Origin of the sequence: Janthinobacterium sp. NFX145 (assembly GCF_049810325.1) — a bacterium.
Classification (GTDB): domain Bacteria; phylum Pseudomonadota; class Gammaproteobacteria; order Burkholderiales; family Burkholderiaceae_D; genus Janthinobacterium; species Janthinobacterium rivuli.
Genome location: NZ_CP187360.1, coordinates 2,225,337 through 2,283,007 on the forward strand (window position 1 = coordinate 2,225,337; position 57,671 = coordinate 2,283,007).

Annotated in this window: 41 protein-coding genes and 4 tRNA genes (2 of these 45 cut by a window edge); 34 read left to right on the forward strand and 11 right to left on the reverse strand. The window is 66.9% G+C overall.

What is annotated here, in order from left to right; all coding sequences use genetic code 11:
- The 10 genes from ACPJXG_RS09965 to ACPJXG_RS10010 all read left to right on the forward strand — a co-directional run.
- On the forward strand, positions 1-1,270 hold the 3' portion of the coding sequence (locus tag ACPJXG_RS09965) for a sensor domain-containing diguanylate cyclase (protein ID WP_402718749.1). The gene continues 314 nt to the left of window position 1, outside the view; the window shows 1,270 of its 1,584 coding nt (coding positions 315-1,584); its start codon lies beyond the left edge, outside the window; its stop codon occupies positions 1,268-1,270.
- 114 nt (positions 1,271-1,384) lie between these two features.
- Positions 1,385-1,921, forward strand: coding sequence for a hypothetical protein (locus ACPJXG_RS09970; protein ID WP_035820072.1), 537 nt, complete (start codon positions 1,385-1,387; stop codon positions 1,919-1,921).
- Positions 1,922-1,962: 41 nt separating this feature from the next.
- Positions 1,963-2,379 (forward strand): hypothetical protein, encoded by a 417-nt coding sequence (locus ACPJXG_RS09975; protein ID WP_425254119.1) that lies wholly within the window; start codon positions 1,963-1,965, stop codon positions 2,377-2,379.
- A gap of 120 nt (positions 2,380-2,499) precedes the next feature.
- Positions 2,500-2,856: a hypothetical protein gene (locus ACPJXG_RS09980; RefSeq protein WP_425254120.1), complete on the forward strand. Its 357-nt coding sequence runs from the start codon at positions 2,500-2,502 to the stop codon at positions 2,854-2,856.
- A 1-nt stretch (position 2,857) separates the two neighbouring features.
- Entirely contained in the window at positions 2,858-4,216 is a 1,359-nt protein-coding gene (locus tag ACPJXG_RS09985; protein WP_425254121.1) for a TolC family protein, read from the forward strand.
- A 2-nt stretch (positions 4,217-4,218) separates the two neighbouring features.
- On the forward strand, positions 4,219-5,601 hold the full coding sequence (locus ACPJXG_RS09990; RefSeq protein ID WP_425254731.1) for a multicopper oxidase family protein: 1,383 nt from the start codon (positions 4,219-4,221) through the stop codon (positions 5,599-5,601).
- 165 nt (positions 5,602-5,766) lie between these two features.
- Positions 5,767-7,422, forward strand: coding sequence for a methyl-accepting chemotaxis protein (locus ACPJXG_RS09995; protein ID WP_425254122.1), 1,656 nt, complete (start codon positions 5,767-5,769; stop codon positions 7,420-7,422).
- Positions 7,423-7,500: 78 nt separating this feature from the next.
- Positions 7,501-8,265: a transporter gene (locus ACPJXG_RS10000; RefSeq protein WP_425254123.1), complete on the forward strand. Its 765-nt coding sequence runs from the start codon at positions 7,501-7,503 to the stop codon at positions 8,263-8,265.
- 93 nt (positions 8,266-8,358) lie between these two features.
- A complete protein-coding gene (locus ACPJXG_RS10005; protein WP_219306916.1) occupies positions 8,359-8,862 on the forward strand; it encodes a hypothetical protein in 504 nt (167 codons plus the stop codon).
- Positions 8,863-8,877: 15 nt separating this feature from the next.
- Complete coding sequence (locus ACPJXG_RS10010; protein WP_035820065.1) at positions 8,878-10,176, forward strand: NAD(P)/FAD-dependent oxidoreductase; 1,299 nt, start codon at positions 8,878-8,880, stop codon at positions 10,174-10,176.
- A 41-nt stretch (positions 10,177-10,217) separates the two neighbouring features.
- Here ACPJXG_RS10010 and ACPJXG_RS10015 read toward each other — a convergent pair whose 3' ends face one another.
- A complete protein-coding gene (locus ACPJXG_RS10015; protein ID WP_425254124.1) occupies positions 10,218-10,733 on the reverse strand; it encodes a DUF6265 family protein in 516 nt (171 codons plus the stop codon).
- Positions 10,734-10,809: 76 nt separating this feature from the next.
- Positions 10,810-11,523, reverse strand: a complete 714-nt coding sequence (locus ACPJXG_RS10020; protein ID WP_425254125.1) for a sensor histidine kinase — start codon at positions 11,521-11,523, stop codon at positions 10,810-10,812.
- Between the two features lie 282 nt (positions 11,524-11,805).
- Here ACPJXG_RS10020 and ACPJXG_RS10025 point away from each other — a divergent pair, with 282 nt between their 5' ends.
- A complete protein-coding gene (locus tag ACPJXG_RS10025; RefSeq protein WP_219306912.1) occupies positions 11,806-12,201 on the forward strand; it encodes a hypothetical protein in 396 nt (131 codons plus the stop codon).
- A gap of 74 nt (positions 12,202-12,275) precedes the next feature.
- Here ACPJXG_RS10025 and ACPJXG_RS10030 read toward each other — a convergent pair whose 3' ends face one another.
- Positions 12,276-13,259 (reverse strand): GGDEF domain-containing response regulator, encoded by a 984-nt coding sequence (locus tag ACPJXG_RS10030; protein WP_035820059.1) that lies wholly within the window; start codon positions 13,257-13,259, stop codon positions 12,276-12,278.
- A gap of 316 nt (positions 13,260-13,575) precedes the next feature.
- A complete protein-coding gene (locus tag ACPJXG_RS10035; RefSeq protein WP_425254126.1) occupies positions 13,576-16,068 on the reverse strand; it encodes a hybrid sensor histidine kinase/response regulator in 2,493 nt (830 codons plus the stop codon).
- A gap of 428 nt (positions 16,069-16,496) precedes the next feature.
- On the opposite strand from ACPJXG_RS10035, the gene ACPJXG_RS10040 reads away from it, so the two are divergent.
- The 3 genes from ACPJXG_RS10040 (at position 16,497) to ACPJXG_RS10050 (ending at position 16,886) form a co-directional block, all read left to right on the forward strand.
- Positions 16,497-16,573, forward strand: a tRNA-Arg gene (locus tag ACPJXG_RS10040).
- An 81-nt stretch (positions 16,574-16,654) separates the two neighbouring features.
- Positions 16,655-16,731, forward strand: a tRNA-Arg gene (locus ACPJXG_RS10045).
- A gap of 78 nt (positions 16,732-16,809) precedes the next feature.
- A tRNA-Arg gene (locus ACPJXG_RS10050) sits at positions 16,810-16,886 on the forward strand.
- Between the two features lie 69 nt (positions 16,887-16,955).
- Here the strand turns inward: ACPJXG_RS10050 and ACPJXG_RS10055 are convergent.
- A complete protein-coding gene (locus ACPJXG_RS10055) occupies positions 16,956-18,101 on the reverse strand; it encodes a NosD domain-containing protein (RefSeq protein ID WP_425254127.1) in 1,146 nt (381 codons plus the stop codon).
- 332 nt (positions 18,102-18,433) lie between these two features.
- On the opposite strand from ACPJXG_RS10055, the gene ACPJXG_RS10060 reads away from it, so the two are divergent.
- Positions 18,434-18,510 (forward strand) — tRNA-Arg (locus tag ACPJXG_RS10060).
- A gap of 55 nt (positions 18,511-18,565) precedes the next feature.
- Here the strand turns inward: ACPJXG_RS10060 and ACPJXG_RS10065 are convergent.
- Positions 18,566-19,441 (reverse strand): helix-turn-helix domain-containing protein, encoded by an 876-nt coding sequence (locus ACPJXG_RS10065; protein WP_219306909.1) that lies wholly within the window; start codon positions 19,439-19,441, stop codon positions 18,566-18,568.
- Between the two features lie 115 nt (positions 19,442-19,556).
- On the opposite strand from ACPJXG_RS10065, the gene ACPJXG_RS10070 reads away from it, so the two are divergent.
- On the forward strand, positions 19,557-20,516 hold the full coding sequence (locus ACPJXG_RS10070) for a phytanoyl-CoA dioxygenase family protein (RefSeq protein ID WP_425254128.1): 960 nt from the start codon (positions 19,557-19,559) through the stop codon (positions 20,514-20,516).
- 82 nt (positions 20,517-20,598) lie between these two features.
- On the forward strand, positions 20,599-21,744 hold the full coding sequence (locus ACPJXG_RS10075) for an alpha-hydroxy acid oxidase (protein WP_035820051.1): 1,146 nt from the start codon (positions 20,599-20,601) through the stop codon (positions 21,742-21,744).
- On the opposite strand, the gene ACPJXG_RS10080 is transcribed toward ACPJXG_RS10075, so the two are convergent.
- From ACPJXG_RS10080 to ACPJXG_RS10090, 3 genes are read right to left on the reverse strand one after another with little or no spacing between them, the layout of a single operon-like run.
- Positions 21,741-22,403, reverse strand: coding sequence for a hypothetical protein (locus tag ACPJXG_RS10080; RefSeq protein ID WP_425254129.1), 663 nt, complete (start codon positions 22,401-22,403; stop codon positions 21,741-21,743). The genes ACPJXG_RS10075 and ACPJXG_RS10080 overlap by 4 nt on opposite strands.
- A 9-nt stretch (positions 22,404-22,412) precedes the next feature.
- Positions 22,413-23,174, reverse strand: a complete 762-nt coding sequence (locus tag ACPJXG_RS10085; RefSeq protein WP_425254130.1) for a lysostaphin resistance A-like protein — start codon at positions 23,172-23,174, stop codon at positions 22,413-22,415.
- A gap of 8 nt (positions 23,175-23,182) precedes the next feature.
- The gene (locus tag ACPJXG_RS10090; RefSeq protein ID WP_425254131.1) at positions 23,183-24,766 is read right to left on the reverse strand and encodes a diguanylate cyclase; all 1,584 of its coding nucleotides are present in this window, start codon (positions 24,764-24,766) and stop codon (positions 23,183-23,185) included.
- 141 nt (positions 24,767-24,907) lie between these two features.
- On the opposite strand from ACPJXG_RS10090, the gene ACPJXG_RS10095 reads away from it, so the two are divergent.
- The 7 genes from ACPJXG_RS10095 to ACPJXG_RS10125 all read left to right on the forward strand — a co-directional run bounded on the left by ACPJXG_RS10095 (position 24,908) and on the right by ACPJXG_RS10125 (position 29,799).
- A complete protein-coding gene (locus ACPJXG_RS10095; RefSeq protein ID WP_425254132.1) occupies positions 24,908-25,471 on the forward strand; it encodes a GNAT family N-acetyltransferase in 564 nt (187 codons plus the stop codon).
- Positions 25,468-25,815: an SMI1/KNR4 family protein gene (locus ACPJXG_RS10100; RefSeq protein ID WP_402718738.1), complete on the forward strand. Its 348-nt coding sequence runs from the start codon at positions 25,468-25,470 to the stop codon at positions 25,813-25,815. The genes ACPJXG_RS10095 and ACPJXG_RS10100 overlap by 4 nt, the downstream gene beginning before the upstream one ends.
- 15 nt (positions 25,816-25,830) lie before the next feature.
- Entirely contained in the window at positions 25,831-26,367 is a 537-nt protein-coding gene (locus ACPJXG_RS10105; RefSeq protein ID WP_425254133.1) for a GNAT family N-acetyltransferase, read from the forward strand.
- On the forward strand, positions 26,367-27,071 hold the full coding sequence (locus ACPJXG_RS10110) for a response regulator transcription factor (RefSeq protein ID WP_425254134.1): 705 nt from the start codon (positions 26,367-26,369) through the stop codon (positions 27,069-27,071). Before ACPJXG_RS10105 ends, ACPJXG_RS10110 begins: the two co-directional genes overlap by 1 nt.
- Complete coding sequence (locus tag ACPJXG_RS10115) at positions 27,064-28,287, forward strand: sensor histidine kinase (RefSeq protein ID WP_425254135.1); 1,224 nt, start codon at positions 27,064-27,066, stop codon at positions 28,285-28,287. The genes ACPJXG_RS10110 and ACPJXG_RS10115 overlap by 8 nt, the downstream gene beginning before the upstream one ends.
- Before the next feature lie 72 nt (positions 28,288-28,359).
- Entirely contained in the window at positions 28,360-29,235 is an 876-nt protein-coding gene (locus tag ACPJXG_RS10120) for an alpha/beta hydrolase family esterase (RefSeq protein WP_425254136.1), read from the forward strand.
- 60 nt (positions 29,236-29,295) lie between these two features.
- Positions 29,296-29,799, forward strand: coding sequence for a DUF1993 family protein (locus ACPJXG_RS10125; RefSeq protein WP_425254137.1), 504 nt, complete (start codon positions 29,296-29,298; stop codon positions 29,797-29,799).
- On the opposite strand, the gene ACPJXG_RS10130 is transcribed toward ACPJXG_RS10125, so the two are convergent.
- Both ACPJXG_RS10130 and ACPJXG_RS10135 read right to left on the reverse strand, forming a co-directional pair.
- The gene (locus tag ACPJXG_RS10130; RefSeq protein ID WP_425254138.1) at positions 29,796-31,619 is read right to left on the reverse strand and encodes an ABC transporter ATP-binding protein; all 1,824 of its coding nucleotides are present in this window, start codon (positions 31,617-31,619) and stop codon (positions 29,796-29,798) included. The two genes, ACPJXG_RS10125 and ACPJXG_RS10130, sit on opposite strands and share 4 nt — an antisense overlap.
- Positions 31,612-33,489 carry an ABC transporter ATP-binding protein gene (locus ACPJXG_RS10135; RefSeq protein ID WP_425254139.1) on the reverse strand — a complete coding sequence of 626 codons (1,878 nt, stop codon included), beginning with the start codon at positions 33,487-33,489 and terminating at the stop codon, positions 31,612-31,614. The genes ACPJXG_RS10130 and ACPJXG_RS10135 overlap by 8 nt, the downstream gene beginning before the upstream one ends.
- A 151-nt stretch (positions 33,490-33,640) precedes the next feature.
- On the opposite strand from ACPJXG_RS10135, the gene ACPJXG_RS10140 reads away from it, so the two are divergent.
- From ACPJXG_RS10140 to ACPJXG_RS10185, 10 genes are all read left to right on the forward strand, one after another.
- A complete protein-coding gene (locus ACPJXG_RS10140) occupies positions 33,641-34,597 on the forward strand; it encodes an ABC transporter substrate-binding protein (RefSeq protein ID WP_402718730.1) in 957 nt (318 codons plus the stop codon).
- An 8-nt stretch (positions 34,598-34,605) separates the two neighbouring features.
- Positions 34,606-35,577, forward strand: a complete 972-nt coding sequence (locus ACPJXG_RS10145) for a FecCD family ABC transporter permease (RefSeq protein WP_402718729.1) — start codon at positions 34,606-34,608, stop codon at positions 35,575-35,577.
- A complete protein-coding gene (locus ACPJXG_RS10150) occupies positions 35,574-36,623 on the forward strand; it encodes a FecCD family ABC transporter permease (RefSeq protein ID WP_425254140.1) in 1,050 nt (349 codons plus the stop codon). Before ACPJXG_RS10145 ends, ACPJXG_RS10150 begins: the two co-directional genes overlap by 4 nt.
- A complete protein-coding gene (locus ACPJXG_RS10155) occupies positions 36,620-37,411 on the forward strand; it encodes an ABC transporter ATP-binding protein (protein WP_425254141.1) in 792 nt (263 codons plus the stop codon). Before ACPJXG_RS10150 ends, ACPJXG_RS10155 begins: the two co-directional genes overlap by 4 nt.
- Before the next feature lie 205 nt (positions 37,412-37,616).
- Entirely contained in the window at positions 37,617-40,604 is a 2,988-nt protein-coding gene (locus tag ACPJXG_RS10160; RefSeq protein WP_425254142.1) for a salicylate synthase, read from the forward strand.
- A gap of 50 nt (positions 40,605-40,654) precedes the next feature.
- Positions 40,655-50,530 (forward strand): amino acid adenylation domain-containing protein, encoded by a 9,876-nt coding sequence (locus ACPJXG_RS10165; RefSeq protein WP_425254143.1) that lies wholly within the window; start codon positions 40,655-40,657, stop codon positions 50,528-50,530.
- Positions 50,527-55,143, forward strand: a complete 4,617-nt coding sequence (locus ACPJXG_RS10170) for an amino acid adenylation domain-containing protein (RefSeq protein ID WP_425254144.1) — start codon at positions 50,527-50,529, stop codon at positions 55,141-55,143. Before ACPJXG_RS10165 ends, ACPJXG_RS10170 begins: the two co-directional genes overlap by 4 nt.
- Positions 55,140-55,952, forward strand: a complete 813-nt coding sequence (locus tag ACPJXG_RS10175; RefSeq protein WP_425254145.1) for a thioesterase II family protein — start codon at positions 55,140-55,142, stop codon at positions 55,950-55,952. The genes ACPJXG_RS10170 and ACPJXG_RS10175 overlap by 4 nt, the downstream gene beginning before the upstream one ends.
- A gap of 116 nt (positions 55,953-56,068) precedes the next feature.
- Positions 56,069-57,223 (forward strand): saccharopine dehydrogenase NADP-binding domain-containing protein, encoded by a 1,155-nt coding sequence (locus ACPJXG_RS10180; protein WP_425254146.1) that lies wholly within the window; start codon positions 56,069-56,071, stop codon positions 57,221-57,223.
- A protein-coding gene (locus ACPJXG_RS10185) for a hypothetical protein (RefSeq protein ID WP_425254803.1) crosses the window boundary here: on the forward strand, positions 57,220-57,671 show its 5' portion. 1,438 nt of this gene lie beyond the right edge of the window; only the first 452 of its 1,890 coding nucleotides appear in the window; it begins with the start codon at positions 57,220-57,222; its stop codon lies off the right edge, out of view. Before ACPJXG_RS10180 ends, ACPJXG_RS10185 begins: the two co-directional genes overlap by 4 nt.

Here is a 57,671-nt window from a genome sequence, read left to right on the forward strand (position 1 = left end):
CGTGCTCATCGTCGATGCCCAGGGCAAGGTGCTGGGCGTGTCGCCCGAAACCCTGGCCCTGAAAAACCGCACGCTCGATTCGGCCGGCGCCATCCAGGCGCTGCGCGAACGGCGTCCGCTGGTGACGCAGCCCTACGTTTCCTCGGCCGGCAACCTGGTGGTCTTCATTTCGCATCCCATCGTTGGCAAGGATGGCCGCTACCTCGGCTATGTGGGCGGCAGCATTTACCTGAAACAGAAAAACATTCTTTACACCATGCTGGGCCAGCATTACTACCGCGACGGCTCCTACCTGTACGTGGTCGACCAGAACCGGCGCCTGCTGTACCACCCGGACCCCGGGCGCCTGGGCGACGTGGCCGGCAAGAATGACGTCATCGACACCATCATCGCGCAGCAGGGCGGCGGCAACCGGCGCATGCACAACAGCCTGGGCGTGGACATGCTGGCCGGCTACGCCATCATGCCGTCGACGGGCTGGGGCATCGTGGCGCAGCGCCCGACTGCCATGACCCTGGCCCCGCTGAACCAACTGATGGCCAACACGGTATGGCATTCGCTGCCGATCGCCTTGCTGAGCCTGCCATTCATCTGGTGGCTGGCCAGCCTGATTTCGCGGCCGCTGGTGCAACTGGCCGAGGGCGCGCGGCGCATGGATGCGCCCGGCACGGCCGAGCATATCGGCGCCATCCGCGCCTGGTATGTGGAGGCGGCGCAGATCAAGAGGGCCTTGCTCAAGGGTTTGGCGTTGTTGCAGAACAAGATCGGCAAGCTGAAGACCGACGTGGAGACGGATCCGCTGACGGGCCTGTCGAACCGGCGCGGCATGGCGGCGGCGCTCGATGCGTGGCAGGCGCAGGCGCGGCCGTTCTCCGTCGTCGCCATCGACATCGACCATTTCAAGCAAGTCAACGACCGCTGGGGCCATGCCGTGGGCGACGAAGTCATCCTGCGACTGGCGCAGCTGATGCGCTCCTGTTCGCGCGATGCCGACGTGCTGTGCCGTACTGGCGGCGATGAATTCATCATGCTGCTGCCCGACGCCGACCTGGACGTGGCCATGCAGGTGGCCGAACGTTTGCGCGCCAAGGTGGCCGCCGCCGTGATTCCCGGCGCGGGCTTTGTCACGGTATCGCTGGGCGTCGTGTCGTCGGAACAGGAAGCGGGCAAGGTGGGCGGTGCGGACGCCGTGCTGCTGGCAGCCGATGCGGCCCTGTACGTGGCCAAGGAAAACGGGCGCAATTGCGTGGGCATCACGGAGCCTGCCTGATACACTGATCCGCTGTTTTCTGTCGCATCTGAGCCTGTCCGGGTTGCCCGCCAGCGCTTACCATGTGACCCTGATCAAGTACAACGAGGACAAGGGTATGGCAGGGGTGGATGAATGACGTTTGAGCAAGAACTTGGCATCCGCTGCGAAGTTGCTGGACAGCCGCACCCGCTGGCCTATCTGGGCTGCCGCGGACTCAACTATGGCCAGCACAGCGTGCTGCCGCTGCATCCGTTCCGCCTGAGCGTGCCGGAAACGGCGCTGGCGCCCCTGCTCGACGAGCCGTTCAACAGTTTTATCCAGACTTGCCGCGAGGATGACCTGCAGGACGAGGAAAGCGACTTGCCCGAGCTGATGCAGGCCGGCTATCCCGACATCACGGCCATGCTGGCGGGCCACCGGCCGCTGCTGGCCGACATGCTGTACGACTTCATGATCAGCGATTTGATGGACGCGATCGGGCGAGCCAGCGGCTACCGGAACCAGGTTCCACGCTACTGGGGCGACGTGGAGGCGGCGGACAACCGCGCGTATTTCATCGTCAATAAAGTGGAGACAATCTCCTTCGCCGACGGCCAGGTCATATTCGAAGGGCAGGGCTACTACGGTGTCTACGTCATCTGGCTGACGCACGGCTACCGGCGCAAATAGGGACTTGACCTTCCTCATGTGGGAAGGTTTATAGTTGTGCCATGAACCGTGCCTTTTTCCGCTTTCTCGCCCGCTCGCTGCTCTGGCTGCTGGCCGTCACGCTGCCCTTGCAGGGCTTTGCGTCGGCCATGCGCAGCTGCTGCGTGGACGAGCTGGCGGTCGCCGTCACCGTCACGGCTGTCGCAATCGAGGCGCCCACGTGCCACGACATGGCCGACATGCAAATGGCGGACCAGCCGATGAAAATGGCCATGGACGATGGCGGCGCCACGCATCACGGCCACGATTGCAGCAACCATGGCGCCTGCACCGTGGGTGCCACGGCGCCGCCCGGCATGCCCGTCTTGCACGCCTTGACCCTGCGCGCGCCGCTTCCGGCGCTGGCGCCCGATTCCCTGTTCGCCGGGCATATACCGCCTGGTCCCGAACGTCCCCCGAGAAGCACGCGCTCCGCCTGACCGCCCGTTGAACCTGGCGGTGCCGCCGTCGCACGTCCCAGCATCCTGAGCCTTGCACCGGCCGCGCCAGCGTTCCAGTCGCGCGCCCGCCGCGCCATACCCTGTCATTCAAGGACTACCATGAAACATCTGTTCAGCCTTGCGCTGGCTGTGCTGCCGCTGGCCGCCGCAGCGCAGTCCCCGTCCGCCCCGCAAGAGGCGCAAGCATCCGTGCCGGCCACCACTTACCGTTCCGCCTTTGCCGGCTACCGTCCCGCCGCCGAGGAAGACGCCACGCCCGACCAGACCTGGCGCGCCGTCAACGACAAAGTCGGCAAGGCCGGCGGCCACATGGGCATGATGAAAATGGATGGCCACAAGATGGATGGCCACAAGATGGAAGGGCACAAGATGCCGATGGCCCAGCCCAACCCCAGCCCCAAGCCGGATGCCAAGCCTGCCCCGCAACATCAGCACCACCAGCATGAAGGACACTGACATGGCCCGTTTCACACAATCAACTTGCCTGACGCCGCTGGCGCTGGCGGCCGTCCTGCTGCTGAGCGGCTGCGCCAGCTTCAGCCAGGATGGCCGCCTGCGGACGGTGTCCACGCTGGCCGACGTCCGCACGGGCGCCCCCGCGGCGCTGGCCGGCGAGGGGGGCGAGGAAAAACTGGCTGCCTTGCTGGCCCAGCCCCTGGACGCCGACAGCGCCGTGCGCATCGCCCTGATGAACAACCACGGCATGAAGGTGGCGCTGGCCGAACTGGGCGCGTCCGAAGCGGACCTGGTGCAGGCGGGCCGCTTGCGCAATCCCGGGCTGTCGTTCGGCCGCTCGCACGGCAGCCACGGCAACGAAATCGACCGCGGCGTCAGCTTCGACCTGGCCGGCCTGCTGACCATGCCGATGCGCTTGAACATCGAGCGGGGCCGTTTCGAACAAGCCAAGCTGCAAGCCGCCAGCAGCGCCGTGCAACTGGCGGCCGACACCCGTCGTGCCTATTTCAATGCGGTGGCCGCCGTGCAGACGGAACAGTTCATGCAGCGCGCGCTGCTGTCGGCCGAGGCGGGTGCGGAACTGGCCACGCGCTTGCGGCAGGCGGGCAACTGGAGCCGCCTCGACCAGGCGCGCCAGCAAGTGTTTTACGCGGATGCCGTCAGCGACCTGGCGCGCGCGCGCCACCAGGCATTGGTGACGCGCGAGCACCTGACGCGCTTGCTGGGCCTGTGGGGCAAGCAGACCAGTTTTACTTTGCCGCCGCGCCTGCCCGACTTGCCGGCTCAGGCGGCGGAGGCGGGCAATATCGAGGCGCAGGCGATGGAACAGCGGCTCGACGTGCAAAGCGCGAAACTCGACGCGCATGCGACGGCCAGCGCGCTGGGCTTGTCGAAGGTGACGGGCTTCGTCAACGTGCTCGACGTGGGCTACACCAACAAGAGCAGCAGCGAGGCGCCGCGCGAAAACGGCTACGAAGTGTCGCTGGAACTGCCCCTGTTCGACTGGGGTTCGGCGCGCAATGCCAAGGCGCAAGCGCTGTATGAACAGTCGCTGCAGCGCACGGCGGGCACGGCTGTACGGGCCCGCTCGGAAGTGCGCGAGGCCTATTCCAGCTACCGCACGGCCTACGACCTGGCGCGCCACTACCGCGATGAAGTTGTGCCGCTGCGCAAGACGATCTCGCACGAAGTGCTGCTGCGCTACAACGGCATGCTGGCCAGCGTATTCGAGCTGCTGGCCGACGCGCGTGAGCAGGTGGCCAGCGTGAACGGCGCCATCGAGACCCAGCGCGATTTCTGGATCGCCCAAACAACATTGCAGTCGGCCATCAATGGCAGCGGCCCAGCCGAGAAGGAATAATGATGATTACACGTAGAAACTTTTTCATGAACGCGGGCGCCGTCGCCCTGGGTGCGGCGGCCGTCAGCCGAGTCGGTGCGGCCTCGTTGCCTGAAGCCGTCAGCATGGCCGGCGCCGACACCAAGGCGCCGCCACCACCGCCGAACGGGCGTCCGTACAACCCCGTCGTCACCCTGAACGGCTGGTCCTTGCCCTGGCGCATGAACAACAACGTCAAGGAATTTCATCTGGTGGCCGAACCCGTCGTGCGCGAACTGGCGCCCGGCATGATGGCCAATTTGTGGGGCTACAACGGCCAGTCGCCAGGTCCGACGATTGAAGTGGTGGAGGGCGACCGCGTGCGCATCTTCGTCACCAACAAATTGCCGGAACACACGAGCGTGCACTGGCACGGCCAGCGCTTGCCCAACGGCATGGATGGCGTCACTGGCCTGACCCAGCCCGGCATCGCCCCCGGTAAAACTTTTGTGTATGAATTCGTCGCCAAGCGGCCCGGCACCTTCATGTATCACCCGCATGCCGATGAAATGACGCAAATGGCCATGGGCATGATGGGTTTCTGGGTGACGCACCCGAAAGACCCGAACTTCATGAAGGTGGACCGCGATTTCGTCTTCTTGCTCAGCAACTATGACATCGACCCGGGCAGCTACACGCCGAAGATCATGACCATGACGGATTTCAATTTGTTCACCTTCAACAGCCGCGTCTTCCCCGGCATCGACCCCATGGTCGTGCGCCAGGGCGACAAGGTGCGCGTGCGCGTGGGCAATCTGACCATGACGAATCACCCGATCCACATGCATGGCCATGAATTCGAGGTGACGGGCACGGACGGCGGCTGGACACGCCCCGAATCGCGCTGGCCCGAAGTGACGACGGACGTGGCCGTGGGGCAGATGCGCGCTGTGGAGTTTACCGCTACGGACCTCGGCGACTGGGCTTTCCACTGCCACAAGTCGCACCACACGATGAATGCCATGGGACATGACGTGCCGACCATGATCGGCGTCGACCACCAGGGCGTGGCGGCGAAGATCAACCAGCTCGTGCCCGGCTACATGGTGATGGGCGAGCGGGGCATGGCCGACATGGGCGACATGCAGATGCCGATCCCCGACAATACCCTGCCGATGATGGCCGGCGACGGTCCGTTCGGCGCCATCGGCATGGGCGGCATGTTTACGACAGTCAAGGTGCGCAAGGACCAGAAACCGGGCGACTACCGCGATCCGGGCTGGTACAAGCACCCGGCCGGCAGCGTGGCTTATGAATGGACGGGCGCCTTGCCGGAACCCGTGCGCGGCCAGGGCAGGGGCAAGCTGCCGGCCAAGGGTGGCGTGGAAATGACGGTGCGCAAGCCAGGCGGGCACAGCGGACATTGACGCTCCCGTCCCTCGGGGTTTGCTAGCACGGCAAGCTCCGGGGTATGTTGCTTTAAATCAAGGAATTGTTGCTTAGTGACAATCCGAGCATTTTAGTGGCCGTTTTTTCCTTATATTCAAGTCATACGCTTAAATTATTGGCTATCGACTTGTCTAGGAGGAAACATGTTGAATCAAATGAAAGTGGGGACGCGCCTGCTCGCGGCCTTCTTTTGCGTGGCGCTGATGGGGGCCGTCGTGGCCGGCATCGGCATCTTCAACATGGGCAAGATCGACACCATGGCGGGGCAGATGTACAACCATGAGTTGCTGGGGCTGTCGTACATCAAGGAAGCCAATATCGCCCTCATCAAGGTGGGCCGCGCGCGCAGCAATTTTCTGCTGGCGACCACCAGCGAAGAGCGCGCGGGGCGCCAGGCCGATATCGCCAAATATCTGGAAGAGAACAAGAGCAACCTGGCCAAGGCCCAGCCGCTGTTCGTCACGCCGGCCGCCAAGGAGCTGTTTGCCCGCTTCGCCACCGTTGAGGCCGAGTATGTGAGCACCTTGCAGCAGTCGCTGGCGCTGGCGGCGGCCGAGCCGCTGGCGCAGCGCAGCGCGCAGCTGACGGCGCTGCTGGCCAAGACGCGCCAGCATGCGGACGAGCTCGACGGCGTGCTCGATAAATTGTCCTTGCAGAAGGAAGCGCGGGCCAAGGCGGCGGCCGAGCAGGCATCCGGCGTGTACCAGGCCAGCCGCAGTTTCATGATCGCGCTGGTGCTGGGCAGCGTGGCGGCAGGCCTGGCGCTGGGGGCGCTGATCACGCGCGGACTGACGCGCCAGCTAGGCGGCGAACCGGCGTATGCCGTCAGGATCGCCGGCGCCATCGCCGAGGGCGACCTTACCGTCGACATCCGCACGGCCAGCCACGACAGCGCCAGCCTGCTGTTTGCCATGAAAACCATGCGCGACAAGCTGGTGGGCATCGTCAGCCAGGTGCGTTCGGGCACGGACACCATCAACACGGCCTCGGGTGAAATCGCCCAGGGCAACCTCGATTTGTCGTCCCGCACGGAAGAGCAGGCCAGTTCGCTGGAAGAAACGGCGTCGTCGATGGAGCAGCTGACGTCGGCCGTGCGGCAGAATGCGGACAATGCACGCCAGGCCAATGCGCTGGCCGGCGCCGCATCCGACGTGGCCGGCAAGGGCGGCGCCGTGGTGGGGCAGGTGGTGCAGACGATGGAGTCGATCAATGCCTCGTCGCGCAAGATCGTCGACATCATCAGCGTCATCGACAGCATTGCCTTCCAGACGAATATCCTCGCCTTGAACGCGGCCGTGGAAGCGGCCAGGGCGGGCGAGGAGGGACGCGGTTTCGCCGTCGTCGCGTCCGAAGTGCGCAACCTGGCGCAACGTTCTGCCAGTGCCGCCAAGGAAATCAAGACCCTGATCGGCGACTCCGTCGAGCAGGTGGAGATCGGTTCCAGACTCGTGCATGACGCGGGCAAGACGATGGATGAAGTGGTCGCCAGCGTGCGCCAGGTGGCCGACATCATGCAGGAAATCACGGCCGCCAGCGCCGAGCAAAGCGCCGGCATCGAGCAAGTCAACCAGGCCGTGCTGCAAATGGACCAGGTGACGCAGCAAAACGCGGCCCTGGTGGAAGAGGCGGCCGCGGCGGCCGAATCGCTGCAAGACCAGGCGCAGACCCTGACGGAACTGGTGGGCGTATTCCGCTTGCATGCCCAGGCGCAACAGATGGCTGTACCAGCGTCCAGCAACGTCATGCCGTTGCGCCGGGCAGCGCCAGCCGCCAGGCAGGACGTGCGGCGCCTGGCCTGAAACGGGGCTGGCTCGGGCGCAATCGGCGCGGCGGTGGTAGGCTGTCGCTATTGCGCGTTTACTACTTCCGGGTCTTTCATGTTATTTCCCCGCTTGCTTTGCTTATCCCTGCTGCTGTCCCTGATGCCCGTGGCGCAGGCACAGCAGGGCGATCCCGTCCTGCCTTACCGTCCTTCCGTGGCCAGCCCCGCCCAGTTGCCCGTGCCGGGTCAGCTGGAATTCGAGGCGGGCGGCCTGCTGTCGAAAACGGACGACACGCGGCGTGCCAGTCTGCCATATACCTTCAAACTGGCGTTCACGCCCGAATGGGGCGTGCTGCTTGAAGGCGAGGGATTCGTGCGTGCGCGCGATGACACGGGCCGGCGCGAGACGGGCTTGGGCGATACGACGGTCGTGCTCAAGCGCGCCTTTTTGCTCGACAGCGCCACGGCGCTGGGCCTGGAACTGGGCTGGAAGTTGCCCACAGCCAAAGACAGCATCGGCAGCGGCAAGAGCGACGTGTCGCTCAATGGCATTTTCAGCCGCGACCTGGGCGCCGTGCACCTGGACGCCAACCTGAGCGCCACGCGCCTGGGGGCCTCCGACCCGGCGACGGGCCGGGGGCAAGCGGGCTGGGCGACCTCCTTTTCCACGCCCGTCAGTGAGCGCTGGGGCGCCACGGCGGAAGTGTCGGGTACGCGCCTGCGCGGCGCGCCGGCCACGGCGCAATTGCTGCTGGCCGCCACCTACACCCCCACGCCACGGCTGGCCATCGACATCGGCATGGCGCGCGGCTTGACGGTGGCGTCGCCGGACTGGTCGCTGTTCAGCGGCCTGGTCGTGCCCTTGGGCAAACTGTGGTGAGATTGCCACGGCAATCCTTATGTGTCCTTGCGAACAAACAGTTGGTCACACAAGGTCTACAATTGCGGCATAACTGATAAAAGGAGTGTCCCCATGAAAACCCTGATTCTTGCCGCCGTCTTGCTGTCGGCAGCTACCGCTGCCGTCGCCCAGGTCGGCGTCTCCGTCACCGTCGGCCAGCCAGGCTTTTACGGACGCCTCGACATCGGCGATTATCCGGCGCCGCAATTGATCTATGCCCAGCCCGTCATCGTGCAGCGCCCGCAATACTATTCGGCCCGTCCGATCTACCTGCGCGTGCCGCCTGGCCATGCCAAACACTGGTCCAAGCACTGCCGCAAGTATAATGCCTGTAACCAAGAGGTATATTTCGTTCAAGATAGTTGGTATAACAACCAATATGTGCCCCGTTACCGCCAGCAGCATGGCGACCATGGCCGTCCCGATTACGGCGATCGCGGCCGTCATGACAACAAGCATGACAAGCACTTTGACAAGCATGATGACAAGCGCGACAAGCATGACAACAAGCCGGGCAAAGGTCATGGCAATGGCAATGGCAATGGTCACGGCAACGGCAACGGGCACAGGGATTAATAAGCAGGAGGATCTTTGCATAGTAAAATCGTTATCGTAGGGGGAGGTGCAGGCGGCCTGGAGCTGGCCTGCAAACTCAGCCGCAAGCTCGGCGCCGGCCAGGTCACCCTGGTCGACAGCCGCCTGTACCATATCTGGAAGCCGTCGCTGCATGAAGTGGCGGCCGGCACCCTGGACATTCATCAAGAGGGCCTGTCGTACCAGATGCTGGCGCACGACAATGGTTTTACCTATGTCTATGGTCCTTTGATCGCGCTCGATGCCGCCTCGAACAGCCTCACCGTGGGCGCCATCGCCACGGACAAGGATGAGCAGCTCTTGCCGCAGCGCACCGTCAGCTACGACCAGCTGGTGCTGGCCGTGGGCAGCACCTCGAATTACTTCGGCGTGCCCGGCGCCAAGGAAAACACGATTTCCCTGAACGCCACGGAAGACGCCGAACGTTTCCGTCTGACCCTGCTGAAACTGCTGGCCATGGCCGAGCAGCGCCAGGGCGACGCGGGCCATCCCGGCGTCGACATCGTCATCATCGGCGGCGGCGCCACGGGAGTCGAGCTGGCGGCCGAATTGCGCGAGGCGAGCGGCGTGTATGCGGCGTATGGTTTCCAGAATCTCAACGCCATCAAGGATGTGCGCATCACCCTGCTCGAAGGGGCGCCGCGCATCCTGGCGCCGTTGCCCGAGCGCGTGTCGATTGCCGCCTCGAAACTGCTGCACCAGCATGGCATCAGCGTGGTAACCGATACGCGCGTCACCACGATCGAAGCCGACAAGGTGACGGTAGCCAGCGGCACCAGCTATGCGGCCGACATCTGCGTGTGGGCTGCGGGCATCCGCGCGCCGGAATTTCTGGCCACCCTGGGCTTGCCGACCAACCGCGCCGGCCAGCTGGAAGTGACGGGCATGCTCAATGTGCAGGGCCACGCGAATATCTTCGCGCTGGGCGACTGCGCCGCCTGCACGGGGCCCGATGGCAAGCTGGTGCCGCCGCGCGCCCAGGCCGCGCACCAGCAAGCCGATTACCTGCTGAAAACATTCCTGCTGCAAGCCAAGGGCAAGCCGCCGCAAACCAAGCCCTACGAATACCTGGACTACGGTTCGCTCGTGTCGTTCGGCCGCACCACCTCGGTGGGCACCCTGATGGGTTCGCTGAAGGGCCTGAGCTGGTTCGTCGAAGGCTTTGTCGCGCGCATGATGTATGTCAGCCTGCACTTGATGCACCATAACGCCGTGCTGGGCAGCGTGCGCACGGCCGTCATGGCCATGGGGCGTTTCCTGATCAAGCGCAGCACGCCACAGGTCAAGCTGCACTAAGCCGTTGCTATTCCATCAAAAAGGGGCCGCGAGGCCCCTTTTCATTTGCTGCGCGTGACGGGTGCCACTTCGCAGCGGCCCCGCGTCATGGGGAAGTCTATGGTGGTGAGCTTGCCCTTCAAGGTGCCGGTAATGCTGGCGTGCAAGATGCGCTCGCTGTCGTGGCGGTAGATGATGCGGCTGGGGAAGTCATTGTCCAGGTTGGCGAAGATGAATTCATTCGGCTTGTCCTGGCGCAGCAGGTTGAAGGTCACGGGCGGCTGGCCCGACGGCTGCACGATGTAGGCCAGCTGGCCCGGGTCGGTGAGGCGGATCTGCACGAATTCAAAGGCCGTCGTCTTGCCGCCCTTGACGGTGCGGCTGGTACCGAGGAGGGTGCCGCCGGCGGCCGTGCTCCATTGTTCTCCGGAGCCGGGCTCGGCGCCGTCGACGTTCCAGCAGCCGGCCAGCCAGGCCAGCTTGTCCACGGTTTCCGGCGGCGGCACGGCCTTGTCGGCGGCCTGGGCGGCGCCCGTGGCCAGCAGCGTTGCCAGCAGGGTGGGGATGAGTCCTTGCATGCGGTCTCCTGTCGTCGAATCGTTCTGCGTTCGGGGTGTTCCTGCAGTGTTCTGGCCCGATGCGGCCTGGCAAAGACTATTCTTTTGGCGTAATGCGCGGCAAGACGACGGTCAGGGCCGTGCCGCCTTGTGGATTGGCTGCCAGGCTCAGGGTGCCTCCCAGGTAATGCACGCGCTCGCGCACGGCGCGCAGGCCGTGCTTGCTCATTTCGACGGGTTCGCTCGCTGGCAGCCCCACGCCGTCATCCTTAACGGTCATCATCAGTGCCTCGTCATTGTCGTCGATGATGATGTCCACCTGCGTGGCATTGGCGTGCGCGGCGATGTTGCCGAGCGCTTCTTCCAGGGTGCGCAGCAGGGCCACGCCCACGTTGCGCGGGCAAATCAGCTCATCTTCTGGCAGACTGCAGCGCACGGCGATCTTGTGCTGTTCGGCAAATTGCGCGGCCAGCTCGCCCAGCGCCACATTCACGCCGAGAAACTCGAGCTTGTCGTTCCACAGCTTCATCTGCATCTGGCGGTTGGTTTCAATCACGTTCAGCAGCAATTGCTTCATGGTCGCCGCGCGGTCGAGCAAGGCCGCTTCCTGCGGCATCTTTTGCGTCAGCAGCGACAAGTGCATGGTCAGGGCCGTCAGCGAAGAACCGAGGCTGTCATGCAGCTGGCGCGACAGGGCGCGGCGTTCATTGTCCCAGCTGGTGTTGACATGACCGAGCAACTCGCTGAGATCGGCGGCGCGTTCCGCATCGGCCTGGGCCGTTTCCTTGTTCGGATCTGTTTGTGCGGACATAGCGCCCCGTGAATGGTGAAAGGTGAGGACCAAATTCAAGTTGTGGATCATACATGAGGATTTCATCGCGGGGCGCATGGATGGAAAATTTCTGTCTTTTCGGCAATTTTAATCTCCTTCCATCATTTTTATGTGATAGACAATATTATCGTTTGCGCCAGCAGCTACCGTTCCTGCCGTTACGTACGGCTGCGCACATACCGGGGCGCTCTACGCTGCCATAGTGGGGCTGTGCCTCCCCCATGCAGCACTGGCCCGCTTACCGAAACGAAAGGACATGCCATGAATATCGATACCATCGTCGACAAGGAATACCTCGACAAAAGCTTCCGCGACATCGTCAATGCGCCCATCAGCGCCCTGCGCGGCGTCAGCCCGAAGGACGCCAAGGCCTTGCAGCAAGCGTTTGGCGTGACCACCGTGCGCGAATTGTCCAACCTCAATTTCGTCAAATGGGCCAGCGCGCTGGCCATCCTGGCCGATGAAGAGGGCATGAGCGGCGAAGAGCGGGCCAAGGAAGAATTGCTCGACGACGCCGTGGAAATGACCTTCCCCGCCAGCGACCCGATCTCCGTCGATGCCGGCATCACGCGCATCGAAGTGCCGCCGGAAACCGTTGATGCGCAAACAGACCACCAGCATGCGGGCCAGCATGAAGTGACGGCTGGCAAGAAATAAAGCTTGCTGGACATAAAAAAACCGGCTGGCCGCGAGGCTTGCCGGTTTTGTTACGTGCCGCGCGGAAAGTAAGTTCAGGCGATCGACGGAATACTGCTTTTCTGCATGTTGACCTGCGACGCGATCACTTCGTGCGGCGTGCAGCAAAAGCGGTTTTTACCGGCGCGCTTGGCTTCATACAGGGCCGTGTCGGCCGCACCCAGCAGGGATTCGACGGTGCTGGCGTCGTCCGGGTAGATGGCGATGCCGATGCTGGTCGACAGGCGCAGGGTTAGGTCGTTGATGAAATACGGTTCGGAAATGACTTCGATCAGCTTGGCCGCCGGTTCGCGCGCGTCGCCCTTGCCGGCCAGGTTGCCCAGCACGATGACGAATTCATCGCCGCCGATGCGCGCCACCGTGTCTTCCTTGCGCGACGCGCCCACCAGGCGTGCCGCCACCATTTTCAGGATGTCGTCACCATAGCCGTGGCCGTAGCTGTCGTTGATGGCCTTGAAGCCGTCCAGGTCCAGGTACAGGATGGCCGATTTGCCGCGGCTGCGGGCCGATTGCTGCAAGGTATGCTCGATGCGGTCTTCCAGCAGGCGCCGGTTCGGCAAGCCCGTCAGCGGATCGTGCAGCGCCAGCTCCTGCTGCTGCTTGCTGTATTGCGCCAGTTCCTTGTACAGCAGGCGCACTTCCAGCATGTTGTGGATACGTTTATGCACTTCCATCAGGTCGAAAGGCTTGCTGATGAAGTCGCGCGCACCCGCTTCCAGGGCGGCGATCTTGAAACTCGGTTGCGCCGTCAGGGCCAGCACGGGCAGGTAGCCGCCGTGTTCGATTTCCTTCAAGCCTTTCATGACCTGGAAACCATTGAGTTCCGGCATTTGCAGATCCAGCAAGATCAGGTCGTAGCAATGCTCCCGGTGCAGGGGGCAGACCTGTGCCGGCCGCATGGTGGCCGTGACGTCGGTGTAGCCGGCATCGCGCAGGATTTCCAGCATCAGGTCAACATTGTCGGGGGAATCATCGACGACCAAAATTTTGGCTTTCAAAATCTCATCTTGGCTGGGCATGTAGGGTCTCGGTTATACGGTCTATGCAACACGGGCTTCTACCGCAGCCAAGGGCTGACGGCGCGGCTGGCGGCGGTCGGATGATAGTAGCGCCTTGCAACAAGATAGGGCGCACAACAGCGCATGAGCTCGCTTCTGTCGTCCTCGCCGGCCAAGGTCGCCGTCTCCAGCCTGCCGTGCAGGTGTGCTTCTGCATTTCAGTGTAGCAAACTTCAGCATAGTTGCTTGTAGGACAGTGCCGCGTCTGAAAGTAGGAAGGCTAACCCATGAAAATAGTCATTTTGTACTGCACTATGTATTTCTTTGCATCATCTTTTTAGGGCGGTGTTTTGCGCTCCGTGGCAGCGTGCGCAGCGGCCAGTTGCGCCACGGCCGTCACCAGCTCGGCCGGGTCGAGCGGTTTCGAGACCCAGGCCTGGAAGCCGCTGGCCAGCGCCCGCTGGCGATCCTGCGGTTGCGCGAACGCCGTCAGCGCCAGCGCGGGCAGCCGCGCCACATCGGGGGAAGCGTGTGCGCGCACTTGCGCCAGCAAGTCGAAACCGTCGGCGTCGGGCATGCCGATATCGCTGATCAGTACATCGGGGTGCACCTGCTCCAGCAGTTGCAGCGCTTGCGCCACGCTGCCGGCGCCGTGTACATCGGCGTTGTTGTCGCGCAGGATGCGTTCCGTCAGTTCACGCGCATCGGCTTCGTCATCGACCAGCAGCACCGTGACGCCGCGCAAGTCATGGCTGGCGGACGGGGCGTTGCCCGCCTGGCGCGCGGCAGCGGCAGGCGTCCCCAGCGGCAGGCGCACGGTAAAGCTGGCGCCCTGCATGTCGCCGGCGCTGCTGACGGCGACCGTGCCGCCATGCTGCTCCACCAGGTGCTTGACGATCGCCAGTCCCAGCCCCAGGCCGCCGTGCCGGCGCGTGGTCGAGGCGTCGGCCTGGCGGAAGCGGTCGAATACGTGGGGCAGGAAGTCTTTCTTGATGCCGACGCCGTTGTCGGCCACCGTGATGGCCAGGCGCGATGCTTCGCGGCGCAGGCCGATATCGACCCGGCCTCCTTGCGGCGTGAACTTCAGGGCATTCGACAGCAGGTTCCAGATCACTTGCTGAATACGGCTGGGGTCGCCCGTGATGTTGCCCGCGTCGCTGGCGATGCTGCTGTGGATGGCGATGTGCTTGGCGTCGGCCGCCGGGCGCAGGGTTTCGATGGCCGAGGCGATGATGCTGGCGGGCGCGAGGGTTTGCAGGTCGAGCAATACCTTGTCGGAGGTGATGCGGCTCATGTCGAGCAAGTCTTCGATCAGCTGCGCCTGTGCGCGCGCGTTGCGCTCGATGCTTTGCAGGCCGCGGTGCAGGTCGGCCTGGTCGCGCGTGCCGCGCCGCAGCACCTGAGCCCAGCCGAGGATGGCCGACAGCGGCGTGCGCAGTTCATGCGACAGGGTGGCGAGAAAATCGTCTTTCAACTGGTTCGTGCGCTCGGCCTCGGCGCGCGCCTCGCGTTCACTGTCGAGCAGCACCTTGCGCTCTTCGGCGGCGCGCGTGGCGGCCGCGTACAGGCGCGTATTGTCGAGCGCGACGGCGGCCTGGGCCGCGATGGCCGAGACGATGCGTTCGCTGCGCGCGCTGAACATGCCCGCCTGCGGATGGCCCAGCAGCAAGCGTCCCAGCATCAGGCCCGAGCGCGAGCTGATGGGCAGGCTCAGGCAACTGCGCAGCGGCGGTGCGCCGTCGGCGCTGGCGTCGGGCGCGGCCAGCAAGTCGTTCTGGCGCATGGGAGGGCCCTGGCGCAGTTCCGTGGCGATGGCCTCGGCCTGGTACAGGCTGATGCCGTTGACGGCGCGCGCCGACGGCAGGGGGGCGGCACCGTCGTGGAGCTCGCCCGCATCGTCATAATAGAAGGCGCCGAAGCGCGCGCCGCTGATGCGCGTGGCGGCATCGACGGTTTCCTGCAGCAGGGCCGGCAAGTCCAGGGTGCCGGCCAGGGCCGCGCCCGTGTTGTTGAGCAACTCGAGCACGCGCGTTTCATCGCGCAAGGCTTCCTGCGCGCGCTTGACCTGGTCGACGTCGGTGCTCGTGCCAAACCAGCGCAGCAACTGGCCACCGCGGTCGCGCACGGGATTGGCGCGCGTCAGGAACCAGCGGTACTGGCCGTTGGCGCCGCGGATGGGAAATTCCATTTCAAAGGGCGTGCCGTCGCGCAAGGCGGCCTTCCATGCGTGCAGCATGGGCGGCAAATGCTGCGCGTCATAGGCGATGCTCCAGCCGTCGCCCGCCATCTGTTCGGCGCTGGTGCCCGTGTAGTCGTGCCAGCGCTGGTTGTACCAGGCAATGGTGCCGTCGAAGCTGGCGATCCAGGCCAGTTGGGGGATGGAATTGGCCAGTGCGCGCAAGTCTTCCTCGCTGTGGCGCAAGCTTTCTTCGGTCGCCTTGCGCTGGCTGATGTCCTGGATGTACGTGGTCAAGCCGTCGCTGGAAGGGAAGATGCGCACTTCCAGCCAGCGCCCCAGCGGCGGATACAGCAGTTCAAAACTGCAACTGTGCTGCTGCGCCATGGCGCGCCGGTACTGCGTTTCCAGCTCGGTGCCCTGCAAGGCGGGACAGGCTTGCCACAAATTGTTGCCTGCCAGGCTGGCGCCAGGGGGACGCTGTGGTACAAGCATGTCGGCGCCGCGCGTATTGATATAACGGATGGTCCAGTCGCGGTCGAGCAGGCAGAAGCCGTCGGTGATGCCTTCCAGCAAGTTGGCCAGGCGCTCGTCGGAGAGGCTCAGCGGCGCTGATGGAGGCAGCAGATCTTGCGTGCGGTCAGGCTTGGCCATCGGAAATCCTGCAACAGTGAGTCTGCCGCACGGGCTCTTGCCTCGCCGGGCCGCCGCCGCTCAGCTCAGTTAAATGGGTCATGTTGGTCAATGCCCGCCGTCATGAATTGGGGAGGCACAAGCGCCCCTGTCTGGCTGGTATTGTAGCCCCAAGCGGCGCGGCGCCTCCGCACGCTTGCGCGCCGCTTGCAGATAGCACTGGACAGGCTGGAAAGCAGTCCCTATAATCCCGCTTCTTTCGAGACAGCAACTTCTCGATTCGCTGGAGGCTCCTGTGAAAGCGGAAGTGTCCATCGATAAAAAGGCGTGAGCTTTTTGGCAGTGAAAAGGTAGTCGATCATGCGGGGCGGTATTGCAGCAAAATCAGCTAAGCGATTGAAAAATCGAACTTTTCAAAGCGAAATGAATACGCTATAATGTTTGCCTGCGCGGCTGTAGCTCAGCTGGATAGAGTACTTGGCTACGAACCAAGGGGTCGTGGGTTCAATTCCTGCCAGCCGCACCAGAATACTGAAATCAGACTTTGCCTGGTTTTGTTGTACCAAGTTTCACCTCCATGTTGTTGATGGAATGTTGTAGAAGTTTTGCGGCTGTAGCTCAGCTGGATAGAGTACTTGGCTACGAACCAAGGGGTCGTGGGTTCAATTCCTGCCAGCCGCACCAGTATTGCCAAGATGGAGTTCGCTTCATCTTGATGAAAGTTTCAAGCTTCGCGCCGTCCGGCGAAGTGTGTCAGAGTTTGCGGCTGTAGCTCAGCTGGATAGAGTACTTGGCTACGAACCAAGGGGTCGTGGGTTCAATTCCTGCCAGCCGCACCAGTATCAGCAGTAAAGAAAAACCCGGAAAGTTCGCTTTCCGGGTTTTTTGCATTTCCGCCCGCGTCGCGCTTATGGCACGACATTGACCAGGTTGGACAGGCTCAGGATTTTACCCAGTGTCGCGCTATTCGCGCTGTGGCTGGGGTCCCTGTTAAGCGACAGGAATTTCCCTTCGTAATTCGAAATGCTGAGCGCCCCCGACATCATGCCGCCCGTCGTCAGCAAGGTTCCCAGCACCGTCGTGTACTTGCCCGCATTGCCCGGCACGCCGCCACCGACGAAGCTGCCTTCGTAAATGCTGCTGCTGATGATGGTATTGCTGTAGGTATTTGCTTTCAGGTTGATGCCATATTGCACCTGTTCGAAACGGGGCGCGATGATCGTGTTGTGGCTGAAATGGTCGACATCGATGCCGTTGAGCAGGCTTTCGAAGCCGATGTTGTAGAACTTGTTGCCGTTGAAGTAATCCGTCTGGTTCGGGCCTTTCTCTGCCCGCAAGCCCGTTTCGCCAGCGATGCGGCCACCTGTGAACGTGTTTTCATTGACCCAGTTCTTGCTGCCCGTGCTTTCCGTCGTCAGGTAGATGCCCACCGCGTTCTGGTACAGATAATTGAATTGCACCTTGTTGTACTGGGACCCCTTGGCGTTGCCATCGCCCGTAACCTTGATGCCATTTCTGAATCCCTCGATCCAGCGTGCATTCAGATTGGTATTGCTGGCATTGAGCAGGGTGACGCCAGAGCCGCTGTAGCTGCTGTAATCGGGCGTGGCGCTGGTCCAGCTCAGGCCGACGACTTTTTCCAGGTACACATCGTGCGTGTTTTCAACGATGAGGCCGTCGCCTGGCCCGAAAAACAGGGTGCCCAGCGACGTCAGGCGGATGCGCTTGTTCGCAGGCAGGCGCAGCGCGCCCTGGAATTTGTACTCGCCGGCATCGATCACCAGTTCCTGGCCGGATTTCAGCTTGCCGATGGCGGCGGTGACGGCCGGGGTATTGTTGTTCGATGCTTCCGACAGGCCGAACCATTTCGCGTGCAAGGCGCCACTGTAGGCGCGCTTGTACAGTTTGTTGCCGCTGAGAATAGCCGTGGCGCCGTCGGCATCGGTGGCGGAACCGGTGCCGGACAGGTAAAACAGGCCTTCGCGGCCCGTATCCGAGATGAACACCACGGGCGGCGGCGCCGCATCGCCTTGCAAGGCGCTGATGCTCATCATGGTCTGGGCCTGCACGGCTGGCGTCGCAAAGATTGCGGCGAAGGCGCATGCCGTTGCGAATGTGGAGAAGGTAAAGGTGGGGCGCATTATTTCCTCTGCATGGATGGATGGGACGGTTGGAATCTGTTTAATTATCTTAAATATAATACTATTAAATAACAGTGTTATATTTAGATGCTTAAAAAATATTTTCCGTATGCCAGCCAGTCGGTGCAGGTCGCGCGCGCTGTCGCGGCGCCTGGGTGGTGGTATCTCAGTTGTTATATCAATTGTGAAATATCGCGGCGGCGCCCTTTGCCATTCTGCAAAGCCCTGCTATAATCTTGTCTTAGGCGGCTGTAGCTCAGCTGGATAGAGTACTTGGCTACGAACCAAGGGGTCGTGGGTTCAATTCCTGCCAGCCGCACCAGAATATTGGGGGTCAGATTGTAAAATCTGATCCCCTTTTTCGTTTCCGAATGGATTTACGCTGTGCCTGTGGCGCCGCGCCGGTATTGCAGGCGAAACGCGCGCGGCGTGACGTGCCTGGCGGCGCGGAACTGGCGGTTGAAATGCGCGAGGTTGCGGTAGCCCGCCTCTTGCGCGATGACGGCGATGGCCAGATTGCTTTCGATTAGCTGTTGGCAGGCGCGGCCGATGCGCAGCCGCGCCAGGTATTCGCCCGGCGTGCAATGCGCGTGGCGCTTGAAACAGCGATGAAACGCGCCCAGCGACAGGGCCGCCCGCCGCGCCAGGGTTTCCAGGGCGATCTCTTCCCGGAAATGCGCGTGCATGTAGTCCAGCACGATAGCCATGCGCTGTTGCTGCCCATCGGCATGCACCGGCGCCAGCGCTTCCGACGCCAGCGGCTGCGCACTGCCATCGCCGGCCAGGTCCAGCAGCACGTCGAGCAGCAGCGGCAGGCGCTGCGGCACGGGCAGTTCATTGAGTTGCAGCAACCTGGCCGCGCTGCGGGCGCTCGTTGCCGGCGAAAAATGCAGGGCGGGGCCGGCGCGGCGCGCCAGTTGCCGCAAGCTGTGCAATTCCGGAAAGCAGGCGGCCAGCTGCTCCACCCATTCCAGCGAAAACCACACGACGACGGCCAGCATCGGCTGGGTGCTGTCGATGCGTTCGCTGGCCGACCACGTGTGCGGCAAATTCGGCCCCAGCAGCACCAGGTCGCCCGGTTCGAAGTCGCCCAGGTGGTCGCCGATGTAGCGTTGCCCCCGCGCATTGACCGTCAGGGTCAGCTCGAACTGCGGGTGGTAGTGCCAGAGGAAGGGAATGGCCTCGAGTTCGCGCCACAGCAAGCCCCAGGAGTGGCCCGTCGGGATCGTGACTTGTTCGAATAAAGGCGTCATTGTGACGTTTTGAGGTGGTGGATAGTCAGGATAGTATCAGTATTGGTTGCTGCGCACGCATTTTACGCGGCAATGTCGCAGCACAATCTGTCTCACACCAACACAGGAGACAGCGATGCAAGAAGACCGATACCAATACGGCGAAGACCGTCCCGGCAACCCGTCCGTGGCCTACACGGAACAGACCCAGTTGCGCGACATCCGGAAACAGCTGCCCCTGCGCGTGCTGTCCGACAGCGACTTTTTGCACTGGCAAACCTACGGTTACGTCATCGTCAAGGATGCCGTGTCGCCGCAACAGGTGCGCCGCACAACCGATTTCTTGTGGGAATTTCAAGGACTCGACCAGCATGACCCCGCCACCTGGAACCAGGACCAGTTGCGCGACCACTCCATGAAAGAGCTCAACGGTTCCGGCATGGTCGAGGCCTACCACAACCAGACCCTGTGGGATAACCGCCAGACCCAGCGCGTGTATGACGCCTTTGTCGACATCTGGGACCGCCAGGATTTGTGGGTAACCATCGACCGCGCCAACCTGAACACGCCGAACAATGGCAAGCGCAAGTTTGGCGGCTTCATCCACTGGGATGCCGATACGACGCTCGACCCGCTGCCCGTCAACGTGCAAGGCGTGCTGGCCCTGTCCGACACCTCGCCCGAGAGCGGCGGTTTCCAATGTTATCCGCAACTGTTCAACAACTTGCTGGCGTGGCGCAAGACCGTGCCGCTGGACCGCAACCCGTGGCAGCCGGACCTGGCGACGGTGCCGTACCCGATGGAATTCATCGCCATGAAGAAAGGGGAGTTGTTGATCTTTAATAGCTTGCTGGCGCATGGCATCCGCCCGAACACGTCGACGGACCAGGTGCGCCTGGCGCAATACATTTCCTTTACGCCCGCCCAGGAAGATAATCAATCCCTGCGCGACTGGCGGGTGCAAAGCTGGCGCGAGCGCAGCGCGCCGCAAGGCTATGCGTTTCCCGGCGACCCCGAGGAAAAGGAAAAGCTGCGCTATCCGCAGGCGCAGTTGACGGCGCTGGGCGAGAAGATCCTCGGCGCGCGCGACTGGTAAGTGTGGCGGCATTGCCTGTCGGATAGACAATTGCAGGCAAATGCACGATCATGGTTCGACTTGCCATCGACCGAGGAAACGCATGAGTATCATCACCTGCATCGAAGACTTGCGCGTGCTGGCCCAGAAACGGGTGCCGCGCATGTTTTACGACTACGCCGATTCTGGCTCCTGGACGGAATCGACGTACCGCGCCAACAACAGCGATTTCGCGAAGATCAAATTCCGCCAGCGCGTGGCCGTCAACCTGGAAAACCGCAGCCTGGCTTCGACCATGGTGGGGCAGCACGTATCGATGCCGGTGGCCCTGTCGCCGACGGGCTTGACGGGCATGCAGCATGCGGATGGTGAAATCCTCGCGGCCCAGGCGGCCGAGCGCTTCGGCGTGCCGTTCACTCTGTCGACCATGAGCATTTGCTCGATCGAGGACGTGGCGGCAAACACGACGAAACCGTTCTGGTTCCAGCTGTACGTGATGAAAGACCGCGAATTCATCAACCGCCTGATCGACCGCGCCAAGGCGGCCAAGTGCGGCGCACTGGTGTTGACCCTGGACTTGCAGGTGCTGGGCCAGCGCCACAAGGACTTGCGCAACGGCCTGTCGGCGCCGCCGAAATTGACGATTCCGAATATCCTCAACATGGCCACCAAGCCGCGCTGGGTGGCGGGCATGCTGGGCACGAAACGCCGCGGTTTTGGCAACATCGTCGGGCACGCCACGTCCGTCTCCGACATGTCGTCCTTGTCGGCCTGGACGCAGCAGCAGTTCGACCTGAGCCTGTCGTGGGCCGACGTGGAATGGATCAAGCAGCGCTGGGGCGGAAAACTCATCATCAAGGGCATCATGGACCCGGAAGACGCGCGCCTGGCCGTGGCAAGCGGCGCCGACGCGCTGATCGTCTCGAACCACGGCGGGCGCCAGCTCGACGGCGCGCAATCGTCGATCGAAGCCTTGCCGGCCATCGTCGACGCCGTCGGCAGCCAGATCGAAGTGCACATGGACGGCGGCATCCGCTCGGGCCAGGACGTGATCAAGGCCGTGGCGCTGGGCGCGAAAGGCGTGTACATCGGCCGCCCGTTTTTATACGGCCTGGGCGCCATGGGCGGGCCGGGCGTGACCAAATGCCTGGACATCATCCGCAACGAACTCGACCTGACGATGGCCTTTTGCGGCTTGCGCGACTTGCAGCAGGTGGATAAAAAGATCTTGCTGCCGGGGACGTTTTAAGCGGAGGCTGGCGCCAGCCTTTCCCACGGCTCGCGGAACGTGGCCGCATCGAGCGGCCGCGCATGCGGGTCGCCGGGCTGGAACAGGCCGCCGATCAGCATATCCTGGATGGCGCCCGTGAAACCGCCATACGCGGCGCGGCCCCACTGGCGTTGCGTGCGGGCGAAGACGACGGCGCCTTGCTGCGCAGCCAGTTGCGCCAGGGATAGGCGCAGGGCGGCGGCCGCATCCGGTCCCATGTTCGTGGCGATGGCGCACACCAGGCGCTGGCTGAACTGCAATGTCTTGCCCGCCCGGCCCAGCAGCGATTCATTGGCCAGGGCGAGGAAAAGATCGGGCGCCTGGTCGTCTTTTTCGCAGGTCGTCCACGAGGGTGCCCAGGCTTCCAGGCTCATGAAGCGCGCTTCCGTCGTGTCCGGCGTGTGCGTCCACCTGGCGTGCGATTTGCCGTCCCAGCCCAGGCGGCCAAAGGCAATCGGCTTGCCCTTGGGATTGTATTGATGGCTGCGTACGCCGGCCTTGCCCCGCGCGCTGGCTTGCGCCATGAGGCCATCGAGGCTGGCGGCAAACGGCGCCCACTGCGCCGCCTCCCACAGCGGCGCCGCACCGGGCGCGGCCAGCAGCAGGAAGACCTCGTAGTCACGTGAAAAAAACGCCATGCAGATTCCTTATGCTTGCAACAAGGCCGCCCGCTGGCTCGGCCGCAGCAAGTAGACGCCGTACAGGCACAAGGGCAGCACGGCCAGCAGGGCGATGTACGGCAAGATCGACGCGCCGTCTTCGGCCGGGTTGGGCAAGGTGGCCGTCACCAGCGCGTAATCCCACAGTCCATGCACGAGCACCATCGGCCAGATGGAGCGGGTGCGCAGGCGGATGGCCGCATAGCCGACGCCTTGCAGGGTGGCGGCCACGGCTTGCCACAAGGCGCCGCTGACGTCGCCCGTGGCCAGGCCGTTGGCCGTATGGGCCAGGCCGAACAGCGCCGAGGACATCAGGACGGCGGGCCAGACGGCGTAGCGGTCCAGCATGCCCTGCAGCAAGATGGCGCGGAACATCAGTTCTTCCGAGATGGCCACCAGCGCCGCATTGCAAGCGACGATCAGCAGCACGCGCGGCTGCGGCCAGCCGCCGGCCCAGGCCAGCAACAGCATCAGCAGCGCATACAGCAGGGGCGGCGAGACGAGCCACACTGTTTTCCATGGCTGCGGCGCGCACAGGCCCGCTGCGCGCGGCCGGCTTGACGCCAGCAGCAGCGCCAGCGCGAACAGGGCTGCCAGCGCCCACGACAGGCCGATACGGCCGGTGACGGCGGCGCCCGGCAAGGCGTAGCCGGCCGCTTCCAGCCAGCGGCCGCCCATGCTCAAGCCCAGCCAGACGGCCAGTGCGATGATGGCGACCGGCATGGTGAGGGTGATTTTTTTCCTGGACAAGATTGGCCTCATGCTACGGTTTCGCCGCTGCTGACGCGGTTGCGGCCCGTGTTTTTCGACTGGTACAGCAAGGCATCGGCTTCGCGTATCAGCTCGCTGCTGTCCGTGGGGCGGTCTTGGCCGGGCTGCAGCGTGGCCACGCCCAGGCTGACGGTCACGACACCGTTCGCGCTGGCCGCGTGGGGGATTTGCAGCGCTTCCACGGCTGCCCGGATGGCTTGCGCGACTTCCAGCGCGCCCGCCGCGCCGGTGCCAGGCATGATGACGGCGAACTCTTCGCCGCCGTAGCGGGCCGCCAGGTCTTCGGCCCGGCCGACGCAGCGCGCCACGGCGCCGGAAACCGCCTGCAGGCACGCGTCGCCCGCCACGTGGCCATATTGATCGTTGAATTTCTTGAAGAAATCCACGTCGAGCATGATCAGCGATACCGCGTGCCCGCTGCGCTGGGCGCGCTTGAGTTCATGCGCCAGGGTCTCGTCGAAACAGCGGCGGTTGGCCAGCCCCGTCAAGCCGTCCTGCGCCGCCCGCGCGGCCAGGTCGGCGTTGGCGTGCCGCAGCTCCGTCGTGGCCACGCGCAGGCTCGCTTCAATACGGTCGCGTACGGCAATCTGCCGCATCAGCTTGCGGAACAGGTAGACCAGCGCCGCGCCTGCCGCCAGCGACGCCAGCACGATTTGCATGCTCAAGCGCTGCCACTCGGCGAAGATGTCTTCCTTCGACAAGCCTGCCGCCACGATGACGGGAAAGCGTTCCAGGTGGCGATAGCTGTACAGCCGCTCGATTTCGTCCACCTTTGCCGTCATCATGGCCGTGCCCACCGGCCCTTTTTCGCGGTAGGCGCGCAAGAGTGCGCCCGACGAAATATCCATGCCGATGACATTGGGCTGGAACGGCCGGCGGTAGATCAAGGTGCCGTCGTCGAGGGCAAAGAACGCCGTGCCCGTCTTGCCAAGGTTGAGGCTGTCGTAGATGCGTTCGAAGGAGGCCAGCCCCAGGGTGACCAGCACCACGCCGGCAAAGGAGCCGTCCGCCGATTCCACCCGGCGCGACACGGGCAAGACCCATTGTCCGCTCGATTTGCTGCGCACGGGCGCGCTGATGCGGCTGCCCAGCTGCGCATGCGTCTGGTGATACGTAAAGTAATCGCGGTCTGCATTGTTGCCGTCCTGCCCGGCGCCGGACGAGCTGGCCAGCCAGTCTCCCTCGCTGTCAAAAATGAAGACGCCGGCAATTTCCACGATATTTTTCGATAGCTGCTGCAGATGCGATTGCAACCGCTCGCCGGTCGCGTCATTATTGCCTTCGTTGCGGATGTGCTCGCTAATATCTTCCAGCATCGCATCGGCAATTTCCAGTTCCATGTACGCTTGCGTCGCCAGGCCGCGCGCCATGTTTTCCGTCGCCGTGCTGGCCTCGCGCAGGCGGACCGCATGCGAAGACCAGACGATCCAGATGGTCATGCCTAGCAGCATGGCGCACATGCAAAAGAAGGCGATGCTGGCCCAGACGATCACCGGCCGTTTGTGCCGGCTCAAGACCTCGGGCTGCGCCGCGATGGCGTCGGTAGGTGCTGCGTCCTTTACTGCATGCATAGGCGAATCATGAAGTTGCATCAATGATATGGTCGAAAATATTGCCATAGTACATTAAAAGCACTGCCACAAAATTGCCACATCGTTATAGTTGCATGGAATAATAAGCATCACCCCTTTTGAACCTTGGATTGGAGTTGCATGGCCTACACGAAAACCCTCACCACTGAACGCCTGATCCTGCGCAAGCCGCAACCATCGGATGAGGCGGCCCTGTTCGCCGTGCATGCCGATCCTGAAGTGATGCGCTATTTCAGCGAACCACCGTGGACCGATGCCGGCCGCGCCGCGCGCCAGATTGCCGAGGACAGCGCCGCTTTCGAGAAAGAGGAATTCTTCCGCTTCGCCGTCGAGCTGAAGGCGACGGGCGAATACCTGGGCAGCTGCAGCCTGTTTTCCGAGCACCGCCAGAACCGCCGCGCCGAAATCGGCTACGCGCTGGGCCGTCCGTACTGGGGCAAGGGCTATATGCACGAAGCCTTGTCGGCGCTGCTGGAATACGCGTTCATCGAACGCGACCTGAACCGCCTGGAAGCCGATATCGACCCGCTCAACGCCGGCTCGGCCAGCGCCCTGGAACGCCAGGGTTTCAACAGGGAAGGTTTTTTGCCTGAACGCTGGATCGTCGGCGGCCACGTCAGCGATTCGGCCCTGTACGGCTTGCTGCGGCGTACGTGGGAAGCACGGCGCAAGGGCGCCGCGTGAGCCAGCAGGAGGTCGAAGCGCTCGAGCGCTGGCTGGGCTACGCCTTGCCGGCGCACTACCGGCGCTTTCTCGACGACTGGCAAGAGGAGATGCGCGGCGAGCAGGTAGTGCTGTATGGCGTGGAAAGCTTGCGGGAACGCAATGAAACGTATGAGACGCAGCAATTTTGCCCCGGCTACATGACCATCGGCGACGACAGCGGCGGGCGGGCCGTCATGCTGGCGCTCGATGGCGCCGACCGTGCCGTCTACCTGGTGGGGCATGGCTCGATGCAGCGCGACGATTTCGAGCTGGCCGCCGATGATTTCGCATCCTGGCTGGCCGCCGATTGCCCGCTCGCCTGAGGAGGATGCAAAGCAATGAAAGTTGTTGATTTACCCGTTTCCGACCATCCCCTGGTGACCTTGCGCCACCTGGAACGTAGCGACGCGCCCGCCTGGTATGCCTACCTGGCCGACCCTGCTGTCGTGGAACACACGAGCTGGAACTTGCGTTGCGTCGACGATCTGCAGGCCAATTTCGATGATTACGCATCGGCCGAAGCGTCTTCCTCCATCCGCCTGGCCGTGGTGCTGCGCGAGGGCGGCCAGCTGGTGGGCACGATCGGCTTCAATGCCATTTCCCCGCAGCATCGCACGGCGGAAATCGCCTACGACCTGGCACCCGCCGTCTGGGGGCAGGGCGTGGCCGCGTCCATCGCCGCGTCCGTCGTGGAGTGGGGCTTCCAGCACCTTGGCTTCCTGCGTATCCAGGCGACCGTGCTCGATAGCAATGAACGTTCGCTCCGCGTGCTGGAACGCTGCGCTTTCGAACGCGAAGGCTATCTGCGCTGCTACCGGCAAATTCGCGGAAGATCCGGCAATTTCTGGCTGTACGCGCGCATTGCCGGCGTGTGATGAATAAACTTTCCTTGAGCATACTGCTGGTGGAAGACCATCTGGCCATCGCGCGCCAGGTGCTCGACTTCCTCGACGGCCTGGGCTGGCAGACGGACCATGCGGGCACGGGCGCGCTGGCAGTGCAATTGGCCACGCGCAACAGCTATGACGTGGTGCTGCTGGACCTGAACCTGCCCGACATCGATGGCTTGCAAGTGTGCCGCGCCATCAAGGCGGGGGCGCCCAGCAATGTGCCGATTTTGATGCTGACGGCGCGCGATGCGTATGAAGACAAGGCGCGCGGATTTCGCGACGGCGCCGACGATTACCTGACCAAGCCGTTCGACTTGCGCGAAGTGGCCTTGCGCTGCGAAGCGCTGGCGCGCCGGCAGCAGCTGCATGTGCACCAGGAAATGCGCGTGGGCCCCTTCACCTTGCAGACGCGCGCAGGGCGCGCCCTGTTCGGCGACGTACCGCTGCCGCTGACGCAGACGGGTTTCAAGATATTGCTGCTGCTGTGCCGCGAGCATCCGCACGCCGTGTCGCGCTCGGCCTTGCTGCAACAGCTGTGGGGTAGCCAGCCGCCCGACAGCGACGCCCTGAAATCGCACATCTACGCGCTGCGCAAGCAATTGGAACTAGCTGGCGCGGCAGGCGCGCTGGTGACCATACCGCAGCTGGGCTACCGCCTTGCCTTCGATGCGGCGGCCAGCGATGGCTAAGTCGATCCGGCAGCGTTTGTTCGCCGCCCTGGCCGGCTTCACCATCTTGCTGTGCCTGTGCTACACGGGCCTGGCGCTGGTGATTGCCTACGTGACGGAAGACATGCTGGTGCAGCGCCTGCTCGAGCGCGAAGCGGCGGCCGTCAGCATGCGCTGGCAGCAGCACGGCAAGCTTACGCCGGCTGGCAGCGACCTCATCACGGTTTATGGCAGTTACCTTGACTTGCCTCAAGCAGTGCGTGCGCAAGTGCCGCCGTCTGCCCCGCGCGGCGAAGTGTTTACCACGACGGGCCAGCATTATCATGTACTGGCGCTGGACCTCGTAGCCGCTGGCCAGCCGCAGCGCAGCTATCTGCTGGCCGACGTGGCGCCCGTGCTGGTGGTGTCGCGCCTGACGCGGGAAGTGGGAGGTGTCGTCGCTGGCGTGGCCTTGACGCTGATCGCCCTGGCCTTGCTGCTGGCGTACTGGCTGGCGCGGCGCCTCGTGCTGCCCTTGCAGCGCCTGGCCCAGGAAGCGCGCCAGCTGGCGCCCGGCGGCGCCGTGCATTTCAGCGAGTGCGACCGCCCCGACGAGATCGGTTTCCTGGCGCGCCGCCTGGAAACCACCTTTGCCGAACTGCAGGCGGTGTTGCAGCGCGAACAGACTTTCACCCGCGACGTCAGCCATGAATTGCGCACGCCGCTGACCTTGATGCACAACACCCTGGCGCTGGCCCAGGCACAGCCCCTGGGCGGGAAGCAGCAGGCGCAGCTGCGGCAATCCACGGACGAAATGCGCGCCACCATCGACGTGCTGTTCGTGCTGGCACGGGCGGAACAGTTGCCGGGCGTAGCGGTGGAATTGCGCGGCTGCATCGAGCAATGCCTGCTGCGCCTGCTCGACGAACATCGCTGGGATGCCAGCCTGCTGGGCCTGGACTTGCCCGAGCGGCTGGAGGTGGTTGGCAACCCGCAACTGGTCATGTTGCTCATCAATAATTGCCTGGCGAATGCCCTGTTCCATGGCGGTCCCGATTGCCGCATCAGCATTGCGTTTGCGCAAGGTTGCCTGAGCATCGACAATACCGTGCAGCCGGGACAGCCTCGGCGCGTCCACGGCTTCGCGCATGGACAGAACCTGCTGCTGCGCCTGGCACAAGCCATGTGCTGGGAGATTGTTTTCCACCCCGGCGCGACGCGCTACCGTGTCGCCATCGTTCCTGCTCCGGCGCCATAAAGTCAGCGGATTTCACCGCGATTTCACCTGCCCCTGCTTATGCTGGCTGCTCTTTTACTTGAAGGGAAGCCCATGAAAATCGCCATCAGCCTGTTGCTCCTATCCTGCCTGTCCACTCCCGTGCTGGCCCAGGTGCAATCGTTGCAGCACAAGGAAGACAAGCGCCGCTACATCGTTTACACGCCGCCGTCTTACCAAAGCCAGCCGCAGCAAGCCTTTCCCGTCGTCTTCAATTTCCATGGCGGCGGCATGAGCATGGCGGAACAAATGCTGTACACACAGATGAACAGGACGGCCGAGCGGCACCAGTTCATCGTTGTGTATCCGCAAGGCATCAAGCAGGACTGGAACGTGGGTTTCGGCATGGATTACCTGGCGGGCACGGATGACGTCGGTTTTACGCAAGCGATATTGAGTAAACTCAAGCAGGATTACCGCATCGATGACAAAAGGATCTATGCGACGGGTCTGTCGCGCGGCGGTTTCTTTGCCCTGCGCCTGGCGGCCGAGCTGCCGCAGCAGTTCGCCGCCGTCGCCTCGGTGGGCGCGCCCATGCCGGAACCCGTGGTGCAGCATCACCAGAAAACGGACAAGGTCGGCATGCTGTTGATACAGGGCACGGCCGATAAGGTCGTGCTGTTTGAGGGCAAGGCCGCCAGCTACCTTTCGGCCCAAGGCACCTTCGATTACTGGCGCAAGCACAACGGTATCGAAGGTGCCGTGCAACCGGCGAGTCTGATCCCCGCCGTGCCAGGTGACGGTACGCAAGTGACGCATATGGCGCAGGGCAATGGCGCGCAGCAGGTGGCCTTGCTCACTGTCAAGGACGGCGGCCACACGTGGCCGGGCGCCGATGCCTTCAATATCGGCCTGCCCATCGGCAAGACCACGCGCGCCATCGATGCGAATGAAGTCATCTGGGAATTTTTCAGCCGGCACCGGCGCTAAGCTGTCGGGAACGCGGGTGCCTGTGGCACACTCTTGTCATATTGAATCTTGCACAAGGAAATGATGAGCACTCACCCCGTCACCATCTTTTACCGTTCCCTGGCGCAACTTTCCGCCATGCTCGACAAGACGGGCACTGCGCCGCAACTGCTGGCGGCGCGTCTGCACCCGGACATGCTGCCATTCGCCCAGCAGGTGCGCGCGGCCGTGAGCTTTTCCCTGCGCGGCTGCTGCCCGCTGGCGGGCCTGGACGTGGCCGATTTCAGAGCCGCCGCCAGCCTGCAGGAACAGGTCGCGCAGACCATGCGCTATCTCAAGGCCATTCCCGCAGAACGTTTTGACGGGCCGGGCGACCGCATCTGCCGCGACCGCGCCGGCTTTGCCGACATCGCGCTGCCCGCCGACGAGTATTTGAATTTATATATCCTGCCGAATTTCTACTTTCACTTCAGCATGGCGTATGCGATCGCCCGCAGCCAGGGAGCCGTCATCGGCAAGGGCGATTTCGACGGTTATCACGCGTACGCGCCGGGATTTTCGTTCGAAACGCGCGGCGGCGCCTAGTCCGCAGCGTCCGGCGCCATCGTGCTTTGCCCCTGCCACAGCCGGGCGTACAGGCCGCGCCGTTCAAGCAAGTCGTCATGGCGGCCCGATTCGCGCAGCTGGCCCATGTCGAACACGAGGATCTGGTCCGCATGGCGGATGGTGTTGAGACGGTGGGCGATCATGATCACGGTCTTGCCGCGCGCCAGGCGCGACAGCGCCTGCTGGATTTCGTGCTGAGCTTCGGGGTCGACCGAGGCGGTGGCTTCGTCGAGCAGCAGCACGGGCGCGTCGCGCAACAGCGCGCGCGCGATCGAGACGCGCTGGCGTTCGCCGCCGGACAGTTTTTGCCCGCCTTCGCCGACCGTGGTGTGGTAACCGTCGGGCAGGCGCCGCACGAAATCGTCGCAATATGCTTGCCGGCAGGCGTCGATGACGGCCGCATCGCTGGCGTGCGGGCGGCCGATGCGCACGTTTTCCAGGATGCTGCTGTCAAACAGCTGCACGTCCTGGAACACCACGCTGATGTGTTCATACAGGCGCCCGGTACCCAGCGCGCGCACATCCACGCCACCGAGCGTGATGCGGCCTTGCTGCGGATCGAAGAAGCGCGCCAGCAGGTGGATCAGCGTGCTCTTGCCGGCGCCGGACGGTCCGACGATGGCCGTCACGCTGCCTTGCGGCACGCGGAACGAAACATCGCGCAAGCCCCATGGCACGCCGGGCGCCGCCGCGTCGGCAGGGTAGCCGAAACTGACTTGCTCGAAGGCGATGGCATGGCCGGCTGGCGCCGGGCCGGGCCGTGCAGGATCCGGCTCGGGCATTTCGGGCTCGTCGAGCAGCGCCTGGATGCGCGCCTCGCTTTGCGCGGCCATGCGCAGCACGGTGAGGGTGGCGGCCGCGTCGAGCAGCGGTTCGAGCAGCTTGCAGGCAAGGATCAGGAACAGCAGCCAGATCCAGGCTGGCAAGAGGCCATCGTGCGCCAGCCAGGCGCCGCAGGCCAGCAACAGCACCAGGCCGCTTTCCAGGCACAGGCGGTACAGCTGCACGGGGCCGGCGCCCAGGGCTTCGACGCGCATGCTGCTCTGGCGCATCTCCTCGAAGCGTCCGTTGAGCTTGTCGAGCCAGCGTTGCGGGCTGTTGAACAGGCGCAAGGTGGTGATGCCGTTGACGAATTCGACCAGCAGGCCCGCCGTGTCGCGAAATTGCGCCTGTTTGCGCCGCCCGCTGCGGATGAACCAGCGCCGCGCGCCGTTCAGCAGCAGCAGCGCGGGCGCCAGCATCAGCGTCAGGCTGGCGGCCAGGCGCCAGTCCAGCCACGCCAGCGCGGCCAGGAAGGCCAGCGGCACGCTGACGGCGGTGATCAGGTCGGCAGTGACGTGGGTAAAGATGCTTTCGACGTTCTTGACGTCTTCCGACAGCACTTCGGCCAATTGGCCGGCGCGCCGGCGGCGCAACGTGCTCAGGGGCAACCGGCGCACCTTGTCGATGACGCGCTCTCGGTAGCCGCTGATCAGGTCATACGAACCGAGAAAGCACAGCAACTGGCCCAGGTAGGCGCACAGGAACTGGCCGCCCAGCAGCAGCGCCAGCACCAGCAGCAGTGCGCCGATGTCGCCGGGCGCGAAGCCGCTGCCGCCGGCGGCGCCGTGCAACCAGGCATAGGCCGCCAGGAAGGGCCCCAGCGCGAGCGCGCGCTCGAGGAAGCGCAGCGCCAGCCCCAGGTAAAAGGGACGCGCGGACTTGCCGCTGAGCTTGACGACCCTGCGCAGCATGCCGAGCGGACCGGCTTGCGCGCGTGCCGTCGCGGCGTCCTCGCCGGCGATGTCGATGTCATCCATGGATGCTCCGTCGTTGTGTTGCGTCGCCAGCGCCGCGCAGCACCCAGTTCTCGCAGGCCTGGTGGCGCCGCCACATGCCCTGGTACAGGGCGCTGCGCTGCAGCAGCGCGGCGTGCGTGCCGGCGTCGCAGACGCGGCCGCCGTCCATCAGCACCACTTGCTCGGCGTAGGCGATGGCGACCATGCGGTGGGCGATGACGAGCAAGGTCTTGTGCGGATAGGCCAGGCGCAATGCCTGGTAGAAGCGGTGCTCGCTGAGGTTGTCGGCGAAAGCCGTGGCTTCGTCGAGCAGCACGATGGGCGTGTCGGCCAGCAGCGCGCGGGCCACCGCCAGGCGCTGGCGCTCGCCGCCCGACAGGCGCAGGGCGCGCTCGCCCAGCTGGCTGTGATAGCCGTCCGGCAGCGCTTCGATGAAGGCGCTGGCCTGGGCCACCTCGGCGGCCTGGCGCACCATGGCTTCGCTGGCGCCGGGACGGGCCAGGCGCAGGTTGTCCAGCACGCTTCCCTGGAACAGGAAGGGGTCTTGCGCCGCCACGGCGATCAGGCCGCTGCGCTGGGCGTCCGGCAGCGCGTCCAGTGGCACGCCGTTGATGAGGATGCTGCCGCCATCGCAGGCGATCAGGCCGCCGAGCAGCCTGGCCACGGTCGACTTGCCCGCGCCGGACGGGCCGGTCAGCACGGTCATGCTGCCGGCTGGCAAGTGCAGCGCCACATCGTGCAGCACTTTCCGGCCCGCATAACTGAAGCTGACCGACTTGAAATCGACCTGCAGCGGTGCTTGCAGCGGCAGTTCCGGCCTGGGCGCGGGCGCCGCCATGGCCAGCAGGGGGCCGATGCGCGCCAGGCTGGCCTGCACCAGCTGGTAGTCCGACGAAAAGCTGGTCAGCTTGAACAGCGGCTTGAGCATGCCGGCGCCCAGCATCATGGCCAGCAGCAGACCGGACAGGCTGATCTGCCCCCGGCCATGCAGCCAGGCGCCCAGCGGCAGGATCAAAAAGGCGTTGGCGCTGAGCAGCACGGTAAACAGCGACCAGCCCGGCACGGTGCGGTGGGTGATGGTGCGGATCAGCGCGTAATAGTCGGCCAGCTGCCGGCGCATGTGCTGGAAGCTGCCGACGTCCTGGTTGAAGGCTTTCATGACGGGCATGTTGCGCAGGTATTCCACCAGCGTGGCGTTGAGCGTGGCGGCGGAGCGGGCGTGGCGGGCGAAATGGCCGCCCAGCTTGCGCAGCGGCAGCGCGGACGCCAGCGCGGCCAGCGGCACGGTGGCCAGCGCGGCCAGCGCCAGGCGCCAGTCGGTCCAGAACAGGGCCAGCGCGACGAACACGGGCGTGACCAGCGCCGCCAGGATTTCCACGCTGTGGTGGGCAATGAAGGATTCGAGCTGCTCCACGTCCTGCAGCACGGTTTGCTTGAGCTCGCCCGAACCATGTTGTTGCAGCCACAGCAGCGGCGCCCACGACAGCCGCCACACCAGCTGCTGGCGCACGCTGGAAAGCACCTGGTAGGCGGCACGGTGGCTCAGGTAGTAGGCGCTGGAATAGCACAGGTACTTGCCCAGCAAGGCGCCAGCCATCGCGCCGGCCAGCCGGTACAGTTCCGCGCCGGGCACCGGCGTGGCCATGGCCATGACCAGGTCGATGGCGCGATACAGTATCCAGTAGGGCAGCAGTTCGAAGGCGGCGCCGGCGACGGTCAGCAGCAGGGCCGCCGACAGGCGCCGCCGCTCCCCTCGCAGCAGGGAGAGCATGCCTGGCGTTGCTGGTGGCGTTGGCGTGGCGGCGTGGTTCATGTCGGCAAGATAGGCCTTGATGGCGGCTGTTGTGAGGCGATGGCCCCAGGATGCCGCCAGTGTGCGGCATCGCGGCACGCCTGCCTCCCCGTATCGGGTTGGCAGCTGCCCGCATCGGGAAACTCGGCGGCGCCGCTTTCGGGGCGTGATTTATTCCCGTTCCGGGTGGTGCGCCACGGCCGGGCGGCCTAGCATGGTGGCCTTTCAACCATGCAGGGGCGCCACGTCGATGAAAACACGACTGATTGCAATGACGATGCTGGGCGCCGCGCTGGCCGCCGGCGCGGCGCGGGCCGACCAATTCCCCGTCAGCGTTGGCGACGACCGCGGCAAGACGGTGGTGATCCCGAAGCAGCCGCGGACGGTGGCGTCGATTTCCTCGTTTGGCGCCGACCTGATGGGCGCCCTGGGACGCGACGTGGTCGGCATGTCGTCGATGGGCAACCGCAAGCCCGCCTACCTGGGCACGCGCGCCGCCGGGGCCGTCGACCTGGGCGCCGCCCACGAAACCAGCATGGAGCTGCTGACGGGACTCAAGCCCGACCTCACGATAGGCATCCGCACCTATACGGAAATGTTCGAGAAGAAATTCGAGGCGATCGGCAGCTTTGTCGCCTACGACCTGATCACGACCGGCAATTCGCGCTCGGCGGTGGCGTCGGCCTCGGCGGCGGCCGGCTTTGCCGCGCAGGGGCGCAAGCTCAACGAAGACTTCGACCGCAAGCTGAGCGAGGCCGGCAAGCGGGCGCCCGGCGGCGTGTCGGCCATCTTCATCTGGCACTGGGTCGACATTCTGTGGGTGCATTACGACCATTACATGACGGCCGACATGCTGCGCGCGCTGAAGGCGAAGAATGTGGCGGGCGCCAGTCCCACGCCGCAGCTGGTCAATCCGCACGCCAGGGTGATGAGCATGGAGCAACTGCTCAAGCTCAATCCCGACTATATCTTTTCTTTCCAGGCCGGCGACGCGCCAGTGCAGGCGCATCCCGTGTGGGCGCGCCTGAAGGCGGTCAGGAACGGCCATGCCTACCGTGTCGGCAACCAGTACGCCGAGGTGCATGGGCCGATCGCGCGCGAGATGGTGCTGGACGAGATGGCGCATCTGCTGTATCCGAGCGTCTTTCCCCTGCCGGCCGGCATACCGCAGGCGGCGCGCGCCCGGCCGCTGCGCTTCAAGCAATAGGCGGGGCGATGCTGAACGGACGCGCCGCCTGGATCGCCGCCGCCGCGCTGGCCATCATGGCGCTGGCCACGCTGCTGTCGCTGGCCCAGGGCGACGTGCGCATCGCGCCGGCCGAGCTGCTGGCCGCGCTGTGGCATGCCGACGGCTCGGAAAACGCCTTTATCGTGCGTGAACTGCGCTTGCCGCGCATCGCCGTCGGCCTGCTGGTGGGGGCGGCGCTGGGCATGGCGGGCGCCATCGTGCAGGCGGCCACGCGCAACCCGCTCGGCTCGCCCGACCTGATGGGCGTGAGCGCCGGCGCGGCGCTGACCATCGTCGCGGCCCACCTGCTGCTGGAACTGTCGACGGCGGGCATGGTGCTGATCGGCACCCTGGGCGGCGCGCTGGCGGCGGCCGTCACGGTCGTCATCGCGTGGAAGAGCCGCTTGCATCCCGTGCACCTGACCCTGGCGGGCATGAGCGTGGCGGTGTTTTGTTCGTCGGCCATCATGGTGTTCCTGGTGGCGGCGGCGAATGAAGCCAACGGCCTGTATTTCTGGCTGATCGGCGGACTGGCCGACCGCACGGCGGCGCACGCCGCGCAACTGGCGCCGTGGGTGCTGGGCGGACTGCTGCTGGGCATGCTGTTCGCGCGCCAGCTGAACATGCTCATGCTCGACGACGACAGCTGCCAGGCGCTGGGCGTGCCCGTGCTGCGCTGGCGCCTGCTGACGGGGCTGGCGGCCGTGATGCTGACGGCCGCCAGCGTGGCCGTGGCCGGCCCCATTGCCTTTGTCGGCCTGATGGTGCCGCACATCGTGCGCCTGTCGGCGGGGCCGCTGGCGGCCGACCATCGCGTGCTGCTGCCCTTGTGTGCGCTGGCCGGCGCGGCCATCGTCGCCCTGGCCGACGTGGCGGCGAAGGCGCAGGATATCCCCGTCGGCATCCTGACGGTGGCGCTGGGCGGTCCGCTGTTCGTGTATTTGATCGGCAAGCGGTGAACGCGCCCGCGTCGTCGCGCCGCCTGTGGCCGGCCCTGGCGCTGCTGGCGCTGGCCCTGGCGGCACTGTGCGCGCTGTCGCTGGCCAGCGGCGCTCTGCAGCTGGACCTGGCCCGGTTGTGGCAAGGCGTGACGGGGCAAGCGGGAAGCGATGCGTCGCTGGCGCGCGAACTGATTTATAACGTGCGCCTGCCGCGCACCTTGCTGGCGCTGGTGGTGGGCGTGCATTTCTCGCTCTCGGGCCTGATCCTGCAAACGGTGATCCGCAATCCGCTGGCCGACCCCGGCGTGGTCGGCGTTTCCGGCGGCGCCAGCCTGTTCGTCACCGGCTTCATCCTGCTGCTGGACTTTTTCAAGGCCGATGCGCAGCGCCTGGGACTGTCGCTGTCGCTGGACATGCTGCCGTTTGCCGCCTTTGCCGGCGGCGTGGCCACGGCGGGCCTGCTGCTGGCCCTGAGCTGGCGCGGACAGGTGCAGCCGATGCGCATGGCCCTGTATGGCGTGGCGCTCGGCGCGATCCTCAACGCGGCGGCGATGTGGATCGTCGTCGGCTGGGGCGGCGGACGCACGGAAACGACGATGCTGTGGCTGGCCGGCAGCCTGTACGGACGCGACATGGAGCACGTGCGCGCGGTATTGCCGTGGCTGCTGTGCGGCACGCTGGCGCTGTTGTGCATGCTGCGCCCGCTGGCCATGCTGCGCTTTTCCGACGACGTGGGCCGCTCGCTGGGCCTGGCCGTGCGTTTCTGGCGTCTGGCGGCGGTGTTGCTGGCGGTGGGGCTGGCTGCCAGTGCCGTGGCCGTCACGGGACCGGTCGGTTTTGTCGGACTGGTGGTGCCGCACCTGGCGCGCCAGCTGGTCGGCAGTTCCCTGCCGCGCCTGGTGCCTGCCACCGCCTTGTGCGGCGCCTGCCTGATGGTGGCCGCCGACTTGCTCGGACGGGTCGCCGCCGCGCCGCTGGAATTGCCGGCGGGCGCCGTCACCACCTTGCTTGGCATCCCCCTTTTTCTGGCGCTGCTGATGCGCGCCGACTGGAATCTGAAATGACCCTGGAAGCGCACCAACTGCAACTCGGCTACGGCCGCCACACGGTCGTGCCGGCCACTTCGCTGCGGCTGGAGCCGGGCGCGATCACTTGCCTGATCGGTCCCAACGGCTGCGGCAAGTCGACCCTGCTGCGCGGCCTGGCCGGATTGCAGGCGCCCCAGTCGGGCCATGTGGAACTCGACGGCAGGGCGCTGCCGTCCTGGCCGCCCAGGGCGCTGGCGCGCGCGCTGGCGGTGCTGCCGCAGTCGCCGACGGGACCGGATGGGCTGTCGGTGCTGCAACTGGTGCGGCACGGACGCTATCCGCACCAAGGGCTGTTCGGCGCGCTGCGCGCGCGCGACCATGCTGCCGTCGACTGGGCGCTGGAAGTGACGGGACTGGAATCGCTGCGCGGACGCATCCTGCAGACGCTGTCGGGCGGCGAGCGCCAGCGCGCGTGGATCGCCCTGGCGCTGGCGCAGCAGGCGCCGCTGTTGCTGCTCGACGAACCCACCACCTATCTCGACATCGGCCACCAGATCGAAGTCATGGAACTGCTGCGCACCCTCAACCGCGCGCACGGCATGACGATCGCCATGGTCCTGCATGACATCAACCAGGCCAGCCAGTATGCGGACCGGCTGCTGGTGATGCGCGCCGGGCGCATCGTCGCCAGCGGTGCGCCGGCCGAGGTGGTCTCGGCGGCGCTGCTGCGCGACACCTTCGGCATCGGCGTGGAGCTGGTGGCGCGCGAAGACCGCGGCCGCCGCTTTCCCTACAGCCTGCCGCTGACCCCAGTGGGCGCCTGACGCCGCTTTTTCCTGCCTTCCCCGTGACACCCCCCTCCAAAGAATGCTGATAGGGATAACCGCCTGCGCTTTCGGGTGGTTTCACTAAATGAGAATCAATATCATCTGCTGACTGACATCCGGCCTTTTGCCGGATGCGCGATTGATCCGGCCGGGTGGGTGCGCTAGCGCTGGCGCCGCTCCGGCATTCATTGGAGAGCAGCGAATGACGAACAAGGAATTCACGGCGTGGCCCGAGGCCGCGTGCGCCCAATACGAGCGGCATGGCTACTGGCAGGCGCAGTCGCTGGGCGACTGCCTGCGGCAGTGGGCGGGCATGCACGGCGACGCCACGGCGCTGGTGGAAAAGGACGCGCGGCTGAGCTACCGGCAACTCGATGCCAGGGTCGACGACCTGGCCGCCGGCTTCGAGCAGCTGGGTATCGGCCGCGCCGACCGGGTGCTGTTGCAGCTGCCGAACAGTATCGCCTTCATGCTGGCCAGCTTCGCCCTGTTCCGCCTCGGCGCGCTGCCGATCATGGCCATGCCGGCGCAACGGCGCGGCGATATCGAGGCGCTGTGCGCGCTGGCCGAACCGGTCGCCTACATCGTCAAGGAGCGCTTCCTCGGCTTCGATTACGCGGCGCTGGCGCGCGAGGTGGCTGCGGCGCGGCCGTCGCTGGCGCACCTGATCATCGATGGCGCCGATGCCGCCGCCACCGGTGCGGGGCTGACCCTGGCGCAGATCGAACAGCGCGGCGCGGCGCGCACGGCGACGCCGCAGCGGCGCGCGCCCGGACACCGCGAGACGGCCTTGCTGCTGCTGTCGGGCGGCACCACCGGCACGCCCAAGCTGATTCCCCGCACCCACGCCGACTATGCCTACAACGCCCGCGCTTCGGCCGAGTTGTGCGGCCTCGATAGCGGCAGCGTCTACCTGGCGGCGCTGCCCGTGGCGCACAATTTCCCGCTGGCCTGTCCCGGCGTGCTGGGCACCCTGTCGGTGGGCGGCACCGTGGTGCTGGCGCAGACGCCGGGTCCGGACGAATGCTTCCCGCTGATCGCCCGCGAAGGCGTGACCTTCACGGCGCTGGTGCCGCCGCTGGTGCAGCTGTGGCTGGAAGCGCGGGCCTGGGACCGTACCGATCTGTCCAGTCTGGCGTTCATGCAGGTGGGCGGCGCGCGCTGCGAATCGGTGCTGGCAGCCAAGGTGGCGCCCGGATTCGGCTGCCGCCTGCAGCAGGTGTTCGGCATGGCCGAGGGCTTGCTGTGCTACACCCGCCTGGACGACCCGCAGGACGTGGTGCTGCATACCCAGGGCCGGCCGCTGTCGCCGCATGACGAGGTGCGCATCGTCGACGCCGACGGGCGCGATGTGGCGCCAGGCGCCTGCGGCGAGCTGCTCACGCGCGGTCCGTACACCTTGCGCGGCTACTACCGCGCAGACGAGCACAATGCGCGCACCTTCAGCGCCGACGGCTATTACCGTTCGGGCGACCTGGTGCGCATGACGGCGCAGGGCAACCTGGTGGTCGAGGGGCGCGTCAAGGAGCAGATCAACCGCGCCGGCGAAAAGATCGCCACCGAGGAAGTCGAGCAGGCGCTGTGCTTCCATCCCGACGTCACCAGCGCGGCGCTGGTCGGCCTGCCCGACGAGCGGCTGGGCGAACGCAGCTGCGCTTTCCTGATCGTGGCCGGGCGCGAGCCTGGCCTGGGCGAGCTGGCGGCCTTTTTGCAGCAGCAAGGCCTGCCCCAGTACAAATGCCCGGACCAGCTCGCGTTCATCCAGGCCTGGCCGCTGACGCCGGTCGGCAAGATCGACAAGCGGCGCCTGGCGGCGCTGGCGCGGCCTGCGGCGGAAACGGCCACAGTGGCCGCCTATGCCGAGCGCCAGCTGGCCACCGGCGCCGCGCCGATGGAGCTGGCGGCGCTGCTGGTGCAGGCCGGCTTGGCCGACGACTATGCGCTCTACGAGCATCACGGCGAATGGTCGGTTGGCCTGGGCCGTGCGGCCAGCGTGCGGGCCGACGCGGCCGGCGTGCGCCTGGAGCAGGGCGGCCAGTCGCGCGACTGGCCCGGTCCGGACCTGTGCCAGGGCGTCGCGCAGGCGCTGGCGGCGCTTCCCGTGCGCGCTTGGCGCGTCTACGGCAGCGCCAATTTCGAGCTGGCCGATGCGCTGCACGGCAGTGCGCCGGCCGCCGCCGCGCTGCCGCTGCTGGACCTGTTCGTGCCGCGGATGGAAGTGCGCCTGCGCGATGGAACGGCGCTGCTGCGGGCGCTCGATCCGGCGCAGCTGGAGCGGCTGGCCGGGCTGGTCGTTGCCCTGGACCGCGATTGCCTGCGGCGCCCGCGCGATGACGCAGCGGCCGCCGCGCGCCCGCGCCTGGCGCCCGACATCGCCACGTTCGAAGCTGCCCAGTATCGCCGCCAGGTGGCGCAGGCGGTGGCCGAAATCGGCGCCGGCCAGTATCAAAAAGTGATCCTCTCGCGCAAGGTGCCCGTGCATGGCGCAATCGACCTGATCGCCAGCTACCTGGTGGGCCGGCGCCACAACACGCCGGCGCGTTCCTTCGTGCTGCAGCGGCCAGGCCAGGCCATCGTCGGCTTCAGCCCCGAAACCGTGGTGGAGGTCAGCGCCGCCGGCGAAGTCAGTACCCAGCCATTGGCGGGCACCCGCGCGAACGTGGGCAGCGAACAGGAACGCGAGCGCCTGCGCCGCGAGCTCGAAAGCGACAGCAAGGAAATCGCCGAACACGCGGTTTCCGTCAAGCTCGCCGTGCAGGAGCTGGAACCGCTGTGCCTTCCCGGCTCGGTGATGGTCTCGGAATTCATGACGGTGCGCCAGCGCGGCCCGGTGCAGCACCTGGCGTCGCGCGTCAGGGGCCGGCTGGACGACGGGCGCAACGCCTGGCATGCCTTCCACGCGCTGTTCCCCGCGGTGACCGCTTCGGGCATCCCCAAGCGGCAGGCGATCGACGCCATCAACCGGCTCGAGACGTACCGGCGCGGCCCGTACAGCGGCTGCGTGATGATCGCCGACAGCGACGGCTTCCTCGATGCCGCGCTGGTGCTGCGCGCGCTGTACCGGCAGGGCGACCAGACCTGGCTGCAGGCCGGCGCCGGCATCGTCGCGCAATCGACGCCGGAGCGCGAGCTGCAGGAAACGATAGAGAAATTCAGCAGTATTTCGCAGTACCTGGTGGTGGCGCCATGAACGGCCCGGCGCCCCGCAACCCCTCCCTTTCCGCTGAAGGAGCATTCCCCGTGAACCAGCCGCACCCGCATCCGCAACAGCGCCCCGCGCTGACCCGGGAGACCGTCATCGGCCAGATACAGGCCCTGCTGTTCGAGCCCGGCGCGGCGTTGGCCGATGCCGACAACCTGATCGCGCTGGGCCTCGATTCGCTCAATATCCTGCGCCTCGTCAGCCTGTGGCGCCAGGCGGGGGCGGACGTGACGTTCGCCGCCCTGATCGACAACCCGCGCGTGGACGCCTGGCTGGCGCTGCTCGCGCCGGCGCTGGCGGCGATGCCGGGCATCGTCCCTGCCGTCTCCGCTCCGCTGCCAGAACCGGCCGGCTTCGATCCCGATGCACCATTCGCGCTGACGGACGTGCAGCATGCATACTGGATCGGCCGCCAGGAACAGCAGGAGCTGGGCGGCGTCGGCTGCCACGCGTATATCGAGCTCGATGGCGCCGGCGTCGATGCGGCGCGGCTGGAGTCAGCCTGGCAGCTGGTGCAGGCGCACCATTGCATGCTGCGCGCCAGCTTCGGCGACGATGGCTTGCAGGCCGTCGGCGCCACACCTGCACCTTCGCGCGTGGCGCTGCATGACTTGCGCGGCCAGGGCGCGGCGCAGGCGCAGGCGGCGCTGGAGCACGTCCGCGAACGCTTGTCGCACCGCCGCCTGGCGGTGGAGCAGGGCGAGGTGATGGGGATAGAACTGAGCTTGCTCGACGGCGGCCGCACGCGCATCCACTTCGACGTCGATTTGCTGGTGGCCGACGTGCAAAGCCTGCAGATCATCCTGCGCGACCTGGCCGCCGCCTATGCCGGCGCCGCCGCGCCGGCGGCCGATCCGCAATGGCGGTTTGCGCGCTACCTGGCGCAGGAGGCGCAGCGCCGGGGACCGCGGATGGAACAGGCCAGGCAATTCTGGCAAGGCCGCCTGGCCAGCATGCCGGGCGCGCCGGGATTGCCCCTGCGGGTGGTGTCCGGCGCCGTGGCGCGGCCGACGTTTTCGCGCCGCACGCGCCAACTGACGGCCGCGCAATGGAGCGGCTTGCGGCGCGCCGCGGCGGCGCACCAGGTGACGCCGGCCATGCTGCTGCTGGCCGCCTATGCGGAAGTGCTGGCGCGCTGGAGCGGCGAGGCGCGCTTCCTGATCAACATTCCCCTGTTCGACCGCCAGACGGAGCATCCCGGCATCGAGGAGGTGGTGGCCGATTTCACCAGCCTGCTGCTGCTGGGCTGCGACTTCGGCGTGGCCATGCCGTTCCTGGAACGGGTGCGGCAATTGCAGGCGCAAGTGCATGCTGATGTGGCGCATGCCGCCTATTCCGGCGTGCGCGTGCAGCGCGACCTGGCGCGCCAGCGTCAAGGCGAAGGGCTTGCCGCGCCCGTGGTATTTGCCTGCAACCTGGGCACGCCGCTGGTCGATCCGCAGTGCCGCGCGGCGCTGGGCCAGCTAGGCTACATGATTTCGCAGACGCCGCAAGTCTGGCTCGACCACCAGGTATATGAAATGGATGGCGGCCTGCTGCTGGCATGGGATGCCGTTGATGCCTTGTTCCCCGAAGGCCTGCTCGACGACATGTTCGACGCGCATGGAGCCCTGATCGACTGGCTGCTGCGCCAGGATGGCGACTGGGACATGCCGGCGCCCGCCTTGCTGCCGCCGGCGCAGGCGCGGGTGCGCGCCGCCGTCAACGCCACCGAGCAGGCGCGGCGCGCGCGGCCGCTGCACGCGGACGTCTTTGCCCAGGCCCTGGCGCGGCCGGCGCAGGTGGCGCTGATCGGCGCCGCTGGCGAAGAAGTGAATTACGGCGAACTGGCCCGGCGCGCGTTGCGCGTGGCGTCCTGCCTGCGCGACCAGGGCGTGACGCCCGGCATGCCGGTGGCGGTCAGCTTGCCGCGCGGCGTCGAGCAGATCGTCGCCGTGCTGGGCGTGCTGGCGGCCGGCGCCTGCTATGTGCCGGTCGGCGTGGGCCAGCCAGCCAGCCGCCGCGCGCGCATCCACCGCGCGGCCGGCATCGGCCACGTGCTGTGCCAGCGCAGCCATTGGCCCGAGCTGGAAGCGGGCGACAGCGTGCTGTTGCTGGACATGGCCACGGCCGTGCTGTACTGGCCGCTGGCGCAACCGGTCGCCGTGGCGCCCGACGCACCCGCGTACGTGATCTTCACGTCCGGCTCGACGGGCGAACCGAAGGGCGTGCAGATCGCGCACCAGGCGGCCGCCAACACGGTTGACGACATCAATGCGCGCTACGGCATTAATGCCAGCAGTCGCGCGCTGGCGCTGTCGGCGCTCGATTTCGACCTGTCCGTGTACGACATCTTCGGCTTGCTGGGGGCCGGCGGCGCGCTGGTGCTGGTGGGCGAGGAGCAGCGGCGCGACGCGGCCGCCTGGCTGCAGCTGGTGGAAGCGCACGGCGTGACGGTGTGGAATTCGGTGCCGGTGCTGCTCGACATGCTGCTGATCGTGGCGCGCAATGAAGGGCGCAGCCTGCCGCTGCGCCAGGTGATGCTGTCGGGCGACTGGATCGGCCTGGACTTGCCGCGCCGCCTGGCCGACGGCACGGCCAATAACGCGCGCCTGATCGCCATGGGCGGCGCGACGGAAGCGGCCATCTGGTCGAACGTGCACGAAGTGGTGGGCGAGCTGCCGGCGCATTGGACCTCAATTCCGTACGGCCGCCCGCTGGCCAACCAGCAGTACCGGGTGGCCGACGCCCAAGGGCGCGATTGCCCCGACTGGGTGGCGGGCGAATTGTGGATCGGCGGCGCCGGCGTGGCCGACGGCTACCGTGGCGCGCCGGAACTGACGGCGCAGCGTTTTGTGCTGCACGAGGGCCAGCGCTGGTACCGCACGGGCGACCGTGGCCGCTACTGGCCGGACGGCACCTTGGAGTTCCTTGGCCGCCTCGATCATCAGGTGAAAGTGCGCGGGCACCGCATCGAACTGGGCGAGATCGAGACGGCGCTGACGGCGCAGGCGGGCGTCGACCAGGCCGTGGCCGTGACGGTGGGCACGCCGGCCAGCTTGGCGGCGGCGCTGGTGGTGCGCGCCGGCGTGGCGCAGCCGGAGCAGGCTGCCGCCTATGTGGAGGAACTGCGGCGCAATCTGGCGCAGCTGCTGCCCGACTACATGGTGCCGGCCACGGTGCTGCTGCTGGAGGCCTTGCCGCTGAGCGCGAACGGCAAGGTGGATCGCCGGCAGGTGGCGCAGCTGCTGGCGGCGCAGGCTGGCGCGTCCGGCACGGCGTATGAGGCGCCGCAGGGCGAGCGCGAGGAAACGGTGGCGGCGCTGTGGCAGGAAGTGCTGGGCCAGGAGCGCATCGGCCGCCGGCAGGGCTTCTTTGAACTGGGCGGCGACAGCCTGCTGGCGACGCAGGCGATGGCGCGCCTGAAGCAGGCGGGCCTGGGTTCGCCGCTGGGCTTGCGGCTGCTGTTCGCCACGCCCGTGCTGGCCGAATTCGCGGCCCAGCTGCAGGCCGTCGCGGCGCCGGCACAGCGGCGCCAGGTAGTGGCCGAGCCGCAGGCGCGGCATCAGCCATTTGCCCTGACGGAAGTGCAGCGCGCCTACTGGATGGGCCAGACGGGCGGCTTGCCGCTCAGCTGCGGCACCTTGTATCTGGTGGAACTGGACGGCGCCGATGTCGACCTGGCGCGCCTGGAACAGGCGTGGAACCGCCTGGTGCTGCAGCACGACATGCTGCGCGCCGTGGTGGACGCGGATGGACAGCAATGCGTGCTGGCCGAGGTGCCGCCTTTGCGCATCGCGGTCGAGGAACTGGCCACTGCCGACGCCGCGGTGGCGCAGGAGCGGCTGCACCGCCGCTGGGAAGCGCACGGCCGCGGCGAGGATGCGTGGCCGCTGCATACCTTGCATGCGCTGCGCTATGGCGGCAACCGCTGCAGGCTGGGGATTTTCTTCAATTACATGACACTGGACGGTTTCAGCATCAAGCTCCTGCTCGACCAGCTGGCGGCCCTGTATCGCGACCCGCATGGTCCGGCGCAGGCGCCGGGGCTGTCGTTCCGCGACTATGTGATCCAGGTGCAGCCGCAGCCGGAAGCCGTCCGGCGGGCCGAGGCGTATTGGCGCGGCCGCCTGGCCGGCCTGCCGCCGGCGCCCGCGCTGCCGCTGGCGCGCGACCCGCAAACCTTGCGCGAAGCCCGCTTTGCGCGGCGCCAGGCGGTGCTGCCCGCGCCGCAATGGAGCAGCTTGTGCCAGCATGCGCGCTCGCATGGCATCACGCCGTCCGTCCTGTTGCTGACGGCCTATGCGCAGGTGCTGAGCCAGTGGAGCGGCGGCGCCGCCCACACCCTGAATGTGACCCTGTTCGACCGCCAGGACGTGCATCCCGACATACACCGCGTGCTGGGCGACTTCACGTCGCTGGCGCCGGTGGCCTTCCAGCCGCGGGATGGCGCGGGCCTGCTGCCGCTGGCGCGCGCCATGCAGCAGGAAGTCGCCGATGCGCTGGAACACCGCGAAGTGTCGTCCATCTGGATACAGCGCGAGCGCAGCCGCGGCATGGATATGGCCACCGCTTCGCTGCCCGTGGTGTTTACCAGCACCCTGGGCCTCGGTGGCGGCCTGTTTGAAAACCCGGCGCCGGGCTTTCCCGAGATGGTTGCCGGCGGCCTGTCGGAAACGCCGCAGGTCTGGCTCGACCATCAGCTGTATGAATACAAGGGCACGCTGGTGCTGACCTGGGACGCGGTCGAGGCGCTGTTCCCGCCAGGGATGCTCGACGATATGTTCAGCGCCTATCAAGCCTTGCTGGCCAGCCTGACGGGCGCCGCGCCGCCGGCGGCGCTGCGGTGCCAGCTGCCGCCGGCGCAGGCGCAGGTGCGCGCCGCCGTCAACGCCACCGAGCAGGCGCGGCGCGCGCGGCCGCTGCATGCGGACGTCTTTGCCCAGGCCCTGGCGCGACCGGCGCAGGTGGCGCTGATCGGCACGGACGGCGTAGCCGTGCCCTACGGCGAACTGGCGCACAGGGCGCTGCAGGTGGCGGCGTATCTGCATGCGCAGGGCGTGACGCCCGGCATGCCGGTGGCGGTGAGCCTGCCGCGCGGCGTCGGGCAGATCATCGCCGTGCTGGGCGTGCTGGCGGCCGGCGCCTGCTATGTGCCGGTCGGCGTGGGCCAGCCGGCCAGCCGGCGCGCGCGCATCCACCGCGCGGCCGGCATCGGCCACGTGCTGTGCCAGCGCAGCCACTGGCCGGAACTGGAGGCGGGCGACACGGCCGCCTTGCTCGACCTGGGCCAGGCGCAGGAACACGCGGCGCTGGCGCAACCGGTGGCCGTGGCGCCCGATGCGCCCGCGTACGTGATCTTCACGTCCGGCTCGACGGGCGAACCGAAGGGCGTGCAGATCGCGCACCAGGCGGCCGCCAACACGGTCGACGACATCAATGCGCGCTACGGCATTAATGCCAGCAGTCGCGCGCTGGCGCTGTCGGCGCTCGATTTCGACCTGTCCGTGTACGACATTTTCGGCTTGCTGGGGGCCGGCGGCGCGCTGGTGCTGGTGGGCGAGGAACAGCGGCGCGACGCGGCCGCCTGGCTGCAGCTGGTGGAAACACACGGCGTGACGGTGTGGAATTCGGTGCCGGTGCTGCTCGACATGCTGCTGATCGTGGCGCGCAACGAGGGCCGCAGCCTGCCGCTGCGCCAGGTGATGCTGTCGGGCGACTGGATCGGCCTGGATCTGCCGCGCCGCCTGGCCGACGGCACGGGGGGCGCGGCCCGCCTGATCGCCATGGGCGGTGCGACGGAAGCGGCCATCTGGTCAAACGTGCACGAGGTGGTGGGCGAGCTGCCCGCGCATTGGACGTCGATTCCGTACGGCCGTCCGCTGGCCAACCAGCAGTACCGGGTGGCCGACGCGCAGGGGCGCGATTGCCCCGACTGGGTGGCGGGCGAATTGTGGATCGGCGGCGCAGGCGTGGCCGACGGCTACCGGGGCGCGCCGGAACTGACGGCGCAGCGTTTTGTGCTGCACGAGGGACAGCGCTGGTACCGCACGGGCGACCGTGGCCGCTACTGGCCGGACGGCACCTTGGAGTTCCTTGGCCGGCTGGACCATCAGGTGAAGGTGCGCGGGCACCGCATCGAACTGGGCGAGATCGAGACGGCGCTGACGGCGCAGGCGGGCGTCGATCAGGCCGTGGCCGTGACGGTGGGCACGCCGGCCAGCCTGGCGGCGGCGCTGGTGGTGCGCGCCGGCGTGGCGCAGCCGGAGTATGCAACGGCTTACATCGAGGCGCTGCGGCAGAACCTGGCGCAGCTGCTGCCCGACTACATGGTGCCGGCCACGGTGTTGCTGCTGGAGGCACTGCCGCTGAGCGCGAACGGCAAGGTGGACCGCCGGCAGGTGGCGCAGCTGCTGGCGGCGCAGGCCGGCGCGTCCGGCACGGCGTATGAGGCGCCGCAGGGCGAGCGCGAGGAAACGGTGGCGGCGCTGTGGCAGGAAGTGCTGGGGCAAGAGCGCATCGGCCGCCGGCAGGGCTTCTTTGAACTGGGCGGCGACAGCCTGCTGGCGACGCAGGCGATGGCGCGCCTGAAGCAGGCGGGCCTGGGTTCGCCGCTGGGCTTGCGACTGCTGTTCGTCACGCCCGTGCTGGCCGAATTCGCGGCGCAACTGCAGGCCGTCGCTGCGCCGGCGCAGCGGCGCCAGGTGGTGGCCGAGCCGCAGGCGCGGCATCAACCATTTGCCCTGACGGAAGTGCAGCGCGCCTACTGGATGGGCCAGACGGGCGGCTTGCCGCTCAGTTGCGGCACGCATTATCTGGTGGAACTCGACGGCGCCGATGTCGACCTGACGCGCCTGGAGCGGGCATGGAACCGCCTGGTGCAACGGCACGACATGCTGCGCGTGCTGATCGGCGAGGATGGCTTGCAGCGCGTGCAGGAGCAGGTACCGGCCGTGCACATCGCGCTCGACGCCGTGCCTGCCGCATCGCCGCAGGAGGCGCAGGCACGACTGCACCTGGCGTGGGAAGAGCAGGCGCCGGCGCTTGGCCATTGGCCGCTGTTCGAGCTGAAGGCGGTGTCTTATCGCGGCGACGGGGGCGCGCTGCGCTGCCGTATCGGCATGTTCCTGAACTATATGGCGCTCGACGGCTACAGCATCAAGCTGCTGCTTAACGAACTGGCCCTGCTGTACGGCGACGACGCTGCCGTGCTGCCCGCCTGCGCCATCACTTTCCGCGATTACGTGACCCAGGTGCAGCCCGATCCGCAGGCGCTGGAAAAGGCCGAAGCGTATTGGCGCGGCCGCCTGGCCGATCTGCCGCCGGCGCCCGCGCTGCCACTGGCGCGCGATCCGCAATCGCTGGCGGCGGTGCGTTTCCGCCGCCGCGCCGCGCGCCTCGATGCCGTCTGCTGGCAAGCGCTGCGCCAGCAGGCGCGCGCGCATGGCATCACGCCGTCCGTGCTGGTGCTGACGGTGTATGCGCAAATCCTCAGTCAGTGGAGCGGCGGCGCCGCCCACACCCTGAACCTGACCCTGTTCGACCGCCAGGACGTGCATGCCGACATCCAGCATGTGCTGGGCGACTTCACGTCGCTGGCGCCGGTGGCCTTCCAGCCGCGGGACGGCGCGGGCCTGCTGCCGCTGGCGCGCGCCATGCAGCAGGAAATCGCCGATGCGCTGGAACACCGCGAAGTGTCCTCGGTGTGGGTGCAGCGCGAACGGGCAAAAAGCGTGGGCATGGCGGCGGCCGCCTTGCCGGTGGTGTTTACCAGCACCCTGGGCATCGCCGACAGCCTGTTCGACCAGGCTTTGCCAGCAGGCTTCCCCGACCTGGCCGATGGCGGCCTGTCGGAAACACCGCAGGTCTGGCTCGACCACCAAATGTACGAACACCACGGCGAGCTGCTGTTTTCCTGGGATGCCGTCGATGAACTTTTCCCTGACGGCATGATCGACAGCATGTTCGCCGCCTTTGTCGCGGCGCTGAAGGGTCTCGAAGGCGTGGCGTGGAATGCGCCGCCGGCGGCGCTGCCCTGCCAGCTGCCGCCGGCGCAGGCGCAGGTGCGCGCCGCCGTCAACGCCACCGAGCAGGCGCGGCGCGCGCGGCAGCTGCATGCGGACGTCTTTGCCCAGGCCCTGGCGCGGCCGGCGCAGGTGGCGCTGATCGGCACGGACGGCGTAGCCGTGCCCTACGGCGAACTGGCGCACAGGGCGCTGCAGGTGGCGGCGTATCTGCATGCGCAGGGCGTGACGCCCGGCATGCCGGTGGCGGTGAGCTTGCCGCGCGGCGCCGGGCAGATCATCGCCGTGCTGGGCGTGCTGGCGGCCGGCGCCTGCTATGTGCCGGTCGGCGTGGGCCAGCCGGCCAGCCGGCGCGCGCGCATCCATCGCGCGGCCGGTATCGGCCACGTGCTGTGCCAGCGCAGCCACTGGCCGGAACTGGAGGCGGGCGACACGGCCGCCTTGCTCGACCTGGGCCAGGCGCAGGAACACGCGGCGCTGGCGCAGCCCGTCGCTGTGGCGCCCGACGCGCCCGCGTACGTGATCTTCACGTCCGGCTCGACGGGCGAACCGAAGGGCGTGCAGATCGCGCACCAGGCGGCCGCCAACACGGTTGACGACATCAATGCGCGCTACGGCATTGATAGTTCGAGCCGCGCGCTGGCGCTGTCGGCGCTCGATTTCGACCTGTCCGTGTACGACATCTTCGGCTTGCTGGGGGCAGGCGGCGCGCTGGTGCTGGTGGGCGAGGAACAGCGGCGCGACGCGGCCGCCTGGCTGCAGCTGGTGGAAGCGCACGGCGTGACGGTGTGGAATTCGGTGCCGGTGCTGCTCGACATGCTGCTGATCGTGGCGCGCAACGAAGGGCGCAGCCTGCCGCTGCGCCAGGTGATGCTGTCGGGCGACTGGATCGGCCTGGATCTGCCGCGGCGCCTGGCCGATGGCACGGGGGGCGCGGCCCGCCTGATCGCCATGGGCGGTGCGACGGAAGCGGCCATCTGGTCGAACGTGCACGAAGTGGTGGGTGAACTGCCCGCGCATTGGACGTCGATTCCGTACGGCCGTCCGCTGGCCAACCAGCAGTACCGGGTGGCCGACGCGCAGGGGCGCGATTGCCCCGACTGGGTGGCGGGCGAATTGTGGATCGGCGGCGCCGGCGTGGCCGACGGCTACCGGGGCGCGCCGGAACTGACGGCGCAGCGTTTCGTGCTGCACGAGGGACAGCGCTGGTACCGCACGGGCGACCGTGGCCGCTACTGGCCGGACGGCACGCTGGAATTTTTGGGCCGCCTCGACCATCAGGTGAAGGTGCGTGGCCACCGCATCGAACTGGGCGAGATCGAGACGGCGCTGACGGCGCAGGCGGGCGTCGATCAGGCCGTGGCCGTGACGGTGGGCACGCCGGCCAGCCTGGCGGCGGCGCTGGTGGTGCGCGCCGGCGTGGCGCAGCCGGAGCAGGCTGCCGCCTATGTGGAGGAACTGCGGCGCAATCTGGCGCAGCTGCTGCCCGACTACATGGTGCCGGCCACGGTGCTGCTGCTGGAGGCCTTGCCGCTGAGCGAGAACGGCAAGGTGGACCGCCGGCAGGTGGCGCAGCGCCTGGGCGACCTGTCGCGCTGCGAGCGCATTTACCAGGAGCCGCGCGACGCGCTGGAAGCGGCCGTCGCGGCCATCTGGGAAGAGGTGCTCAAGCGCGAACGGATTTCGCGCGACGACGATTTCTTCGCGATCGGCGGCGATAGCCTCAGCGCCACGCGCATCGTCGCGCTGTTGCAGGAGCGCCGGGTCGGGCCTGGCGCGGTGCCGCTGCGCATGCTGTTCGGCGCGCCCAGCATCGCGGCGCTGGCGGCGCAGGTGCGGACGCAATGGCAGGAACTGGGCGCCGTCGGCGTTTCCGGTGATGAACTGATTTTCGAGGAGGGTGCACTGTGAGTCTGAAAGAAAATGCGCAAGCAGGAGTGGAAGGCGTTCCCGCCATGTTGTCCCGTTTGCAGGCCCTGGGCGTGCATCTGTGGAGTGAAGACGGGCAGTTGCGCTTCAAGGCGCCGGCCGGGGTGCTGACCGAGACGCTGCGCAGCGACATCAAGGCGGCAAGGGAGACGCTGCTGCGCCACCTGGAACGCGCGGCGGGGCGCCGCCTGGAAACCGATACAAAGGCGCGGCACGAGCCGTTTCCGCTGACCGATCTGCAGCTGGCCTACCTGGTCGGCCGCACCCGCCTGTACGATTACGGCGGCGTGGGCTGCCACAGCTACATCGAGCTCGATTTGCCGGCCATCGACGCCGCCATCCTGGAGCAGGCCTGGCATCGGCTGATCCGGCGCCACGACATGCTGCGCGCGGTCGTTTCGCCGGAAGGCCACCAGGCCGTGCTGCGCCATGTCGCGCTGCCCGCCATGCGGCACCTGGACGTGCGCGGCGTCGATGCCGTTGCCGCCGACGCGGCGCTGGCGGCGGTGCGCGAGGAAATGGGCCAGCGTTGCTACGTCACCGACCAGTGGCCGCTGCACGAACTGCGCCTGAGCAGCCACGATGGCGGCGCGGTGCTGCATTTTTCCATCGACCTGCTGATCGCCGATTTCGCCAGCATCCAGATCATGCTGGCCGAGCTGGGACAGTTCTATCACCAGCCGGCGCTGCAGCTCGAGCCGCTGCAGATCGGCTATCGCGACCTGGTGCTGGCGCAGCGCGCGGCCGGCACCGATGCGCAGACGGCGGCGCGCCTGGAGCGCGACCGCCGGTACTGGCACGGCCGCATCGACGCGGGCTTTCCCGCGCCGCCCGAATTGCCCGTGCTCACGCGCGAGGAGCGTGCCTTGGCGGAGGCCGAGCCGGTGCGTTTCGAGCGCCTGCATGTCGAGCTGGCGCCGCAGCAGTGGCAAAACCTGCGCGCGCGCGCCGCCGCCTGCGGCAATACCACTTCGAGCGTGGTGCTGTCGGCGTTTACCGACATCCTGGGGCGCTGGTCGCGGCGCCAGCAGTTCTGCCTGAATCTGACCTTGCTGAACCGGCCGGCCCTGCACCCGGACGTCAACCGCGTGGTGGGCGATTTCATCGCCGTCAACGTGCTGGCCGTGGAGCCGCAGCCGCAAACGAGTTTTTCGGCGCGCGCCGCGCAGCTGCAGCAGCGCCTGCTGCAAGACATGGAGCACGGCAGCTTTACGGGCATCGACGTGCTGCGCGAACTGAGCCAGCGCAATGGCCGCCAGACCATCGTGCCGGTGGTGTTTACCAGCACGGTCGGCGTCAGCGGCGAGGGACTCGACGGCAATGACTTCATGCAGGGCGCCAGCCTGCGCTACGGCATCACGCAAACGCCGCAGGTGTGGCTCGATTGCCAGGTAACGGAGCGGGGCGGCACCCTGCACGTCGATTGGGACGTGCGCGGCGGCGTCTTCAAGGACGGCGTCATCGGCCCCGCCTTCGCCGCGTTTACCGACGTGCTGGAGCGGCTGGCCGATGGCGACGCGGCCTGGCAGGCGCACCAGGGCGTGCCGCTGCCGGCGGCCACGCAGGCCGTGCGCTTGGCCGTCAACCGCACCTGGCGCGCGCCGTCCGAAGACTTGCTGCACAGCGGCTTTTGCCGCCAGGCGCAGGCCGCTCCCGAGGCGGTGGCGCTGGTGGCCGACGAGCGCGCGTGGTCTTACGGCGAACTGGGGGCCTGGGCCGTGCGCATCGCCGCGCTGCTGCGCCATGCGGGCTGCGCCGCCGCCAAGGCGCCGCCGGTGGCCATCGTGCTCGACAAGGGCGCGGCGCAGATTGCCGCCGTGCTGGGCGCGCTGCTGGCCGGCGCCAGCTATGTGCCGGTCGACGCCCGCCAGCCCCGGCTGCGGCGCGACGACATCCTGGCCGACGTGGGCGCGCAGTTCGTGCTGAGCGATACGGAGCACCTGGATGACGGCTGGCCGCCACTGCTGCAGTGCATCGCCGTTGATGGCCTGGAGCAGGGCGGCCACGCCGCGGCGGCCTTGCGCCAGGCGCTGGCGCAGACGGCGCCGCAGCCCGACCGGCCGGCCTACATCCTTTACACATCCGGCACCACGGGCGCGCCCAAGGGCGTGGTGGTCAGCCACCGTGCGGCCCTGAACACGGTGGCCGACATCAACCGCCGCTTCGCCGTCGGCGCGGCGGACCGCGTGCTGGGCCTGGCCAATTTCAATTTCGACCTGTCGGTGTGGGATATGTTCGGCGCCTTCAACGCGGGCGCCGCGCTGGTGCTGCCGCAGGCGCAGCGGCGCGGCGATCCCGGCCATTGGGCCGAACTGGCGGCCGCGCACAAGGTGACCTTGTGGAATTCGGTGCCGGCGCAGATGCAGATGCTGATGAGCTTGATTGATGGCCAGCCCGCAGTGGCGGCCCGGCTGGCGACGCTGCGCCTGGTGATGCTGTCGGGCGACTGGATTCCCCTGTCCTTGCCGCCGCAACTGCGGGCGCGCTGCCCGGCGGCGCGGCTGGTCAGTCTGGGCGGGCCGACGGAAACGGCGATCTGGTGCGTCTGGCATCCGATCGGCGCGAGTGCGCCCGGTGCCGCCAGCATCCCTTACGGCACGCCGCTGGACAATCACCGCCTGTACATTCTCAATGACAGCCTGGAGGATTGCCCGGACTGGGTGGCCGGCCAGATGTACATCGGCGGCGCGGGGCTGGCGCTCGGCTACGCCAACGATGCCGCGCGCACGGCGCAGTCCTTCATCGACCATCCGGTCAGCGGGGAACGGCTGTACCGCAGCGGCGACATGGGCCGCTACCGTCCCGATGGCGTGATCGAAATCCTCGGCCGCGAAGACCGGCAAGTCAAGATCCTGGGACACCGCATCGAGCTGGGCGAAGTCGAGGCGGCGGCGCTGGCGCAGCCCGGCGTGGGCCAGGCGGCGGCGCTGGTGCTGGCCGGGCCGTCGCTGGCGCTGGCCGTGGTGGCGGCGGCGGGCGCTGGCGAGGAACAGCTGGCCGGCCTGCGGGCGGGCATGGCCGCGCGCCTGCCCGACTACATGGTGCCGGTGCAGATACGCCAGTTGGCCGCGTTGCCGCTGAGCGTGAACGGCAAGATCGACCGCAACGCGCTGGGCGCGCTGCTGGCGGCGGCGCCGGCCGGTCCGGCCCGCGCCTACCAGGCGCCGCGCGCCGACGGCATCGAAGGGGCGCTGGCGGCCATCTGGTGCGAGTTGCTGGGACTGGAACGGGTGGCGCGCGACGACGACTTTTTCCAGGTCGGCGGTTCGAGCCTGTCCGCCATCGCGCTGCTGAGCAAGCTGATGGCGCAGGGCCATGCCGTCGATATCGACCTCATTTTCGGCAATACGCTCTTCCACGACATGGCGCAGGCGCTGGAGCGTTCGCGCGAACGCGAGAACGCCTTCCTGGCCGGCATCGACCTGGACGCCATCGCCGCCACGGCGCTGGCCGGCTTCGGCGCGGCCCGCCCGCATGCGCCGGCGCAGCCGCCGCGGCGCCTGCTGCTGACGGGCGCCACCGGCTACCTGGGCATCTACACGCTGGCGGCCCTGCTGGCCGAGGGCAGCTACGACATCCATTGCCTGGTGCGCTGCGACGATGCGGCCGCCGGGCGCCAGCGCCTGCGCCAGGCGGCTGCGCAAAAGGGCTTGCGCCTGGATGCCGACGACGGGCGTTTGCATATCGTCTGCGGCGACGTGGCGCAGGAGCGCCTCGGCGTGGAGGCGGAACGCTATGGCTGGCTGAGCGAGCATATCGATTGCATCGTCCACGGCGCCTCGATGATCAACCTGATGGATCCGCTGGCGCGCCTGTATCCGACGAATGTGCTGGGCGCGGCGCGCATCATCGAACTGGCGGCCACCGCGCGCGTCAAGCCGGTGCACTATATCTCCACCATCGCCGTGCACCACGCGCTGCCGGAAGGCGCACCCGAGCCGGTGGCCGAGACTGTCGCCGCGACCGATGCCTGGGCGCAGCTGCGCCTGACCTATGAACAGAGCAAGACCATGGCCGAGCAGCTGTTTTACCGCGCCCGTCTGGCCGGCTTGCCCGTCAATGTGCTGCGCCCTGGCACCATCACCTGGGACAGCGGCTTGCACAGCGAGCGGCAGGATGGCGCCGAGGCCTACATCAATGATGATGCTTTCCTCAAGTTCTACCGCGCCTGCCTGGCCGTATCGGCGTATCCGCGTTCGGCGCTGACGATCAATATCGTGCCGGTCGACTACGTGGCCCGCGCCATCGCCTGCGTGGTGGCCTCGGCCACCGGCGCCAGCAGCAATTACCACCTCGTGTCGCAGCGCAGCGTGCCGGTGGACCAGGTCTACCGCGCGCTGGGCGAGATGGGCTGCGTCTTCGATGCGCTGGATTTCCCGCAGTGGAAGGCGCGCCTGCAGGACAGCTTTGTCGAAGGCTTCGTGAATTTGTACTTCCGCGATGGCATGGACAGCGGCGGCCACCACCAGTACGCCAGCGATGCACTGCGCCAGGTGCTCGAACGCCACGGCGTGGCCGGCTTCGAGGTGGGGCCCGATTACCTGGCGCTGTTGTACCGGCAGTTCAATAATGCCGTCGCCGGGGAGGCGCCATGAGCGGCGCCGTGCTGGCCCGGCCGGCCGCCGTCGACGATCCGGCGCGCTGGTTCCGTACCTGGCAGCCGCGCCCGCAGGCCCGCCAAAGGCTGATCTGCCTGGCGCACGCGGGCGGCGCCGCCAGCTTTTACCGCAGCTGGGGCGCGGCCCTGCCGCCATCGGTCGAACTGGTGGCGGTGCAGTATCCGGGCCGCGAGGAACGCATTGCGGAAACCCCGCTGGGTAATCTGGCGGACCTGGTCGAGCGCATCGCCGGCGGCCTGGAACGCCTGCCGCACCTGCTGGACCGGCCCTACATCTTGTTTGGCCACAGCATGGGCGCCGTCGTGGCGCATGAACTGTACCTGGCGCTGCGGCGGCGCGGCAGGCCGCTGCCCGCTCACCTGGTGGTGTCTGCCTGCGAAGGGCCGGCCCGGCACAGGCCCGGCCTGCTGCATGCGGGGCCGGACGAAGCCCTGAAGCGGGAAATGTTCAAGCTGGGCGGCACCAACGCGGCGCTGGCCGGCATGACCGAGCTGCTTGATTTGGTGCTGCCCGTCATGCGCGGCGACTACCGTGCCATCGAAACGCATGTGCCGGCGCCGGACCGGGCGCCGATCGCCGCCCCCATCACTGCCTTCACGGGCCTGGCCGATACGGAGCTGGCGCCCGGCGATGCGCAGGCCTGGGCCGGCGAGACGAGCGCCGCCTTTGAGCAGCAAGCCTTCCCTGGCGGGCATTTTTACCTGATCGAGCAGCGCGACGCCGTGCTGGCCGCCTTGCTGCGGCGCTTCGGCGCGCTGGACGGACACTGGCCCAGCCTGCCGTGAGGCGGCGCGCGGCCCCTGAAAAGCTGCCGAAGCGGGCATGCGGCTGCCGTTTCGGGGGAGCCGCGCGGCGCACGCTCGTCCATAGTCGAATCACCTAAATGATAATCATTCCCAATATGAATACTCCTGAACAAGCAGCCCGCGTCGTCGTTCTCGGCGGGGCCGGGCGGGTGGGGCGCGAGGCCGTGCGCTACCTGATGCGCCATACCAGCTGCGATGTGCAGCTCGCCTCGCGCAGCCAGCCGGCGCTGGCGTTCGAATGGTTCGGTTCGCAGCGCCAGCGCCTGTCCTGGGCCGCCGTCGACGCCTTCGACGAGGCTGCCCTGACGGCGCTGCTGCGCGGCGCCGCGCTGGTCATTTCCTGCATCGGACCTTCCGGCCTGGTGGGTGTACGGGTCGCCAACGCCTGCCGCGCGGCAGGCGCGCCGCTGATCGATGCGGGTGGCTACGATCCGCTGCTGGCGGCGCTGGAACTGGCGCAGCAGCGCCAGCCGGCGCAGGTGCCCGCCATCATCAGCGTCGGCCTGCTGCCCGGCCTGTCCGGCCTGTTCCCCAGGTATGTGCTGGAGCGCACGGCGCGCGGACGCACGGCGCTGAAACTGGAGACGTATTGCATCGGCCGCGACGCCTGGACCTATAACTCGGCCTGGGACATCGTCTACAGCCTGGGCGACTTTGGCCAGGACCGTGGCTTTCCCGTGATACGCGACGGACAGCACTGCAACGTGGGCTTTCGCGCAGCCACGCGCAAGGCCGATTTCCCCGCGCCCGTGGGCCGCGTCACCACCATGCTGGTGCCGGCCGAGGAACTGGCGCGGCTGGCGCGCCAGACCGGCATCGCCGAGGCGCGCGCCTACGGCAGCAATGTGGGCCCGCGCGCGGCCATGGTCTGCGTGCTGGCCAAGGTGCTGGGCATGTACCGCACGCCGGCCAAGGTGGCGCGCGCGGCCGGCTGGCTGGTGGCCGCGTCGCGGCGCGACATGCGCAAGCTGGCGCCCGTCTACGGCTTGAAGGTCGACATCGCGTATGCCGATGGCGAGGCCGCCAGCGCGACCATGATGATCGCCGACACCTATCAGGCCACAGGCGTGACCATCGGCATCGCCGCGCGCTGCCTGCTGGAAGGGCCTGCCATCGCGCCCGGCGTGCAGCTGCTGCACGAGGCGGTCGATGCGCGGCGGGCCATGGCGCTGCTCGAGGAAGAGGGACTGGTGGTGGTGACAGGATCGGGCGTCGCCGACGGCGCCACATTACAGGAGAAAGCGGCATGAAAGAACATAGCAATCCAGGCGGCGCGCGCGTCGTCGTCATCGGCGGCACGGGCGAGAGCGGCCGGCGCATCCTGCGCATGCTGCGCGCGCGCCATCCGCAGCTGGAGCTGTGCTGCGCCGCGCGGCGGCCGCGGCCCCACGACCTGCCGGCCGGGGTGGCCAGCGTCACGCTCGACATGCGCGACGGTGCGGCGGCGCTGGCGCTGCTGCGCCAGTTCGACCTGGCCATCATCGCGCTGGGACCGATGGATGCCTTCGGCGCCGCGCCGCATGCCTTGTGCCTGCAGGCGGGCATCGATTGCATCGACATCAACGACAGCCTGGCTTCGGCCGAGGCCATCCTGGCGCTCGACGGCGAGGCGCGGCGCGCCGGCCGCACGATTTTGACGGGCATGGGCCTGGCGCCCGGCCTGTCCGGCCTGCTGCTGATGAAGCTGGCGCGCGAGCA

Excerpts from the sequence above, each read along its gene's own strand:
- ACPJXG_RS09990 (WP_425254731.1), top strand. The coding sequence starts at position 4,219 with ATGATTACACGTAGAAACTTTTTCATGAACGCGGGCGCCGTCGCCCTG.
- ACPJXG_RS10140 (WP_402718730.1), top strand. The coding sequence starts at position 33,641 with ATGAAAACACGACTGATTGCAATGACGATGCTGGGCGCCGCGCTGGCC.
- ACPJXG_RS10030 (WP_035820059.1), bottom strand. The coding sequence starts at position 13,259 with ATGCCCAGCCAAGATGAGATTTTGAAAGCCAAAATTTTGGTCGTCGAT.
- ACPJXG_RS10035 (WP_425254126.1), bottom strand. The coding sequence starts at position 16,068 with ATGGCCAAGCCTGACCGCACGCAAGATCTGCTGCCTCCATCAGCGCCG.
- ACPJXG_RS10115 (WP_425254135.1), top strand. The coding sequence starts at position 27,064 with ATGGCTAAGTCGATCCGGCAGCGTTTGTTCGCCGCCCTGGCCGGCTTC.
- ACPJXG_RS09985 (WP_425254121.1), top strand. The coding sequence starts at position 2,858 with ATGGCCCGTTTCACACAATCAACTTGCCTGACGCCGCTGGCGCTGGCG.
- ACPJXG_RS10095 (WP_425254132.1), top strand. The coding sequence starts at position 24,908 with ATGGCCTACACGAAAACCCTCACCACTGAACGCCTGATCCTGCGCAAG.
- ACPJXG_RS09995 (WP_425254122.1), top strand. The coding sequence starts at position 5,767 with ATGTTGAATCAAATGAAAGTGGGGACGCGCCTGCTCGCGGCCTTCTTT.
- ACPJXG_RS10015 (WP_425254124.1), bottom strand. The coding sequence starts at position 10,733 with ATGCAAGGACTCATCCCCACCCTGCTGGCAACGCTGCTGGCCACGGGC.
- ACPJXG_RS10110 (WP_425254134.1), top strand. The coding sequence starts at position 26,367 with ATGAATAAACTTTCCTTGAGCATACTGCTGGTGGAAGACCATCTGGCC.
- ACPJXG_RS10175 (WP_425254145.1), top strand. The coding sequence starts at position 55,140 with ATGAGCGGCGCCGTGCTGGCCCGGCCGGCCGCCGTCGACGATCCGGCG.
- ACPJXG_RS10070 (WP_425254128.1), top strand. The coding sequence starts at position 19,557 with ATGCAAGAAGACCGATACCAATACGGCGAAGACCGTCCCGGCAACCCG.
- ACPJXG_RS10065 (WP_219306909.1), bottom strand. The coding sequence starts at position 19,441 with ATGACGCCTTTATTCGAACAAGTCACGATCCCGACGGGCCACTCCTGG.
- ACPJXG_RS10075 (WP_035820051.1), top strand. The coding sequence starts at position 20,599 with ATGAGTATCATCACCTGCATCGAAGACTTGCGCGTGCTGGCCCAGAAA.
- ACPJXG_RS10080 (WP_425254129.1), bottom strand. The coding sequence starts at position 22,403 with ATGGCGTTTTTTTCACGTGACTACGAGGTCTTCCTGCTGCTGGCCGCG.
- ACPJXG_RS10000 (WP_425254123.1), top strand. The coding sequence starts at position 7,501 with ATGTTATTTCCCCGCTTGCTTTGCTTATCCCTGCTGCTGTCCCTGATG.
- ACPJXG_RS09980 (WP_425254120.1), top strand. The coding sequence starts at position 2,500 with ATGAAACATCTGTTCAGCCTTGCGCTGGCTGTGCTGCCGCTGGCCGCC.
- ACPJXG_RS10025 (WP_219306912.1), top strand. The coding sequence starts at position 11,806 with ATGAATATCGATACCATCGTCGACAAGGAATACCTCGACAAAAGCTTC.
- ACPJXG_RS10105 (WP_425254133.1), top strand. The coding sequence starts at position 25,831 with ATGAAAGTTGTTGATTTACCCGTTTCCGACCATCCCCTGGTGACCTTG.
- ACPJXG_RS10130 (WP_425254138.1), bottom strand. The coding sequence starts at position 31,619 with ATGGATGACATCGACATCGCCGGCGAGGACGCCGCGACGGCACGCGCG.
- ACPJXG_RS10125 (WP_425254137.1), top strand. The coding sequence starts at position 29,296 with ATGATGAGCACTCACCCCGTCACCATCTTTTACCGTTCCCTGGCGCAA.
- ACPJXG_RS10055 (WP_425254127.1), bottom strand. The coding sequence starts at position 18,101 with ATGATGAGCATCAGCGCCTTGCAAGGCGATGCGGCGCCGCCGCCCGTG.
- ACPJXG_RS09970 (WP_035820072.1), top strand. The coding sequence starts at position 1,385 with ATGACGTTTGAGCAAGAACTTGGCATCCGCTGCGAAGTTGCTGGACAG.
- ACPJXG_RS10160 (WP_425254142.1), top strand. The coding sequence starts at position 37,617 with ATGACGAACAAGGAATTCACGGCGTGGCCCGAGGCCGCGTGCGCCCAA.
- ACPJXG_RS10145 (WP_402718729.1), top strand. The coding sequence starts at position 34,606 with ATGCTGAACGGACGCGCCGCCTGGATCGCCGCCGCCGCGCTGGCCATC.
- ACPJXG_RS10180 (WP_425254146.1), top strand. The coding sequence starts at position 56,069 with ATGAATACTCCTGAACAAGCAGCCCGCGTCGTCGTTCTCGGCGGGGCC.
- ACPJXG_RS10090 (WP_425254131.1), bottom strand. The coding sequence starts at position 24,766 with ATGCATGCAGTAAAGGACGCAGCACCTACCGACGCCATCGCGGCGCAG.
- ACPJXG_RS09975 (WP_425254119.1), top strand. The coding sequence starts at position 1,963 with ATGAACCGTGCCTTTTTCCGCTTTCTCGCCCGCTCGCTGCTCTGGCTG.
- ACPJXG_RS10155 (WP_425254141.1), top strand. The coding sequence starts at position 36,620 with ATGACCCTGGAAGCGCACCAACTGCAACTCGGCTACGGCCGCCACACG.
- ACPJXG_RS10005 (WP_219306916.1), top strand. The coding sequence starts at position 8,359 with ATGAAAACCCTGATTCTTGCCGCCGTCTTGCTGTCGGCAGCTACCGCT.
- ACPJXG_RS10020 (WP_425254125.1), bottom strand. The coding sequence starts at position 11,523 with ATGTCCGCACAAACAGATCCGAACAAGGAAACGGCCCAGGCCGATGCG.
- ACPJXG_RS10120 (WP_425254136.1), top strand. The coding sequence starts at position 28,360 with ATGAAAATCGCCATCAGCCTGTTGCTCCTATCCTGCCTGTCCACTCCC.